Source organism: Paraburkholderia haematera, from assembly GCF_905220975.1.
Lineage (GTDB): Bacteria > Pseudomonadota > Gammaproteobacteria > Burkholderiales > Burkholderiaceae > Paraburkholderia > Paraburkholderia haematera.
This window is the reverse complement of the sequence record NZ_CAJNBK010000001.1, coordinates 748,170-804,966: the sequence shown is the minus strand read 5'-3', so window position 1 is coordinate 804,966 and position 56,797 is coordinate 748,170. Positions and strand designations below refer to the sequence as shown.

Annotated in this window: 55 protein-coding genes and 1 tRNA gene (2 of these 56 only partly in view); 26 read left to right on the top strand and 30 right to left on the bottom strand. The window is 60.6% G+C overall.

The features are described from left to right. On the bottom strand, window positions 1-1,030 hold the 5' portion of the coding sequence (locus KHO23_RS03565; RefSeq protein ID WP_211609647.1) for a DNA topoisomerase IV subunit B. It extends 956 nt beyond the left edge of the window; the window shows 1,030 of its 1,986 coding nt (coding positions 1-1,030); the start codon lies at window positions 1,028-1,030; its stop codon lies off the left edge, out of view. Between the two features lie 54 nt (window positions 1,031-1,084). On the opposite strand from KHO23_RS03565, the gene KHO23_RS03560 reads away from it, so the two are divergent. Beyond that, a complete protein-coding gene (locus tag KHO23_RS03560; RefSeq protein WP_211609646.1) occupies window positions 1,085-1,333 on the top strand; it encodes a hypothetical protein in 249 nt (82 codons plus the stop codon). A gap of 148 nt (window positions 1,334-1,481) precedes the next feature. Here KHO23_RS03560 and KHO23_RS03555 read toward each other — a convergent pair whose 3' ends face one another. Together KHO23_RS03555 and KHO23_RS03550 are read right to left on the bottom strand one after the other, a co-directional pair. Continuing rightward, window positions 1,482-3,410, bottom strand: coding sequence for an ATP-binding cassette domain-containing protein (locus tag KHO23_RS03555; RefSeq protein WP_211609645.1), 1,929 nt, complete (start codon window positions 3,408-3,410; stop codon window positions 1,482-1,484). A gap of 224 nt (window positions 3,411-3,634) precedes the next feature. Further along, on the bottom strand, window positions 3,635-4,036 hold the full coding sequence (locus tag KHO23_RS03550; protein ID WP_211609644.1) for a DUF4399 domain-containing protein: 402 nt from the start codon (window positions 4,034-4,036) through the stop codon (window positions 3,635-3,637). A gap of 327 nt (window positions 4,037-4,363) precedes the next feature. Here KHO23_RS03550 and KHO23_RS03545 point away from each other — a divergent pair, with 327 nt between their 5' ends. Then, window positions 4,364-4,555, top strand: a complete 192-nt coding sequence (locus KHO23_RS03545) for a rubredoxin (protein WP_074285028.1) — start codon at window positions 4,364-4,366, stop codon at window positions 4,553-4,555. A gap of 202 nt (window positions 4,556-4,757) precedes the next feature. On the opposite strand, the gene KHO23_RS03540 is transcribed toward KHO23_RS03545, so the two are convergent. Further along, window positions 4,758-5,288: an RBBP9/YdeN family alpha/beta hydrolase gene (locus KHO23_RS03540; RefSeq protein ID WP_211609643.1), complete on the bottom strand. Its 531-nt coding sequence runs from the start codon at window positions 5,286-5,288 to the stop codon at window positions 4,758-4,760. 124 nt (window positions 5,289-5,412) lie between these two features. Between KHO23_RS03540 and KHO23_RS03535 the strand changes: the two genes are divergently transcribed. Continuing rightward, window positions 5,413-5,871 (top strand): Lrp/AsnC family transcriptional regulator, encoded by a 459-nt coding sequence (locus KHO23_RS03535; RefSeq protein ID WP_211609835.1) that lies wholly within the window; start codon window positions 5,413-5,415, stop codon window positions 5,869-5,871. A gap of 134 nt (window positions 5,872-6,005) precedes the next feature. Here the strand turns inward: KHO23_RS03535 and KHO23_RS03530 are convergent, their stop codons facing one another. The 4 genes from KHO23_RS03530 to KHO23_RS03515 all read right to left on the bottom strand — a co-directional run bounded on the left by KHO23_RS03530 (window position 6,006) and on the right by KHO23_RS03515 (window position 9,690). After that, entirely contained in the window at window positions 6,006-7,286 is a 1,281-nt protein-coding gene (locus KHO23_RS03530; protein ID WP_211609642.1) for a glycosyltransferase family 87 protein, read from the bottom strand. Window positions 7,287-7,514: 228 nt separating this feature from the next. Continuing rightward, window positions 7,515-7,781: a hypothetical protein gene (locus KHO23_RS03525; RefSeq protein WP_211609641.1), complete on the bottom strand. Its 267-nt coding sequence runs from the start codon at window positions 7,779-7,781 to the stop codon at window positions 7,515-7,517. A 21-nt stretch (window positions 7,782-7,802) separates the two neighbouring features. Further along, window positions 7,803-9,020 (bottom strand): glycosyltransferase family 4 protein, encoded by a 1,218-nt coding sequence (locus KHO23_RS03520; RefSeq protein WP_211609640.1) that lies wholly within the window; start codon window positions 9,018-9,020, stop codon window positions 7,803-7,805. Between the two features lie 91 nt (window positions 9,021-9,111). Continuing rightward, the gene (locus KHO23_RS03515) at window positions 9,112-9,690 is read right to left on the bottom strand and encodes a polysaccharide deacetylase family protein (protein ID WP_211609639.1); all 579 of its coding nucleotides are present in this window, start codon (window positions 9,688-9,690) and stop codon (window positions 9,112-9,114) included. A gap of 1,565 nt (window positions 9,691-11,255) precedes the next feature. Here KHO23_RS03515 and KHO23_RS03510 point away from each other — a divergent pair. The 3 genes from KHO23_RS03510 to KHO23_RS03505 all read left to right on the top strand — a co-directional run bounded on the left by KHO23_RS03510 (window position 11,256) and on the right by KHO23_RS03505 (window position 11,902). Continuing rightward, on the top strand, window positions 11,256-11,408 hold the full coding sequence (locus KHO23_RS03510) for a hypothetical protein (protein WP_211609638.1): 153 nt from the start codon (window positions 11,256-11,258) through the stop codon (window positions 11,406-11,408). Between the two features lie 125 nt (window positions 11,409-11,533). Continuing rightward, window positions 11,534-11,656 carry a hypothetical protein gene (locus KHO23_RS35350; protein ID WP_268963866.1) on the top strand — a complete coding sequence of 41 codons (123 nt, stop codon included), beginning with the start codon at window positions 11,534-11,536 and terminating at the stop codon, window positions 11,654-11,656. A gap of 6 nt (window positions 11,657-11,662) precedes the next feature. Then, window positions 11,663-11,902 carry a hypothetical protein gene (locus KHO23_RS03505; protein WP_211609844.1) on the top strand — a complete coding sequence of 80 codons (240 nt, stop codon included), beginning with the start codon at window positions 11,663-11,665 and terminating at the stop codon, window positions 11,900-11,902. Between the two features lie 147 nt (window positions 11,903-12,049). Here KHO23_RS03505 and KHO23_RS03500 read toward each other — a convergent pair whose 3' ends face one another. Further along, the gene (locus KHO23_RS03500) at window positions 12,050-12,298 is read right to left on the bottom strand and encodes a hypothetical protein (RefSeq protein ID WP_211609637.1); all 249 of its coding nucleotides are present in this window, start codon (window positions 12,296-12,298) and stop codon (window positions 12,050-12,052) included. A gap of 205 nt (window positions 12,299-12,503) precedes the next feature. Here KHO23_RS03500 and KHO23_RS03495 point away from each other — a divergent pair. Both KHO23_RS03495 and KHO23_RS03490 read left to right on the top strand, forming a co-directional pair. After that, window positions 12,504-12,578 (top strand) — tRNA-Arg (locus KHO23_RS03495). 164 nt (window positions 12,579-12,742) lie between these two features. Continuing rightward, on the top strand, window positions 12,743-12,925 hold the full coding sequence (locus tag KHO23_RS03490) for an Arm DNA-binding domain-containing protein (protein ID WP_236066705.1): 183 nt from the start codon (window positions 12,743-12,745) through the stop codon (window positions 12,923-12,925). 585 nt (window positions 12,926-13,510) lie between these two features. Here the strand turns inward: KHO23_RS03490 and KHO23_RS03485 are convergent. From KHO23_RS03485 to KHO23_RS03465, 5 genes are all read right to left on the bottom strand, one after another. Next, window positions 13,511-14,509, bottom strand: coding sequence for an SEL1-like repeat protein (locus KHO23_RS03485; protein WP_211609636.1), 999 nt, complete (start codon window positions 14,507-14,509; stop codon window positions 13,511-13,513). Between the two features lie 62 nt (window positions 14,510-14,571). Further along, window positions 14,572-14,844, bottom strand: coding sequence for a PAAR domain-containing protein (locus KHO23_RS03480; RefSeq protein ID WP_407946033.1), 273 nt, complete (start codon window positions 14,842-14,844; stop codon window positions 14,572-14,574). Window positions 14,845-14,878: 34 nt separating this feature from the next. Then, window positions 14,879-16,186, bottom strand: a complete 1,308-nt coding sequence (locus KHO23_RS03475; protein WP_236066704.1) for an SEL1-like repeat protein — start codon at window positions 16,184-16,186, stop codon at window positions 14,879-14,881. A 3-nt stretch (window positions 16,187-16,189) separates the two neighbouring features. Further along, the gene (locus tag KHO23_RS03470; protein WP_211609635.1) at window positions 16,190-18,214 is read right to left on the bottom strand and encodes a phospholipase D-like domain-containing protein; all 2,025 of its coding nucleotides are present in this window, start codon (window positions 18,212-18,214) and stop codon (window positions 16,190-16,192) included. A 3-nt stretch (window positions 18,215-18,217) separates the two neighbouring features. Further along, on the bottom strand, window positions 18,218-21,067 hold the full coding sequence (locus KHO23_RS03465; protein ID WP_211609634.1) for a type VI secretion system Vgr family protein: 2,850 nt from the start codon (window positions 21,065-21,067) through the stop codon (window positions 18,218-18,220). Window positions 21,068-22,269: 1,202 nt separating this feature from the next. On the opposite strand from KHO23_RS03465, the gene KHO23_RS03460 reads away from it, so the two are divergent. Continuing rightward, window positions 22,270-22,479 carry a hypothetical protein gene (locus KHO23_RS03460; RefSeq protein ID WP_211609633.1) on the top strand — a complete coding sequence of 70 codons (210 nt, stop codon included), beginning with the start codon at window positions 22,270-22,272 and terminating at the stop codon, window positions 22,477-22,479. Window positions 22,480-22,543: 64 nt separating this feature from the next. On the opposite strand, the gene KHO23_RS03455 is transcribed toward KHO23_RS03460, so the two are convergent. The 3 genes from KHO23_RS03455 to KHO23_RS03445 form a co-directional block, all read right to left on the bottom strand. After that, the gene (locus KHO23_RS03455) at window positions 22,544-23,251 is read right to left on the bottom strand and encodes a glutathione S-transferase C-terminal domain-containing protein (RefSeq protein ID WP_211609632.1); all 708 of its coding nucleotides are present in this window, start codon (window positions 23,249-23,251) and stop codon (window positions 22,544-22,546) included. Window positions 23,252-23,463: 212 nt separating this feature from the next. Continuing rightward, a complete protein-coding gene (locus tag KHO23_RS03450) occupies window positions 23,464-23,685 on the bottom strand; it encodes a hypothetical protein (protein ID WP_211609631.1) in 222 nt (73 codons plus the stop codon). 147 nt (window positions 23,686-23,832) lie between these two features. Next, window positions 23,833-24,024, bottom strand: coding sequence for a CsbD family protein (locus KHO23_RS03445; protein WP_211609630.1), 192 nt, complete (start codon window positions 24,022-24,024; stop codon window positions 23,833-23,835). Between the two features lie 187 nt (window positions 24,025-24,211). Here KHO23_RS03445 and KHO23_RS03440 point away from each other — a divergent pair, with 187 nt between their 5' ends. The 5 genes from KHO23_RS03440 to KHO23_RS03420 all read left to right on the top strand — a co-directional run bounded on the left by KHO23_RS03440 (window position 24,212) and on the right by KHO23_RS03420 (window position 28,938). Then, the gene (locus KHO23_RS03440) at window positions 24,212-24,538 is read left to right on the top strand and encodes a hypothetical protein (protein WP_211609629.1); all 327 of its coding nucleotides are present in this window, start codon (window positions 24,212-24,214) and stop codon (window positions 24,536-24,538) included. Between the two features lie 286 nt (window positions 24,539-24,824). Beyond that, window positions 24,825-26,108 (top strand): DNA (cytosine-5-)-methyltransferase, encoded by a 1,284-nt coding sequence (dcm, locus tag KHO23_RS03435; protein WP_211609628.1) that lies wholly within the window; start codon window positions 24,825-24,827, stop codon window positions 26,106-26,108. A 60-nt stretch (window positions 26,109-26,168) separates the two neighbouring features. After that, the gene (locus tag KHO23_RS03430; protein WP_211609627.1) at window positions 26,169-26,615 is read left to right on the top strand and encodes a very short patch repair endonuclease; all 447 of its coding nucleotides are present in this window, start codon (window positions 26,169-26,171) and stop codon (window positions 26,613-26,615) included. A 217-nt stretch (window positions 26,616-26,832) separates the two neighbouring features. After that, complete coding sequence (locus KHO23_RS03425) at window positions 26,833-27,336, top strand: YbhB/YbcL family Raf kinase inhibitor-like protein (RefSeq protein WP_211609626.1); 504 nt, start codon at window positions 26,833-26,835, stop codon at window positions 27,334-27,336. Between the two features lie 147 nt (window positions 27,337-27,483). Further along, window positions 27,484-28,938 (top strand): MFS transporter, encoded by a 1,455-nt coding sequence (locus KHO23_RS03420; protein ID WP_211609625.1) that lies wholly within the window; start codon window positions 27,484-27,486, stop codon window positions 28,936-28,938. Between the two features lie 107 nt (window positions 28,939-29,045). On the opposite strand, the gene otsA is transcribed toward KHO23_RS03420, so the two are convergent. From otsA to KHO23_RS03400, 5 genes are all read right to left on the bottom strand, one after another. After that, entirely contained in the window at window positions 29,046-30,476 is a 1,431-nt protein-coding gene (gene otsA / locus KHO23_RS03415) for an alpha,alpha-trehalose-phosphate synthase (UDP-forming) (protein ID WP_211609624.1), read from the bottom strand. Window positions 30,477-30,687: 211 nt separating this feature from the next. Further along, window positions 30,688-30,900: a hypothetical protein gene (locus KHO23_RS03410; protein WP_211609623.1), complete on the bottom strand. Its 213-nt coding sequence runs from the start codon at window positions 30,898-30,900 to the stop codon at window positions 30,688-30,690. Window positions 30,901-31,088: 188 nt separating this feature from the next. Next, on the bottom strand, window positions 31,089-31,289 hold the full coding sequence (locus tag KHO23_RS34945; RefSeq protein WP_236066719.1) for a hypothetical protein: 201 nt from the start codon (window positions 31,287-31,289) through the stop codon (window positions 31,089-31,091). Window positions 31,290-31,647: 358 nt separating this feature from the next. After that, window positions 31,648-33,048 (bottom strand): sigma-54-dependent transcriptional regulator, encoded by a 1,401-nt coding sequence (locus KHO23_RS03405; protein ID WP_211609622.1) that lies wholly within the window; start codon window positions 33,046-33,048, stop codon window positions 31,648-31,650. 313 nt (window positions 33,049-33,361) lie between these two features. Next, complete coding sequence (locus tag KHO23_RS03400; protein WP_211609621.1) at window positions 33,362-33,631, bottom strand: hypothetical protein; 270 nt, start codon at window positions 33,629-33,631, stop codon at window positions 33,362-33,364. A 483-nt stretch (window positions 33,632-34,114) separates the two neighbouring features. Between KHO23_RS03400 and KHO23_RS03395 the strand changes: the two genes are divergently transcribed. From KHO23_RS03395 to KHO23_RS03385, 3 genes are all read left to right on the top strand, one after another. Then, window positions 34,115-35,161 (top strand): sigma-54 interaction domain-containing protein, encoded by a 1,047-nt coding sequence (locus tag KHO23_RS03395; RefSeq protein WP_211609620.1) that lies wholly within the window; start codon window positions 34,115-34,117, stop codon window positions 35,159-35,161. Between the two features lie 397 nt (window positions 35,162-35,558). Beyond that, the gene (locus tag KHO23_RS03390; RefSeq protein ID WP_236066703.1) at window positions 35,559-36,155 is read left to right on the top strand and encodes a hypothetical protein; all 597 of its coding nucleotides are present in this window, start codon (window positions 35,559-35,561) and stop codon (window positions 36,153-36,155) included. 77 nt (window positions 36,156-36,232) lie between these two features. Continuing rightward, window positions 36,233-36,772 (top strand): hypothetical protein, encoded by a 540-nt coding sequence (locus tag KHO23_RS03385; protein WP_211609831.1) that lies wholly within the window; start codon window positions 36,233-36,235, stop codon window positions 36,770-36,772. Between the two features lie 60 nt (window positions 36,773-36,832). Here the strand turns inward: KHO23_RS03385 and KHO23_RS03380 are convergent, their stop codons facing one another. Then, window positions 36,833-38,179: an ABC transporter ATP-binding protein gene (locus KHO23_RS03380; RefSeq protein ID WP_211609619.1), complete on the bottom strand. Its 1,347-nt coding sequence runs from the start codon at window positions 38,177-38,179 to the stop codon at window positions 36,833-36,835. A gap of 19 nt (window positions 38,180-38,198) precedes the next feature. Then, a complete protein-coding gene (locus KHO23_RS03375; protein ID WP_211609618.1) occupies window positions 38,199-39,950 on the bottom strand; it encodes an ABC transporter permease in 1,752 nt (583 codons plus the stop codon). Between the two features lie 724 nt (window positions 39,951-40,674). On the opposite strand from KHO23_RS03375, the gene KHO23_RS03370 reads away from it, so the two are divergent. Together KHO23_RS03370 and KHO23_RS03365 are read left to right on the top strand one after the other, a co-directional pair. Further along, on the top strand, window positions 40,675-42,366 hold the full coding sequence (locus KHO23_RS03370) for a sensor domain-containing diguanylate cyclase (RefSeq protein ID WP_211609617.1): 1,692 nt from the start codon (window positions 40,675-40,677) through the stop codon (window positions 42,364-42,366). Window positions 42,367-42,452: 86 nt separating this feature from the next. Continuing rightward, the gene (locus KHO23_RS03365) at window positions 42,453-42,719 is read left to right on the top strand and encodes a hypothetical protein (RefSeq protein ID WP_211609616.1); all 267 of its coding nucleotides are present in this window, start codon (window positions 42,453-42,455) and stop codon (window positions 42,717-42,719) included. 130 nt (window positions 42,720-42,849) lie between these two features. On the opposite strand, the gene KHO23_RS03360 is transcribed toward KHO23_RS03365, so the two are convergent. Together KHO23_RS03360 and KHO23_RS03355 are read right to left on the bottom strand one after the other, a co-directional pair. Continuing rightward, window positions 42,850-44,166, bottom strand: a complete 1,317-nt coding sequence (locus KHO23_RS03360; RefSeq protein ID WP_211609615.1) for an ATP-binding protein — start codon at window positions 44,164-44,166, stop codon at window positions 42,850-42,852. Continuing rightward, window positions 44,150-44,875, bottom strand: a complete 726-nt coding sequence (locus tag KHO23_RS03355; protein ID WP_054035058.1) for a response regulator — start codon at window positions 44,873-44,875, stop codon at window positions 44,150-44,152. Before KHO23_RS03355 ends, KHO23_RS03360 begins: the two co-directional genes overlap by 17 nt. Window positions 44,876-45,095: 220 nt before the next feature. On the opposite strand from KHO23_RS03355, the gene KHO23_RS03350 reads away from it, so the two are divergent. Next, window positions 45,096-45,623, top strand: a complete 528-nt coding sequence (locus KHO23_RS03350) for a periplasmic heavy metal sensor (protein ID WP_211609614.1) — start codon at window positions 45,096-45,098, stop codon at window positions 45,621-45,623. Between the two features lie 176 nt (window positions 45,624-45,799). On the opposite strand, the gene KHO23_RS03345 is transcribed toward KHO23_RS03350, so the two are convergent. Beyond that, a complete protein-coding gene (locus KHO23_RS03345; RefSeq protein ID WP_211609613.1) occupies window positions 45,800-46,510 on the bottom strand; it encodes a pirin family protein in 711 nt (236 codons plus the stop codon). Between the two features lie 621 nt (window positions 46,511-47,131). On the opposite strand from KHO23_RS03345, the gene KHO23_RS03340 reads away from it, so the two are divergent. The 5 genes from KHO23_RS03340 (at window position 47,132) to KHO23_RS03320 (ending at window position 52,161) form a co-directional block, all read left to right on the top strand. Then, window positions 47,132-47,908 carry an ABC transporter substrate-binding protein gene (locus KHO23_RS03340; RefSeq protein WP_211609612.1) on the top strand — a complete coding sequence of 259 codons (777 nt, stop codon included), beginning with the start codon at window positions 47,132-47,134 and terminating at the stop codon, window positions 47,906-47,908. A 280-nt stretch (window positions 47,909-48,188) separates the two neighbouring features. Further along, on the top strand, window positions 48,189-48,878 hold the full coding sequence (locus KHO23_RS03335; protein WP_211609611.1) for an ABC transporter permease: 690 nt from the start codon (window positions 48,189-48,191) through the stop codon (window positions 48,876-48,878). Beyond that, window positions 48,875-49,588: an ABC transporter permease gene (locus KHO23_RS03330; protein ID WP_211609610.1), complete on the top strand. Its 714-nt coding sequence runs from the start codon at window positions 48,875-48,877 to the stop codon at window positions 49,586-49,588. Before KHO23_RS03335 ends, KHO23_RS03330 begins: the two co-directional genes overlap by 4 nt. A gap of 49 nt (window positions 49,589-49,637) precedes the next feature. Next, window positions 49,638-50,417: an ABC transporter ATP-binding protein gene (locus tag KHO23_RS03325; RefSeq protein WP_211609609.1), complete on the top strand. Its 780-nt coding sequence runs from the start codon at window positions 49,638-49,640 to the stop codon at window positions 50,415-50,417. Window positions 50,418-51,009: 592 nt separating this feature from the next. Then, on the top strand, window positions 51,010-52,161 hold the full coding sequence (locus KHO23_RS03320; protein WP_211609608.1) for a porin: 1,152 nt from the start codon (window positions 51,010-51,012) through the stop codon (window positions 52,159-52,161). Between the two features lie 336 nt (window positions 52,162-52,497). On the opposite strand, the gene glnK is transcribed toward KHO23_RS03320, so the two are convergent. Further along, window positions 52,498-52,836 carry a P-II family nitrogen regulator gene (gene glnK, locus KHO23_RS03315; protein ID WP_006048444.1) on the bottom strand — a complete coding sequence of 113 codons (339 nt, stop codon included), beginning with the start codon at window positions 52,834-52,836 and terminating at the stop codon, window positions 52,498-52,500. A gap of 140 nt (window positions 52,837-52,976) precedes the next feature. Then, on the bottom strand, window positions 52,977-54,674 hold the full coding sequence (locus KHO23_RS03310) for an NAD+ synthase (RefSeq protein WP_211609607.1): 1,698 nt from the start codon (window positions 54,672-54,674) through the stop codon (window positions 52,977-52,979). A 135-nt stretch (window positions 54,675-54,809) separates the two neighbouring features. On the opposite strand from KHO23_RS03310, the gene KHO23_RS03305 reads away from it, so the two are divergent. Next, window positions 54,810-55,979 (top strand): GNAT family N-acetyltransferase, encoded by a 1,170-nt coding sequence (locus KHO23_RS03305; RefSeq protein ID WP_211609606.1) that lies wholly within the window; start codon window positions 54,810-54,812, stop codon window positions 55,977-55,979. Window positions 55,980-56,046: 67 nt separating this feature from the next. On the opposite strand, the gene KHO23_RS03300 is transcribed toward KHO23_RS03305, so the two are convergent. Beyond that, window positions 56,047-56,797: the 3' portion of a glycoside hydrolase family 3 C-terminal domain-containing protein gene (locus tag KHO23_RS03300; protein WP_211609605.1), read on the bottom strand. It continues 1,517 nt past the right edge of the window; the window shows 751 of its 2,268 coding nt (coding positions 1,518-2,268); the start codon falls outside the window, past its right edge — the gene reads right to left on this strand; the stop codon is at window positions 56,047-56,049.

Genomic DNA, 56,797 nt, shown 5'->3' with positions numbered 1-56,797 from the left:
CGAGCACTTTCGCCGACAACACGAACGACACACGCGCGAACACGTCTTCCGCAAGCAGCTTCACGCCCTTCGGCTGCAGGTTGTGCAACTCGACAAAGCTCTTCACCGCCTGGAACAAACCGTCACGCAAACCGGATTCGTGCGTGCCGCCGGCAGGCGTCGGAATCAGGTTGACGTACGATTCGCGCATCAGCGTGCCTTCTTCGCTCCACGCGACGACCCACGTAGCGCCCTCACCTTCAGCAAACGTCTCTTCGCTAGTGCGCGAGTTTTCGACATAGCGCTCGCCTTCGAACAGCGGAATCAGCAGATCGCTGCCGTTCATGCCTTCGAGCAGGTAGCCGCGCAAACCGTCTTCGTACTTCCAGCTTTGCGTTTCGCCGGTTTTCTCGTTGATTAGCGTGACTTCGACGCCCGGCAACAGCACCGCTTTCGAGCGCAGCAGACGTTGCAATTCGCCGAGCGGCAAGTTCGGCGAATCGAAGTATTTGGGGTTGGCCCACGCGGTGACGCGCGTGCCGGACTTCTTGTCGCCTTTGGTCGCGGGGCGTACTTCAAGCTGCTTCGCGACGTCGCCGTTGGCGAAACTCAATTCGGCGATCTTGCCGTCGCGCCACACGGTGACGTCGAGGCGCGTGGACAGCGCGTTGGTGACCGACACGCCAACGCCGTGCAGGCCGCCCGAAAACGTGTAGGCGCCGCCGGCGGCTTTATCGAACTTGCCGCCCGCGTGCAGGCGCGTGAAAACGATTTCGACGACCGGCACGCCCTCTTCCGGATGCATGCCGAACGGAATGCCGCGGCCGTCGTCTTCGACCGAGACCGAATGGTCCGCGTGCAGCGTGACCGTGATTTGCCGGCCGTGGCCGCCGAGGGCCTCGTCCGACGCGTTGTCGATAACTTCCTGAATGATGTGCAGCGGATTTTCGGTGCGGGTGTACATCCCGGGCCGTTGCTTGACCGGCTCCAGGCCCTTCAACACCTTGATCGACGCTTCGCTATACGCGGCGTTTGGCTTTTTCGTAGACATGGTTGACTCGGGTGCGTCGGTTCATCGTTGTCCACAGGTCCTGTGGACAGGTCCGTGGACAATGCGTTGAGTTTTCAAAAAAAGCGAAACGAAACAACGGGGTTAGATGAGGTGCCCGCAGTGCGGGCAAGCTGTTTTGTCGCCTGGCTTCCCATGGGCATGCTCGACGGCGGCTCGACACCGGTTCTACAGCCCGGCAACGGCCAGCCGGTGCGAACGCCGGGGGAAGCCTGTTCGCGGGGTATTTTACTGATTTCGATACAGGCGGCAATTCACGTTGTGCGGAAGTGGCCGTTTGGATAAGGGCCGGCGCTCGGGTGCGGTCTATTATGCGACCGCGATAAGACCGTTACGGGACCGTGAAAAAACCGCGATGGGACCGCTGTGCAGCCGCGGCCCCCGACCTCGGCGTGAGATCGGCGCAACCTCTCGGATCGCGCCGCCCCATCGATCACTTGCGTTTGTTTTCCAGCTCGTCCCAGCGTTCCAGTGCGATCAGCAGTTCCTCGTCGATCGCAGCGTAGCGCGCGGTCAGACGCGTGCCTTCCTGCGCATCTTTCGCGAAAATCGAACCATCTTCCAACTGAGCGCCGATGGTTTTCTGCTCGGCTTCGAGTGCGGCAATTTTGGCCGGCAACGCCTCGAGTTCGCGCTGATCCTTGAACGACAGCTTGGCAGCGCGCTGCGTATTGCGGCCCGCCACGGCACCGCTGTCTTTCGACGCCACTTCCTTGGCGGCTTCTTTTTGCGCGTCCTGCGCCATCTGCTGCGAACGGTCGCGCTGAATCTGCCAGTCGGTAAAGCCGCCAACGTACTCGCGCCACTTGCCGCCGCCTTCCGAAGCGATCACCGAGGTCGCGACGTTGTCCAGGAACGCGCGATCGTGGCTGACCAGCAGCACCGTGCCGTCGTATTCGGTAAGCAGTTCTTCGAGCAGTTCGAGCGTCGGAATGTCGAGGTCGTTGGTCGGCTCGTCGAGCACCAGCACGTTGGCCGGCCGCGCGAACAGACGCGCCAGCAGCAGACGGTTCCGCTCGCCGCCCGACAGCGACTTGACCGGCGACCGTGCGCGCTCCGGCGCGAACAGGAAGTCGCCGAGATAGCTCATCACGTGCTTTTTCTGGCCGTTGACTTCGACCCACTCACTACCCGGGCTGATCGTATCGGCAAGGCTCTTTTCCAGATCGAGCTGCGCGCGCATCTGGTCGAAGTACGCGACCTGCAGATTGGTACCGATACGCACCGCGCCTTCGTCCGGCGGCAACTCGCCGAGAATCATCTTCAGCAGCGTGGTCTTGCCCGCACCGTTCGGACCGACGAAACCGATCTTGTCGCCACGCATCACCGTGGCCGTGAAGGTGTCGACCACCGTGCGCGAACCGTAGCGCTTGGTGACGTCGGTCAGTTCAGCGACGATCTTGCCGGACTTCTCGCCCTGGCCCACGTCGAGCTTGACGTTGCCCTGCACATTGCGGCGTTCGGCGCGTTCATTGCGCATCTCCACGAGCCGTGCGATCCGGCCGACGCTACGCGTACGGCGCGCTTCCACGCCCTTGCGAATCCACACTTCTTCCTGGGCGAGCAGCTTGTCGAACTTGGCCGCTTCCACTTGCTCAATTTCGAGCTGCTGCGCCTTCCTGGTCTGATAGGCGCTGAAATTGCCCGGATACGACAGCAAACGCCCGCGATCCAGCTCGACGATGCGCGTGGCGACGCGGTCGAGAAACGCGCGATCGTGGGTGATGAACAGCAGACCCGCGCGCAACGAAACCAGCAGTTCCTCGAGCCAGCGGATGCCGTCGAAATCGAGGTGATTGGTTGGCTCGTCGAGCAGCAGCACGTCCGGCTGCACGACCAGCGCACGCGCCAGCGCAACGCGCTTTTGCATTCCGCCCGACAGCGAGCCGACCCGCGCCTCTCCATTCAGACCGATTTGCTGCAGCGTGGTGGCCACGCGCGTGCTCCAGTTCCAGGCGTCCGAATGGTCGAGCTCCGACTGCAGCGTGTTCATGCGCGACATCAGTGCGTCGTGCTCCGGACCTTCCGGCTCGTCGGCGAGCTGATTGGCGACCGCGTCGTATTGATCCAGCAGCTCGCGAGCGTGGGTCAGGCCGGCGGCGACCGCTTCGAACACCGTGTCGTCCGTATCGAACTCCGGCTCCTGCGGCACGTAGACCGAGGTCAGACCCTGCTGGCGCGTGACGAGGCCGTCGTCCGGCTTGGTTAGATCGGCGACGATTTTCAGCAGCGACGACTTGCCCGCGCCGTTACGGCCGATCAGCCCAACGCGCTCGCCCGCTTCGAGAGAGAAATCCGCGTGATCGAGCAACGCGACGTGACCGAACGCCAGTTGCGCCCCGGTAATGGTGTAAAGCGACATGGAGAATTGGAGAAGACAGCGATGAGTCGGAACTGCTCATTGTACCGGGCGCGCGGGCGGGTGCCTGTATGCCGGAAGAGATAGGACGAAAGGCCGGCTTGCAAAACGGATTCGGAGCGGCTTCTGAACAGATTGTAAGCAGAGTCCGAGCGGATATTGAGCAGGAAAGCGCGGCCGGGCGGTGCGTGCACACACCCAGCCGGCCGTTCATCGGTGCGGCACGCTTACTTCACGTGCACCGTGATGGTCTTGCTCATCTCCGGACCGTACGAGCGATGCGCGCCGTCGCCGAATTGCAGCGTCAGCGTATGGTCGCCCGGCGGCAGCGTCAGATCGGTTTCGGTCTGACCCTTGCCGAAGTGGAGCGATTTATCGTTGGCGGGAATCACCTCGCCCTTGGGAAGCGGCTTGCCGTCGATCAGCAGATGGTGATGGCCCGTGCCTTCCGTCATCGTGCCAGCCGGCGCGACCGTCATACCGTCGACGCCAAACACGACATGCACCGGATTGCTGACGGTTGCACCGTCCGCGGGCTGCACGAAAGACACGCCTGCGGCCTGCGCCACGCCCGATATGGCGAGCAACCCGGCCAGTACCGTGCCGGCCAGCCATTTGTTTTTTAACATCGTTTTTCTCCTTTTTGGGGAACGAGAGTCATGCGCGGAGCCCTGCAGGTGTCGATTGCGGCTCCGCTTGCCTGGGGCCAATCGTCGCAACGCATGCCAGGCGCCCGCTGCGCCTGTCCAACAGTTGAGCTGCGGATCAAAGCATACACGCTGTGTATGACGGGGTCCGTCACGCGGGCCCGGACACGTCTCTGGCGCTTTGCGGCGATGCCGCATGGGTAATTAGCGGTCCATTTGACAAATTCCGGTAATATTGCGGGTCGCCGCCATGCCCAAAAAAGGGGCAGACTGGGCGGATCATTGCACTGAACCAAAGAAGAGTACGTCGTGAGTGAAGTAATTGAAGTGACTGAATATAAGAGCTGGGTCTGCCTGATTTGCGGCTGGATCTACAACGAAGAAGAAGGCCTTCCTGAAGAAGGTATCGCCCCGGGCACGCGCTTCGCCGCGATTCCGGACGACTGGCGCTGCCCGCTGTGCGATGTAGGCAAGGCGGAGTTTGCGGTGGTGGAATTCTGAGTGAGCTCGATTGAACCCGAGGTGTACTGCCTGATGTAGTGCGGTAGTGCGCCGGGCGGTTCGCGCGGCCCAGTGGGGGACACCCGCTGGGCCGTTTGCTTTGTGGGGTGGGCTTTACAGCCCTCCTCGCGGCTGGGTGTGTTTGAAAGCCAGGAAAGGTCATTCGACCTCGCTCCCAGGATCGCTGACAATTTCGTCGATCCTAGTCCAGTGACTGGAGCAGTCTGAGCCCTTCAGGCCAGTCGCCCAAGTCGCTACCCGCGTTGAGATGCCCCTTCTCTCCAACTTCGATGAGTGTGCTCCCCCACGCGTTAGCGCAGCGACGCGCATAGTCTGTGCCGCCGTAGGGGTCGTTGGAACTTGATACAACGACAGTAGGAAACGGCAGGCGCTCCGATGGTAAAGGCGTAAATCCGGTTGCGACCGCCAGGGGAAACGCCGATGCGGAGGGGTCCGGCACTGCAACGAGCAGCGCCCCACGGATCCGGGGCGAATGACGGGCCGCCCAATGCGCGACCGCCAGGCATCCAAGGCTGTGAGCCACGATGAGGGTGTCGGCGCCGCTTTCCGCTACCTGTTGTTCGATTGCGGATACCCAATCGTCGCATGTAACCTGATCCCAGCCTTCGACAACCAGTCGCCGCCAGTCAGGATGCGCTGCCTCCCACAAAGTTTGCCAGTGTAATGGTCCGGAATTGCCGATACCGGGAACAACGAACACGGGGTACTTCATCTGCTCACTCTCCATCATTGAATGAGCATCCAGTGTAAAAGCGCATGAACTCTGGCAACATCTCAAATCAAATGAATTGATGGCCACAACCGGTCAAATCGATGGAAGTTGGCGGATTGCACAAATGAAACCTAAGCAGATAACATTGGACCGGCTAGACTGGCGAATACTGGAAGCGCTACAGAGCAATGCGCGCATCAGCAACACCGAGCTTGGCAAGCAGATCGGACTTTCACAGCCAGCCGTCACTGCCCGTATCAAACGACTCGAGGAACAAGGTGTCATTGAAGGTTACGCGGCTCGAATCAATCCCGGCCTCGTGGGCCGTGGCATTGCTGCCATTGTGCGGATCCGGACCACGCATGCCCAGATCAAGCATTGCCTGGGTGCTTTCGAAGCAATGCCTGAAATCATCGAGGCGCATCGGATAACAGGCGAAGACTGCTTCATGGTGCGGATTGTGGTCGAAGACATGACGCAACTCGAGGTGGCAATCGACACGTTGGCGAAATTCGGGCCGGTGACCACCGCTGTCGTGCTGGCGAGCTATCCACCGAAGACGATCCACGGATCGTTACTTTAACCGGCTGCTATGTAGAGATGTGGGTGCCTGTTCAGGGTCGAGTACGGAAGTTGGGCATCAGGCAAGGTTCGGCCACAAGGGGACCTACGAAGTTGGCGTCCAGTTAGTCGACAATCAGCAAGCGCTCGCGACGCTCAATCGGCTGGGACATCGTGCGCGGCCGGTGTCCGAACCTCCGCCGAATCATCCGTCGTCTCCGACATGACCGGCGGAATGAGATGCGTGACCATACGCGCTCGCCGGAAAATGATTCCTGCAAGTATCGCCATGATGGGCGGTAACCACAGCGCAGGCTGCAGATTCGGAGGAAAGAAAAATACGAGCGGTGCGAGCCATACGGTAACCAGCACAGCCCGCTCCCCCTTGAGCCATCCGTGACGACGTGCGTCAAGAATCAGAAAGGCGATCGGCAACGCCAGCCAGACAAAATCGTAGCCACGCAGGTAAGGCTGGCACAGTAACGTGGCTGGCGCGACGACCGCTGCCCGCAGGGTAGCGCGGGACGGTATCGCAAAGAGAAAGGCGGCGAGCGCCAGCGATGGCGCTGCCATCACAGCGTGAGTCAGATAAGCTGCGATCGGACTAGCGCCGAAATGCCTCGCGATTCCAAACCACGTCGGCATGCCCCCGGCCCAGTTGACGTCGACCGTGAGCTTGCTGAACTGCGGGACGGCCGCGATAAATTTGCTGAAGGTTTCGAACCCCAGCGCAAAGCCTGCGGCTGCACAGAATACGCCGACTGTGATCAGTGCCGCAGAAAAAGCGCGCCATCGTCGTCCGGCGAGAAGGACGAGCGGAAAAACGATCCCCAGCTGCGGCTTGATGGCGAGCAGTCCAATGCATACCCCGGCCAGGGCAGGCTTCTTATCGAGAAGCACCAGGGAGGCTGCGGCAAGGCCAAACGTAAATAGCGAGTTTTGCCCCGACAACAAGGTAATCCACAGCGCCGGAAATGCCAGTACGGGCAGCCAACTGGACAGAGAAGGCGCCGCCAGAATTCGATTCCATGTGAAGCCTGAAAATACCATGCCCAATACCGTAAAGAGCATATAGGACCAGGCAAACGGCAACAGCGCCAACCACTTAACGGCGAGAAGGAAGGTCGGCGGGTAGACCCACGGTGCAGGAAAGGGGCGATGTGCGGCGTGCTCAAGCGCACTCACGATCGGCTCAGTTAGTGCGACGTCGTATGCGTTGGACGCAGGGCCGTGAAGGGTCACAAGGGATGCTGCCCAGAAGACGGCGAAGTCCCAGCCGAGCGCAAAGAAATCGGGGATTTTGCGCACGTAGGCGCCATCGATTCGGATCGCCAGGTACACCAACTCCATCAGCAGGATGCAAGCGCTATACAGCGCGATTCGCTGTCGCGTTAGCCAGTTAGGCGCACCTTCAAAGCCCGTGGTCTTTTCTTTCATTCGCTATCTCTCCCCGCTCATTCGGTGGCTCTCCACCAATTATCCGATTTATACGAAAAAAGGGGACTGTTCAAGCAAACGTAGGGAAAAACCTCATTCTTGGCTGATCGGGCCACGCAACTAGATGTGCAATCCGACAACTCACAGTCGCGTCGATGCTTCACTGACTCAGGTGAGCCATTTCGCATGCGTTGCGAAGGCCCGCTAAGGAGGGATTTATATGACCGCTCAGGGTCGAACCGTGCCGTTCAAAGTCACTTTGCCGGATCTTCCCAGGCGGCGATAGTTCAGGGCGTGTAGCGGAGCATGTTGCCTGGCGTTGTCGCGGAGGCGTTCCGCATGCTGCTTAAGCTTCTGCCATCGTTTTGATTTGGCGAGTGAGAACCCCAGCTCACGGTCAGGATCAAGCGAGCCGAGAAAGGTTAGCCACGTCAGCCAAATAACAGGGGACGGGCCAGAGAGCGTATCGAGGAAGGCGTCGACATCTTCTCTCATCGCGATCGCCCGAAGTCCGTATTATTCAATAGTACCAAGTATCGCTTTTCTGAAAATAATTTTCTGACACAGTAAGACCAGGGCTCCCCCTCGAGCGGGACTTTTGCCGGAAGTCAACCGTGAGACTCTTGACAGGCACTCCACGTACACCTCCTCTGTACGATCCGCAAAAGTCTGCAACGAGAACTGTGCTTCACTCTTGGCACGCGCAGCAGCACCGGCACGCTCGACCTCGAACGGGTTGCCCAGCAGGAGCGCGAGAATCTGAGCGATGTACCCGCATCCACCAAGCGGGACAACCCACCCGTCCTCACCGGGCGTGACGTTTTCAGGCAAGCCGCCCGCGTTGGAAACAATCACCGGCTTACCCATCGCCATCATCTCCCGGCATGCGAATGACAACGTTTCCCGCTGCGAAAGGACAAAGCCTACATCCATCACCGCTACTGCGGGCCGGACATCCCGAAGCATTCCCGTATAGATTACCTGCGCCGCCATCCCCAGCGCAGCCACCCTCGATAGCTGTTCCGCCCCGGGTAATTGCCCCGCGAGGACAATGCGGACGCGTTTGCGTAATGCATCCGGCAACGTGGCAACCGCAGTCACCATGTCCGTCCAGCCTTTGTTGTCATCCATGCCTGCGATGCTGCCAACTACCAGCGTATCCTCCGGAATCCCCGGCAAGAGATGACCTCGAATCCTGTCGGCGGCGGCTGTCCTCATGGGTACAAAGCGTTCGAGATCGATCCCGTGCCGCACAACCCAATTAACCTTGCGTCCATAAACGGTTTTCGCTAACCGATTGCGTGTGTATGCCGAAACAGAAATTACCGCATCGGTCCCCAGCGTGCCCTTAAGCCATGTGGTTACGCTCTTCGCTGGCAGATCATTGTGTTTCGTGTAAACAATGCAGGGCCTGCTTTTTCCCAATCCTGTCGTAGCAAGCATCGCGATCCGGTGATCCGCCGATCCATTGACGTGCACGATATCGAAACCATTCAGTTTGATCAGACGTCGCAGGGCCCGTCCGGTGTTGACCATTGACGTCAGCGTATTGCGGAAATCCAGTGCAACGACGTCGACATCCGGCATCTGCTCCGCGCTGAGATAGAGTCGACTTGACCTGGGTGCTGCAATCGTTACGCGATGGCGCCCCCTCAGTGCTTCCGCCAGGTTAAGGATATAGGTCGTATGACCGCCGCCGTCACCCGTATGAAAGTTGGTGTACAGAATCTTCATGAAAACGCGTTCCTTCCAAATTCTCTGAATCGCTTGAACCAGTAGTACGCTCCGCCCCACTGCGCGTGTTGATACCGCTGCACCTTCCGCGCTAGCCACTCTCCATTCTTGCCGTTATCCGCCATGCGATGAATCTGGCACGGGTCGCTACCCGGAAAGTTGCGTTGAGTGTTGCGCGTTGTGTAGAGGTACTCGAACCCAGCCATTCGGGCAGCATCGATATAGTCATTGTCGTAATAGCCTTCTGGCCAGCACAAATGCTTTGATGCCCCCCCATTTTCTCGGTCAGAATCCGCTTTGACGTCTCGATGTCCGTGCGGATGCGATGAATTTTGCTGTCTGGATCAGTACATAACTGGCCCCAACGCCGGTGACTGTGAGTGTGGCTGTGGAATTCGAAAGTACCAGCCGCGCGCATAACGTCGATTTCACTCCAGCGTACGGTTACATCGTCGGCTTGCCCGATCTGAACGAGGCGTTCGCATTCCGCGTGCGAACGTTCCGCGCTGGCAGCACGACTCAGGAAGGATCGAGCGGGACCGTCGTGGACACGACCTGTTACAAGAAACATGATCGCGTTAAGACCGTAGCGCGCAAGACACGGATGAGCATGAACATAGTTGTCCAGATAACCGTCGTCGAACGTCAACAGGATTGACTTCTCGGGCATTGCCCCGCCGTGTAGAAAGCACGCGAATTCGTCCGCCGTTAACGTGACGTATCCGTTACGCGCTAGCCAACGCATCTGCGATTCGAAGTGCTCCGGGGTTATGCTGAGCTCCCCGGGCGATGGTGAAACATGGTGGTACATCACGACCGGTACCGAGCGAGCGTAAGATTCCATCGATGGCCTTATCTACTATGAAAGTCAAAACGGTCAGCACCGTTTGCTGCGGACAATTCAGCCGTTCTCGTTAGATGATTTGGCATGCTAACCATGCATATGCTTATCCCGCACAGAAAGTCTGAAAAAAAACCGGCCCGTCTCGGGGCCGGCGAAGGGGTTCCGGCCATTCCGAGGGCCAGTGCCGGAACCCTGTGCAGCCCGCTATGATCAAAGATCAGGTCATCGCTGGGTAACCAGCCGACCGATGCCCGCCCTCCCCGCTGCATGGCAGGCCCTCAGCAGGCTCGTAGCGATAACGGAATTCCCGATCGCCCATCGGCCACGAGTTTCCCGTGCCGTCCGTCAGTATCCAGTCGCCTGGATTCACCTTGCGCCAACCCTCCGGTGTTCCGATGGCCCACATCTGCCCTTGACGTTCCACTCGCGGATGATCGCCCGGCACGAACCATTGGCTTGCTTCCACTATTGAGTTTCGTTTCCTGAACTGCATCCTTGTTTCCTGTCCGTCGATCTTGCGAGCGGTACGTGTGGCTCAACAGTAGCGTGTGGTCACTCGACGTCACCTGACTCGTGCGTTGCGATGTTAATCATCGCCGTCTCACATGACTGTCGATTTGCTACAGCGATTGTGGAGTTTTGTCGGTAGATATTTCCTCGTATTACTCAATCGAAACTCAACCGCCGCATAGCTGATGCGTCGCGCATCTTGCGACGCTCGACAAAATTCGACAAGCGCACAAGCAACTCGACATGAATGCGCGGCGCGAATAACTTCATCAAGCTTTCAACATGCATTGCTGTTCGCCGCGCTCGCCACGTAAGAAAACCCCAACGTTCAACCGCCGGCTGCCGAATACCGCGGACCGAAAGACACCCGCCGGGCTTTCAGTGCAGATGACGACTGGAGCCCGGCATCAGCCTCTCCTGGCATTAAGGCGCTTGAAGCCGCTGTGCTTCCCTTGGCCTGGATGACCGAAACGGTCGACACGCAATAGTTCAGGGGGTGGAATGACAGGCGCAAGGCCTGTCAGAGATGGATTGCTATTGTCCATTCATCTTCGAATAATGAAGGACGCTGAAGGGTCGAACTGAGCCGTTCAAAGTCACTTTGCCGTGTTTTCCCGGACGACGATAGTTCCGGAGGAAAACGATACGTAAAGCCACCGCCGGACACCGTAACGATCCGCACCTGTCAGAAGAGGCCTGTCGGCATCGCGGCAGCGCTGATCGTCAGCACGCAGGCGTGCGCCGCTCAGCAGCCGGTAACGAATGACAATAATGCAACCACCCGTGCGGCCGACATCACGCGTACCTACGGTCTCTCGAAAGACAAGACCAAGTGCCTGCTCTTCGATACCGCCGACAAGGGCGAATACATTCTGGTGCGGGTGCGCGAAAACCACACGGAAGCGTGCGGCGGAGTCGCCGACGTCTCGCCTACCCTGTTCTTTCTGAAGATCCGCAAACGCGACGGCTACACGGTCACTACCGCGTATGACAGCGAACAATACCTGCCGCTCGAAACACCTGCAAAGAACTGAGTCGCAGGCCCACCGAAGCACGGTCAACGTAATACAGCGCCATCCACAATGGACGGCACCGCGCGTATGGATGCAATCATCCGGTCAGGTTCACCGCCGACCGTCCTCTCGACGAGGAGCGCGCCATGAGTGATCATTTCGCCCGCGCCGGCTACGGTATTGACTATGTCACGCCACTCGCCAACGACCATGACACGCGGTGGCCGCTGTTGTGCAGCCACAGCCAGCCAGAAGACACGCCAAGCTGAAATGCGTTGCCTGGCACCCAACAGCCTGTCATCTATCCGAATGTCCTTCTCACCCACGCATTTATTCTCAAACGCTACGGCGTGCGCCTGACGATGGCTTACCTCGCCGAACCACTTGCAATGTCGGAAGACACCATCCGCAATCAGGTTAGCGCCGAGACGTTCCCGATACCGACAGCCAAGGAAGAAGCTGCGCGTCACGCGCACTATGACGCTGTCGCAGACTATCTTGACCAGATGACGTAGCACCGTTCCAAGCTTCGAAATATCCCTGTCGACGGTGTACCCACCCGCGTCGGCTTTCCTGCGATCCTAAGTAAACTTGACGATCTGTTGCGTCGTGGGCCGTGTAGCAACATGACTTTCGAACGCATCCTCCAGCCGCTGCAGGATCTAGTACTCGTTCGATTTCGTTTTGACGGCCCGGTCCGATTCGTCCCGCATCTCGCGATACTCTTTGACGAGGTCGCCCACGGTTACAGTGGTAGCGTCGACAGCGTTCTGCCCCTTGTCGATCTCGACTTCTTTCTCCCGCGCCCAAGCCTCGGCAGCACCTTTCGTTTTGAGCGTTTTTGCTATACTCTGCCCTCGCTTGCGCGCCTGGGCACGCCAGCGACTGCCTGCTGGCAGGATTGAAGCCACGTTTTATCCCGGTCGGAAGCTGTAGCAGTGCCAAATCGCTTTTCAACGCTACAGGATCAATTTTTAGCAAACGCTGCTATAAACTGGGGTTCACAGGCTGTCACGGCGCTTCATTTAGGAAGAAGCAGAAATGCCGGAAACGCCCACGGGATAAGGCTGAGGCCAACAGAAGCAAGGCGCCGGTCGTCCGATTGAAAACATCTATCTCCCCGTAGTTCAATGGATAGAACAAGTGCCTCCTAAGCGCTAGATACAGGTTCGATTCCTGTCGGGGGGACCAAACATACGTCCCGAGAAGTCCGAAGAAATCTTTAAAACCCCGCCAAGCCTAGCTTCGCGGGGTTTTTCGTTTCCAGCGACGTCCAAACTCAACCATTTACAGCTGGGGGTAAGTGGGGGCAACTTGGGGGGTATCAGAATAGCTCTCAAGCCAGATACCCCCACATGCCATTGACCGACACTACTATTCGGAACATCAAACCCAGTTCGACGCCCTTAAAGAAGTACGACAGCGGAGGATTGTTTCTTCTTGTCACTACTGCAGGTCAGAAATGGTGGCGCTTCAAGTACCGGTTTGCCGGAAAAGAGAAGTTGTTGGCACCCGGCGTATACCCGAAGTCGGGTTAGCGGCAACACGTAAAAAACGCGACGCGGCCCGCTCCAGCAGAAACGAAGCGATTGGCGGATTTGGTCCGACTGCATAACCGCCTCCTAGTTCATGAAATGAAGCTGGAGGAAAATCGTAAGCGAAGATAGCCGCCGCGCTCATCCCGGAAACAGATCGATTTCTTCCCCGCCGGCCGCAAGCGGAGTTAGAGCCGGCGGACCACCGTAGAGGCTTGCTTGCCCCAACTGGCAGATCAACCTCATCTGCCGCCTCTCCGCCCAAGCTGCATTTTGCGATTGTGCGCTGGGTCGTCCGTCCCACTCGTGCGGCCGCAATTGCGACTTGTTCGTTATCGGGGCCGAACACCCAACGACGGCCCACTCCGTGAACGGTTTCGCGCTCCATCGCTTCGCGCCACCGACTTCAGTCTCGATCAATAATTCTGGCGTGTATGCGTGACCGACAGCGGCAGCGGTGCCACAGATCGAGAATAGACGTCGGTTCATTGCTGGTCATATTTGTTGTTCGTTCACGCACAGTTGCATACGCATGCCATCATGAAAATGCCAGACGAATCGCGTCATCGAAGCCACCCTGTATGCAGATCAGGATTCGGGCGTGGATGCCTGCAATTTCAGCAGCTTCAAGATATCGCCATCGCTGATATGGAACGACAGGTCGGCGGCGAGCGGCCTATAAAGATCCGGCAGGCGGGTCCATTCGAACAGAAAATTATCCGAATAGAAGTGTCCGATCTGCTTCAATGCAGGCGTCGCATCGGTAGTCCCGGTGGACGGATCGTAACCGGCGCGTATTTTCGCGAATTCTTCCATGCGCCCAATGCACGCTAAGCATCCATTGTTTACGCCCTTTTCCCAAAGGCGATAGGCATCCACCTTTCGTCCTTCCATGTCTGCGAGCAAACCAAGGCTGTCGTAAGCGTCTCCATTTCCCTGCGCCGCCGCACAGTCCAGCATCGCCTTGCCGATCTGCCGTAACTGTTTTGACCGAACAACAATATTGCCCCCCACCCACGCCATTGCGTCGGGACTTCCTCGGTCGATTGCTTCAGACATCACCCGTTCCTGCTCATCCGGAGTCTGCTCAAGATAGGTCGCATAGGTGTATGCCGCAATCGGAATACCTTGAGACGCCAACTTCTCAAGCCGTCGCGCCGCATCCTGATGTGCCGCAGCGTCTCCCCGCGCCTTAAAAGCCCAGACGCTGTCGACATAGTCCGCCTTCCAGCTCCCTGCCTTGATGGCGGCGCTTATCAGATCGAGACGTTTCTTGCGTGCAGCCTCGCTGTCCCAAAAATCAGGAACGCCATCACCGTGAGTGGTGTACTGGACAAATTCGCCGAAAGCCCGCGCTGCGTTGCCCGCATCTTCCGGCGTGTGGTCTTTTGCCTGACGGCATACGAACGACCTGCCCTTGAACTGCGCGATGAGCGTCTGATCCCTTTCCTCGGCGCTTGCGTCATCCCACACCGTCGAATGATTGAAGTGGTCTAGTTCCTGCGATGAAGTATTGCCCTGCCACGATGACGTACCGCTCTGATCAGTACAGCCGGTGAATGCAACAACCACAAACAGCAGCAACATCAAAGTTCGCACAATTCAACTCCTACGTTTGTCCGGGGTAATCAATCCTGCCTGTCAGGACGTCAAACCTCGACCGACATTGACTGCTGTGAGGCGACGAGCTTCGGCGGAGGATCACATTTGCAGATACACAAATCATCGCTCAGTGCTGTGCGGCGTCCGCCCGGACCCGGCATCGTGAGGCGCGGGCCATCGCATTTAATCTTGCCCATCGAATTGCAGGCCGGACACGCTGCGTCATCGCCTTCATGTGCGACATGCCGACCACTAAATGACAGCGCCGTCGGCTGCGCGTGAACCGTTCCGGATGCTGTCGTGTGATCGCCGTCGAGGATCAGATATCTTCACGATCTACCTGTTATTGGAACATCACACCTGATCGATGTACGCAACTAGTTGCCACGCAACCTTTACAGTCTGCTGGGGCGTACCCATCATTCGGTCAAGAAACGTAAGCTGGCGCGGTACATTCACGACGAGCGAAGGCAATGTATCGCCCTTGAGGAAACGTCGTTGTGTGTCTCCAACCTGCCCCGCTTCGAGCTTCGCGTGCCACACGCCATCTTCGGGGCAGATATCCCCTGTGCTCGCTAGAGTGCCGAGTGGTTGACGGGCTGCGCCGTTCGAAGGTTCGTCGGCCTGCGATGTCTTGTTCGACAATCCCGATAGCGGCAGGCCCGTAGCGGGATCAAGATGCTTTGCTCCTGCCATCTGGTCGATAATTTCGTCAGATGGCTTCTGCGGCGGCACCGCTGCGTCCTGCTCTTTTTGCCACTGGAACGTGCCGTCCCACGGTGGGAGTTTCGCGGGCGGCAAAGGCACGATTTTGTCGATGTCGGGAACCTTCGGGTTGCGACCGTCGTGGGAGTCGATGAATTTACCGATTAAATCGTACCGCCGGGAACGCTCCGGATCATTTGGAAGTGCAAGATAATCGAGTTGATTGGTCGCTGGCGGTCCCTTGAATCCATTTCGCAAAATTGAGGCCGACAGCGTGTCGCCAGCGCTCACGGCATTTTGAAACGCTTTAATCGCCCCACCGTAATCCGATCTGTCTTGAAGGAAAACCCCCAATGTATTTGCCGCATCCCCGTAGCCCTGATCCGCAGCACATTGCCGCATCTGCCGTGCGATGTCAGGAGCACGATCATGAGGTGCCAGTTGTTCCGCGACATAAGCCTGCGCCTCCGGATTACCAAGGTCGGCTGCTTTGCGCAAGTAATGCAATGCAGCTTCTACGTCCTGCTTCAGGCCGTAGCCCGTTTCGAGATAGTGGCCGACATCGTAGTAGCCACTCGGGATACCCTGCTTGATCAGTTGCATTGCAAGATCAACCGTTTCAGTCGGCGCATCGGGCGAGTCAGCCAATCCTTGCGAAAGAAGCGATTGCAGGTTCTGGTTTGCCTTGTAATGATCGTGTGCCGCTGCAATCCTGTAGTAACGGGCAACGTCGTTGAAGTCCTTGGCACCTTCTTTTTTTTCCAGATACCGCGCGTAGCGGAACAGGCTGTCTGCCTGCGGGTCGAGCGGCGGTAAATGGTCCGCCTGATGCGTGCAGGTAAACGCGAGATTAGCGCGCACAGCGCTCATGTCGGGCAGTGAGGTCACCGGAGGTTCCTTTTTCGTGCAGGCACAAAACAGAAGTGAAAGCGCGACGATCAGAAGGTGTCGTTTCATGGCTTAATCGCTGCGGCTGATGTCGTTGGTTGATCGCAGGAAACCGACGAGGGAAGCTACCGGAGGTTGATCGCCGCTTTGTTGGCGGACTGTGTTTCTCTTGATTATTATTCCCCACTGTTTGAATGCTTCTACGGGCTCATCCTGAGCACCTTGCTCACCTGTATGCAGGCCCCACAGTTGCCTGCGTAGCGATTGCGCTACATCCGAATGCTCGGTACAGATGTTCAGTTCGCTGTCACCTTCCATGCTTCGGGAATTGAGGTTCGCGGAACCAAGCGTCGTGAACGCATCATCGATAGTCATCAGTTTCGCATGCACGTAAACAGGCACCCATCCGCCCGCCGGCGAATCGGGCGCAACCAGCGTACACACGTGCACCTTCAGGTTGGTCATGTCCATTGACGGTATGTCGACGTGCGCGAGGTCCTTGCTCTCCAGTTCAGCGAGATTCTGCTGATCCTGTTGAATCGCTTGCTGATTTTGTGTGTAGGCCGACATCGCACCCGAAACAGAGCCGGGATTGAACGGGTCGACAACCAGCCCCTGTCCGGACTGCAATTGCTGCTCGCGCGCCTGGTCCTGCGCCAGCGCATCCTGAAGCGCTTTCCGGTTCGCTTCCACGGCAGCATCCTGAGCTGGAGTCTGTACTGCCCTCGTGACGCCGGGCATTGAGTTTGTCTGTCCCAACGCGTGAAGCATGCGGTACGTATTGAACGTCCCGTTAGCCACGGCCGCGTCATCGGAGTTCGTGATCACGAACAGATGAATCGGACCATGATAGCCGGGGTCGCGGCCCCCTTTGGTCTGCGCCAGTGCCGCACGCTTGATCTGCTCAGCGAGCGGCACCCACCGGAAATACTGGTTCTGGATAAACACGTACCTCGTCGCGTTGTTCGCCGCCTGAAGGTACATCACCTCAATATCCGTGACGCTTTTCTTGCCCTTTTCCTTCTGCGAGCGCGTGCGCACGATCTGCGCCATCACGGCACTGCCGGTATCCTTTCCGGGGCGAATCTTCAACTGCTTCTCCATACCCTTGCGTGATTTGCCGAGGCTCTGCCCCGTTGCCCCATCCCATGCCAGACAGAAATTATCGTTCAGGTCCTGAAGAATCGGGCCGGTCACCATGCTCGACATGTCTTGCCACGGCGTCGGTCCATTACGCCCCACACCCGGCCCGTTGCGCTTAGCGCTATGATCGTTTTTATCCCAATACTGGTCGAGCATGTTGTGCCCCATCACGAAGCCCGTCGCAAGGTTCGGGTCCTCATAGTCGATCAGCACCATCTTCTGGTGATGGGTCGGCGTCAGCAATCCCGTTGCAAAGGCATTCTGGATTTTCGTGCGCGTATCACGTTCCGAATCCTTGCCACGAAGATACAGCCGCCACATATTCTCGCGACGCTCATCAAGCGTGAAGTCGCGGGTCGCGAACTCGACATCCGAGAAGGTAAAGGGGTAATGCGTGAACCACTTCAATTTGCGTACGGCGGAATCCCACGTGCCGACCATCGTGACGTTATTCAGGTTGGCGCAGTAATACCACCACGAATCGTAGAGACGTTCTGCGGTGCTCTGGTAGTCTTTGGCGATCAGCGTGGACCACTTGTCATACGCCCAATCGGGAATAAGCCGCTTGATCCATGTCTCCGCGTCATAGCCCGGCATGTTATTTTCGCTCAACTGCGATATATACCAGTCGTCATGCCAGCACAGCAGCCGGACCTTCACGCCTTCCTTGCCCTTCTGAACAAGAAGCTGCCCGATTGTCTTGTTGTCGCCACTCCCGCGCCGGAAGAACATCGACGGCTGGAACCCCCAACAGATGATGTCGACTGAATGCTTGGCATCATGGATCGCATCGTAGACGGCACCGAACGCTTCTTCCCCGTTCACCAGTGGCCGTAACGTCGCCAACCGGGGATTGTATTCGGTCTGCTGCACGAACCATGGCGACGGGATACTAGCGCTGCTCGTTTGGTTCAGGGCAAGAGGTGTCGTAATCGATGTGGTCGGATTCGCCATGGTTTAGGCTTCGGAGGAGGGATTGAGCAGTTCGTTATAAAGCTGCCGGTGTGCTGCCCTGTCCGGCGCTGCGCCGTCACTGCCGGATAATCCCTCATGAAACGGAAATCCCTGATTCGCGAGCGCGCCATTCGCAACATCGCGATAATCGCCGGGAACTGGTATGTCGTGCTTCACGCCGTTCGCCAGTTCAAGCGTGTATTTCTGTGTCGTTACGTGATGATCGATTGGCAACTGCCCAGTGCTGTCGAATACGCCCTGCTTCACCATCGCACCGTCCGCGTAGAGCTTGTACGGCATACCGACAGGCACGACGTTTGTCGCGGAAGGTGAAGCCATCGTGTTCAGCGTCAGTTGCCTTGTCGGCATATCCTTGAACGCCGGATTGGTCACGTCCATTCTCGTTGGCCCGCTGAACGGGAAGTTCGCGCCCTTGAAGTCGACCGTGCCCGGTGCGTGAATCTCGATGTTGCCGTCCTTGATGCGGATATATGCGCCACCTGATGTCAGCAGGATTTCCTGCTGCGCTGCGGCCTGAATCTTTTCAGTGGCGGATACAAGCAGCAGTGATTTCTGCGCCGTCAATTCGACATTGTCAGCATGCGCCTGCACCTCAATCTTTCCTTTCGCGGCAAACAGCTTCATCCCCGCGTTCTGCACGAACAGGCTCAGCTTCTGCGTGACGCTCGCCACCAATGATTTACCCGTTGCGATGTGCGTGCTCTGGCCACTTACCAGATTGATGTGCTGGTCCGTCGCGACGTGCGTCGACTTCTGTGTCGACAGTGCTATACCCGCAGGTGCAGCAAATAGCATGACGGGCTGCGCGAATGTATTCGCGTTACCGGTTCCGCCTCCTGCCGTGTTGCCACCGCTGCCTGTTGCCCCCGTTTCGCTGTGCTGTGTCGCGTCCGTAAAAGCCTTCAGCGCATCGCACCCGTCCTTCAGACTTTCGGCCTGCGCGCTCTCGCTGGCCTGCGACAATCCTTCGATTACACTTTCCGAGCCGATCAACTGGCTGCTTGCCTGACGCGCATCGAGAGGCTGGCTGGCGACAGGATGCGTCGATACGTAAAGCCCACGCCCCGCACGTAGTGCACCGTATGCTTCGGAACTCAGATCGAAGCCACTACCAAGGAAGTTACCGCGCGTGTTGCCCGTGTGATCAATCAGATAGCCGAGGTGAAGTTGTGCGTTGGTGCTGCTGCTATACAACTGAACGCGGTTCTGGCCAGTCGCGTCGTCCATCACCAACTGATTGAAGCCGCTGCCCGAGAATTCCTTCGAGCGGAAACCGGACAACAGACCGTTCGAGTGCCATTGCGGTTTCGCTGCACCGTTGTACACGCGATACAGCGCAATGGGTCGGTCGATGTCGTTGCCGATATAGCCGATTATCAGTTCCTCACCCGCACGCGGCATGTGCACACCACCATAACCATCACCGGTATCGGACTGCACCACGCGCACCCAACACGATGCTCGCTCATCGCCCTCATTGATCCGGTCCCACACGAACAGCACCTTGACCCGGTTCAGTTCGTCGGTATACGACTCCTGATCTTTTGGACCGGTGACAATGGCCGATTCCAGTTGCGCTTCGGGCTTGCGATGTTCGAACGGGCTGCGGTACGGCACGCCCGTGCGCTGCGCTTCGACGGAAACCCGATAGAACCCCGTGGAGCCGTCACCATGCGCAACGCTGAACAGCTTGCCCGATTCGTCGGCGCGAGCCTGCGTGAGTTGATTGCTCAGGCTGTACGGGTAATTCGCCTCATGCCCGGAAAGTGGAAGATTGTTTTCGACCGTCCATTCAACCTCGATGGCAGCAAACTCACGCTGGTCGCCGGAATCCTGATCGTGCACGGGGTGACCTACTATCGTGAAGCGTCGCCCCGCGTCGATTGCGCGCAGACCACCTGCGCCATGAAAGCGTTTTGCCTGCGACTCCCAATCTTCCATGCGGATTTTCGACAGGTGATCGCCGCGTTCCTGTTCCGGGTAGGCGTAGCCACCGGTATATTCGTAGACTTCAGTCTGTGCAGGCAACGCTCCCTGATTCGCCATCGTTGGAATCGCTGTAGCTTTCGGATTGAACGGCGTCGGCGGATTCTTGTAGTCGAACGTGCGCGTCGACAACAGCACCGATTGCAGCGTCCGCGTACCTGACCACTGCATAAGCGCGTCGGCCTCGCTGTTCACGCCTGCGCGATAGAACCCAACCGTCTCCGGCGAAAGCGGTTCGAGCGTCTGGAGGCGGTCGGTAATCACCAGCGTATGTGACTGGCCGTCGCTCGCCTGCTGCCAGATACCGTACAACCCCTCTGACTCCAGCAGCCGGTGCACGAAATTCCAGTCAGTCTCGCTCTGCCGACAGTACGAGCGCGTGGGCAGCGGCTTCGATAATACAAAGCGGAACATTCCGCGCGCCTGTGGGTGCTCGTTAAACACGTCCGAGACAATCGCGTCGACGCTTTTATCCTGCCAGTGCTTCTGGTCGCGCCGGAACTTAAGGAAATGCATCCACGAGGAAAACGCAAGCTGGTAAGTGGTCAGACCACCTTCGCTCCCCAACCGGCGTGCCATATGCACGTAGCCGTGATGGGAGAGATATGAACCGTCCGTCTGCTGTATCCACAGCGTGACGGCCTGCGCGATCAGCGTCTTGAGTTGAACATCGCCCGATACGGATACACAATCGAGCATGAACAGGTAATCACGGCCGATGCGCGAGCGTCCAATGAGCCGATGCGGCAGCAGGACATTATTGCCCTCCGTTGTATCCAGTTTCAGAAGGCGGTCCTGCTGCGACAGGCCGCCTGTTATCGCCCCGACTAAATCCTGCGCGCCCATGCCGCTCCCCCTCGTTTTTCCAGCTAGTCGCGCGATTTTACGTATGACGATAGTGTGAATGCAATCAGACGAGTATCAGAAATTGAAAAGTAAAAAATGATTTATGCAAAATGCATTTGATGGATGCTGACCCGAAAAGTATTTATTTCACAGAGCTTTCAATACGCCGTGCCATCTGTTATTCACCGCCCTCTATGCCGTTGACGTCACGTAAATGGCAAGCAGAGTGATCTGCGCGGGAGAGTATGCGCGGGGCGGCTGCTCATGTGGTCATCGGAGCAGATTAAAAGCTTCTACGTGATGTACGCTCGCTGCCTCACTCCTGCGAGATCAAAGCGAAAGCGTTGACCGTCTCGCGCCGATGCAAAGATTCGATTTTTTGCAACACGATTGCCCGAGCAAGAAAAAGAGAGGTAAGCGACCGTGTTGCAGCAATACTGCTCCGGCCGTCGTATCTGACGATTTCAAGCTCACCGATGTACTCCACCCTGCGTGGGTATACCTGACATGCATGCAGCATTGGAGTGCAGACATCTGCACTCCTCGAATTGTCCTTAAGATCGACGAAAGAGTTGCGCGCGCTATGGCGCAAACACATACTAAAAGCGTGGCGCGAGACTACTCACTCAGAGCACCTCGATGTCAAAGCGAAGTCCGCCATGGTCGTCACCGAGCGTTCGGGAACTCGCGGTCTTTCACTGTTGAACCGGCAGCAGCGCCTGATTCCAGGCAGTCACAAAAGACAACTGACTCAAAATCCGCTCGATCATCGTCGCCCCGCGTGCGCTAGCAGGAGCCGCGTCGTCACTGCGTAAGCAGCACAATTGGTATGCGTCGGATGGCACCCTTGCGCCCTAACCTCGAATCCAAGAAAAGCGGCCCCGGGAAGAGAAATGGACATTGAAACGTCCAACACAATCTAACTCTTTTTTCCTAACCCGTCGTTAGCGCTTGTTTATTACGAAGCGATTGCGAATGCGCTAGATGCAATCGTCTCAGATGCACAATCACACAACCATACCATCTTGGAAATCTTACGCACGGCGATTAAGCGGCATTCGGAGGGTCTTGCCACCGGCAAGGAAAAGGGACTCGCAAAAACGAAGCAAAAGCAGGCTCCATTCCACAGAATCCATGAGCCTTGCGAAAGCACATCGACCGCCGATACCTAAAGTATTCCCGGCGAACGCCGAAAATCAGGCATGGAAAACGACGACCGCCTCCGCCCTGGCCACCCGCTATATGAAGAAGCGATGGCCCTCGAAATGACCGTGCGCGCACTGCGTCACGCACAGGGCAAGAAGAATCCCGAAGACGTTCTCTATGCCTCACCCGAGTGGGATGTTGTCAGCGAGGAGTTTGTGCGCGACCTTTATCGAGCAATGGGTGGCAATCCGACCGAGCTGCCTTGATCGACCTTGGGTCGCGTTTGTCACAGTGTTTGTCACTGTAACTATACAAACCGCCCTCAGCCCATCACGAAGGCCGCTTCGGAATATCCAATCCCCTCGCGACTGCCGGGCGCGCAACGAACGCCGCCAGCACCCGCTTCACATTCGGAAAGTCTTCGATCCCGACCAGATCCCCTGCTTCATAGAAGCCGATCAGATTGCGCACCCACGGGAAGGTCGCGATATCGGCGATCGAGTAGGCATCGCCGAGAATCCAGTTGCGCCCTTCGAGCTGCTGCTCCAGCACCCCGAGCAGCCGTTTCGACTCGGCGATGTAGCGGTCGCGCGGGCGTTTGTCTTCGTATTCCCTGCCGGCGAACTTGTGGAAGAAACCCACCTGGCCGAACATCGGGCCGATGCCGCCTATCTGGAACATCACCCATTGGATCGCTTCGTAACGGCCGGCGGCATCCTGCGGAATCAACTTGCCGGCCTTGTCCGCGAGGTAGATCAGGATCGCGCCCGATTCGAACAGCGGCAGCGGCTTGCCGCCGGGGCCGTTCGGATCGATGATCGCCGGAATCTTGTTGTTCGGATTCAGCGACATAAACTCCGCCGACATCTGATCGTTCGTATCGAAGCGCACGAGGTGCGGCTCATAGGGCAGACCGGTCTCTTCGAGCATGATCGACACCTTCACGCCATTGGGCGTCGGCAGCGAATACAGCTGAATCCGGTCCGGATGCCCGGCAGGCCATTTCTTCGTGATTGGGAAGACGGATAGATCGGTCATGGTGACGATGTAAACCTTGTGCGAGAGCTGCGGCTGGGAATTGGGATCGGGACTCCGCGATCGGCCATGAAACCGAAAAGAAGGCCCCGAACGCGCGACCGCCAAATATAAACCGACTCAACACAACGCGTGCGCGCGCCCCCAAACACCCCAACGCGAACGTGGCTACTCGATGCGCCGCCCTATCGCCGAACCACGGAAGCCCCCATGCCTCACCACAAATCCTTGGTCGCCGTCCCGGCGCGCAGGTTATACCCTTCGCGCCACAAGGCCGCGCCGACCGTCAGCAGCAAGGTCTTCTGCTCGCCATCGAGTTGCTCCCATGTCGCGGCCAGCCAGGTGGCGAAGCTCGCACAGGTGGGCTCGAGGTCGACGGGCGCCTTGCCCTCCAGGTACTGCCGCTCGAACATCGAAAGCATTTTTTCGGGTGTCATGCGCGCCTCCTCCGTGTTGGATGCGCCAAGTCTAAAGGCGGTGCACGACGCCTGGAGCGTCCGCGGCGCCGAACCCGGGTTACTCCCAGGCCATAACAAAAAAGGCGCCGAAGCGCCCTTTCTCTTCAAGCGGCACCGCGCTCCGGATCACGGCGCGTTGCGCTTTGCATTGTCCTTGACGTCTTCCTTAGCATCGCCATAGGCCTTTCGCACCTTGCCTGCGCCTTGTTGAAGGTCGCCTTTGAGTTCCTTGCCCGGATTGTTAGTGGCCTTACCGACGGCTTCGTTAATCTTGCCCTTGATCTGCTCGCCCACGCCCTTCACCTGGTCCTTGTTCATATTCGGCTCCTATATCTGACATGCCGGCGCGATTTTGCGCCAGTACTCGAATTCAGCAACGGGTGTGCCCGCGCCTGCCATCCACGCCGCCCAGCCGGTTTCGCCCGACCGCGCTGGTCGCGATAAATATTTAGAAAAAACGCTAAAGTCCCGCCGCCGCTTGCCGTAAAGGTGCCATGGAGGGGCTATGGAACGCACACTCACCGCGCTGACGGGGTCAACCCAGACGGCGCTGATCGACCAGGACATCGCGCATATCTGGCGCGTGATGCGGCCGTCTTTACACGGCGATCTGGCCGGGCCGATTCTGCCGCCCACTTATTGGCGCAAGCGTCTGCACCAGTTGCTCGACACCGGCAATCTCTCCCATGCGCAGCTGTGCGGGGTCGACAGCCTCCTGCTGCAGCTCGACGAGTTTGAGGCCAGCGTCCCGCCAGCGTGGAACGAACTGGCCCCGGCAGCCGCCGCGCTACCCCAACCGCCCCATCTCGCAACGGCCAGCCGTCATATCTGACGCGCGGCAAGCCTTGATGGCCGGCCTTCCGCGCCGGTCAGCCCAATGCCGGTCAGCCCGATACTTCCCCGCTAAAAAAAGGCCGCGAACCCTGTCGCGGCCTGAACACGTCGCAACGCAGGGAATTCGCGTCACCCCGTAAGCCTACACGCCCACCTGTGACAGTCGCGTTTAGACGAAAACGGTCTTTGCGATGTCGGAAAGTTTCTGCCCTTCGTCCACGAAAATAGGAAAAAGGGACGACCTTAGGTCATAATGTCCGCAAAAATTCCCAGCAAGGACCTCCGTGACCCTCGTCGCATCGCTCGACCTGCTCAGACAGGCGCGCGCCCGCTTCACCCAACGCGAAATCGCCGCGCACGTCGGTAAGGACATCAAGACGGTACGCCGCTGGGAAAAAGGCGAAACACCGTGCCCGTCGATGCTCGAACCGGCCCTGCGCGATCTGCTGCACAGTAGCGGCCCGACAAAGGCCGGCGCGGCGACGGGCGGCGCCCAGTTCCGCTTTGTCGATCTGTTTGCCGGCATCGGCGGGATTCGCATGGGTTTCGAGGCGCACGGCGGCGACTGCGTCTTCACGAGCGAGTGGAACGATTTCTCCACCAAGACCTATCGCGAGAACTACCCGGCCGACGGCGAACACGCGCTGATCGGCGACATCGTTTCGTTTCCCGCCGAAGAAGTGCCGAGCCACGATGTGCTGCTCGGCGGTTTTCCGTGCCAGCCGTTCTCGATCGCCGGCGTCAGCAAGAAGAACGCGCTCGGCCGTCCGCACGGATTCGAGTGCACGACGCAAGGCACCCTGTTTTTCGACGTCGCGCGGATCATTGCGGCTAAGCGCCCCGCCGCGTTCCTGCTGGAGAACGTGAAGAATCTGCTCTCGCACGATAAGGGCCGCACCTTCGAGGTGATCCTGCAGACCTTGCGCGACGAACTCGGCTACGACGTGCACTACCGCGTGGTCGACGGCCAGCATTTCACGCCGCAGCACCGGGAGCGCATTATCATCGTCGGCTTTCGCGGCAAGACAGCTTTCTCCTGGGACGATCTGCGCCTGCCGGAAAGCGGCCCGCGCCTCGGCTCGATCCTGCATCGCACGGACGGCAGCGAACCGGTGCTGCCGTGGGACCACGATCGCTTCTTCGACCACGCCGGCAAACGCGTGCAACCGAAGTACACGCTCACGCCGAATCTCTGGACCTACCTGCAAAACTACGCGGCGAAGCATCGTGCGGCGGGAAACGGCTTTGGCTTCGGCATGGCCTATCCCGACAGCGTCACACGCACGCTCTCCGCGCGTTATCACAAGGACGGCTCGGAAATTCTGGTCTATCAGGGCGAACGGTTGCGGCCGCGGCGCCTCACGCCGCGCGAATGCGCGAGGCTGATGGGCTTTCCCGATACCTTCAGGATTCCGGTGAGCGACACCCAGGCTTACCGGCAATTCGGCAACAGCGTCGTCATGCCGGTGATGCGGGAAGTAGCGCGCATCATGCTGCCGCATGTGCAAGCCCTGCTCGCCGAGAAGACGCACAATGGTTCGAAGCAGGCCCTCTCGCTCTATTCCTGAGTCTATTCCTGAGCAGCCTGATCCCCTGGCCAGGTTACCGAGGTCACCCAGGCGCTAAAGATGGTCGATATCGTCGACAGTGCAACGCGCAGCCGGATGATGTCCGGGATTCGCGGCCGCAACACGAAACCGGAACTTCTGATCCGCAGCCTCCTGCATCGGCAGGGGTTTCGCTTCCGTTTAGACGCGCGCGACCTGCCGGGGCGCCCGGACATCGTGCTGCCGCGCTACCGCGCGGTCGTACTGGTACACGGCTGTTTCTGGCACGGTCACGACTGTCATCTTTTCAAGTGGCCACAAACGCGGCCGGAGTTCTGGCGCGACAAGATCGGCCGCAATCGCAGCAACGACGACAAGGTGCAGGCAGCTTTGCTCGCAAGCGGCTGGCGCGTAGGCGTGGTATGGGAATGCGCTTTGCGCGGAGCGAATCGCGATATCGAGGGCGTGTTGCAGCGGCTTGTCGAATGGTTGAAGAGCGAGGCACCGCGCTTCGAGGAACGCGGCTGAAAGCTGCCCGTAGCCTGTCCGGTTCGAACGAATCCCGAAGCCGCTGGTGATACACTCGATTGGCTAGCTCGAGGCGTTTTTCGCGTGCTGACCTGGCAGACATCGGGCAGGAATCGGGCAATAAGCCGGCAATAATCCGCCAACAACTCAATGGCAAGCCGGCAGCAATAAAGCACGCGCCGACCATCCCAGAACCGCTCTAGAAGGGAGGCACCCAATGGCTGATTTCCGTCTCTGGTCCGACGATTTTCCCACCAACGGCTTTATGCCGAAAGCCCACGAATACCACGACAAGGCCTTCGGCGTGGACGGCGAGAACATCTCGCCCGCGTTGCAGTGGGACGCGCCGCCGTCCGACACCCAAAGCTTCGCGCTCACCGTTCACGATCCCGACGCGCCCACCGGCAGCGGCTTCTGGCATTGGGTTGTCGTCAACATTCCGGCTGACGTCCGCTCGCTGCCGCGCAATGCCGGCAAGGCCGACAGTTCGCTGCTGCCGCAAGGCGCACTGCAGGTGCGCAACGACTACGGCACGGTCGGCTTCGGCGGCGCGGCGCCGCCGCGTGGCGACAGAACGCATCGCTACATCTTCCGCCTGCATGCGCTGAAGGTGCCGCATCTGCCGATCAATGCGGACACCACCAATGCGGTGGCGCGTTTCATGACGCATCTGAACGAGCTCGACTCGACCACCCACACCGGTCTGTACGAACTCAAATAGCGCGTGAAACGCGACGCCGTTGCGCTGTTGCAGCGCCGGCGTCGTTGCTGCGGGCCGTCTTGCCTTTCCAGGACGGCTCGCAGCGCGCGCGGTTCATCGCGGGGTCGCAGAGTCGATGAACCGCCCCACTCACAATCCAAAAGAACGATGCACGCACAACCATCGCGCAAGGACAAGTCGATGCCGGCCGATGCCGCTCCAGCTTCCCTACACGCTGCCGGCACACCGCTCGCGGACAGCACCGAACAAGGTTTGCCGATTCCGCAACGCTACTGGGCGATGCTGGTTATCGCCCTCGCCCTCACGCTCGCTGTCCTCGACAGCGCGATCGCCAACGTCGCGCTGCCGACTATCGCGCGCAATCTGCACGCGAGCGCAGCCGGCTCGATCTGGGTCGTCAACGCTTACCAGCTCGCCATCACCATTTCACTACTGCCGCTCGCGTCGCTCGGCGACCGCATCGGCTACCGGCGCATCTATCTGGGCGGGCTGATCCTGTTCACGGTGGCGTCGTTCGGATGCGCGCTGTCCACCTCGCTGCCGACGCTCGCGCTCGCCCGCGTGGTCCAGGGCTTCGGCGCGGCGGGCATCATGAGCGTGAACACCGCGCTCGTGCGCATGATCTATCCGCCCGCGCAGCTTGGGCGCGGCGTGGCGATTAACGCGATGGTCGTCGCGATATCGTCGGCAGTCGGGCCGACGGTCGCCTCCGGGGTGCTCGCTGTCGCTTCGTGGCCTTGGCTGTTCGCGATCAACGTGCCGATCGGAATCGCGGCGATTGTCGGCGGCTTCAAGGCGCTGCCGCTGAATCCCGGTCACGAGTCTCCCTATGACTATCTCAGCGCGGTGATGAACGCCCTTGTGTTCGGCCTGCTGATTTTCGCCGTGGACGGTCTCGGTCACGGCGAGCGCTTCGGCTGGGTCGCCGCGGAAGCCCTCGGCGCGGTGGTGATCGGCTACTTCTTCGTGCGCCGTCAATTGACCCAGCCCGCGCCCCTGCTGCCGATCGATTTGCTGAAAATTCCGGTGTTCGCCCTCTCGATCGGCACCTCGGTCTGCTCGTTCTGCGCGCAGATGCTGGCCTTCGTGTCGTTGCCGTTTCTGTTGCAGGACACACTCGGCTTCTCGCAGGTCGATACCGGCTTGCTGATGACACCGTGGCCGGCGGTGATCATCCTCGCCGCACCGATTGCCGGCGTACTGTCGGACAAGGTGTCGTCAGGCTGGCTGGGCGGCATCGGACTCGTTGCGATGACCGTGGGTCTGCTGCTGCTCGCCACCCTCGGCGCGCATCCCGAGCCCATGCAGATCGCGTGGCGCATGGCACTATGCGGCGCGGGCTTCGGGATCTTCCAGTCGCCGAACAATCGGACCATGTTGTCCGCCGCGCCGCGTGAGCGCAGCGGCGGCGCAAGCGGCATGCTCGGCACCGCGCGCCTGACCGGACAGACGCTCGGCGCCGCGCTGGTCGCGCTGATCTTCGGCATCGCGCCGCAGCATGGCCCGACTATTGTGCTGTATGTGGCCGCGTGCTTTTCGGCGGTCGCCGCCGTGGTCAGCACGTTACGCGTGATGCAGCGCGTGAACGTACAAGCGGCGTGAGCGCCTGCCGCGATCCGCGCCTTTGTTTAATGCGTCAGCCTTGCCCGACTAGTTCGACGTGACCAGCACGCGCGGTTCTTGAAAGAACCGCGCCGCCGCTAATGCGGCTATGACGACGATGCCGTCACGTCAGCGAGCTTTACCGCTTTGGCCGTCACCGAAGAGGCGGTCGCGACATCGCGCAGATCGCCCAGGAACGTATCGCGCCAGACCGACAGATTGTTCTCGCGCATCGGCGCCATCATGTCCGCATGACGCGCCTGACGCTCGGCGAGCGGCATCGACAGCGCGCGCTCCAGCGCCTCGGCCATCTGCGACAGGTCGAACGGATTGACGACCAGCGCGCCCGGCAGTTGCTCGGCCGCCCCGGCGAATTGCGACAGCACGAGTACGCCCGGATCGGCCGGGTCCTGCGATGCAACGTACTCCTTCGCGACCAGGTTCATCCCGTCGCGCAGCGGCGTCACATAGCCGACCTGCGATTGACGGAACAGCGCCATCAGCAGATTGCGCTCGTACTTGCGGTTCAGGTACTGGATCGGCGTCCAGTCGAGTTGCGCGAAACGGCCGTTGATGCGGCCGGCTTCCCCCTCCAGCGTCTGACGAATGCGCTGATAGGTCTGCACATCCGCGCGCGTCGGCGGCGCGATCTGCACCAGCGACACGCGCCCGTGCCAACCCGGTGCATTCAGCAGCAGCCGTTCGAACGCCTGAAAGCGCTCGACCAGGCCCTTCGAATAATCAAGCCGGTCGACGCTCATGATCAGCTTGCGCCCGCGCATGCCGTCTCGGAGGCTGCGCACCGGTTTGCGGTCGGTGAACTGCTCGGCCGACTTGGCGATTGCGTCCGGATAGATACCGATCGGGTACGCCGCCACTTTCAGGAAACGGTTGTAGGCGTGCACCATGCCGTCCTCGCTCGAAGCGCCGTGCTGGCCGCGCTCGATAAAGTCGACGAACGACTGGCGGTCCGATTCGGTCTGAAAACCGATCACGTCGTAGCTGCACATCGCCTTGACCAGTTCCTCGTGCGGCGGAATCGTGCGGAGTACTTCGGGAACCGGAAACGGGATATGCAGGAAGAAACCGATCGGATTCTTCACGCCGAGCTCGCGCAGGCAGCGCGCGAACGGCAGCAGATGATAGTCGTGCACCCAGATGATGTCATCGGGTTTGAGCAGCGCCTTGAGCTGCCTGGCGAGCGTCGCGTTGACGCGCTGATAGCCCGCGTATTCCTGCCGGTCGTAGCGCGACAGGTCGTTGCGATAGTGGAATGTCGGCCACAGTGTCGCGTTCGAAAAGCCGCGATAGTACTGGTCATAGTCGCGCTTGGTGAGGCCCACCGTCGCGTACGTCACATTGCCCTGCTTTTCGATCACCGGAGCGGACGGCTCGCTCACCGTTTCACCGCTCCAGCCGAACCAGACTCCACCGGTTTCCTTCAATGCGTCCAGCACGCCGATCGCGAGGCCACCTGCCGCGGGACGGCCTTCCTGGATCGGCGCCACACGATTCGATACCACGATCAGTCTGCTCATTGGTGCTTCACCTCGTCAGTTGTTTCGTTGCATACAGATATGTGCCAAATAGGTGCATGCAATTCGCGTGCCGTTTTCCGGGACGCTGGAAATAAAAGTGTTTGCAAATGTGACAAACGAGCAAAAACGCGCGATATAGAAGCATCGCGAAGAAGTTCTTTCTGCTTGATATGACGAAACCGGAACCCGTCTTACTGGCTGAGAGGCGGGCTCAAGCGTCCTGTTCCGAGCCGAGATCGCGCTGGTACTCCAGCCCTTCGCGGCGCACGCCGCCCTGGTTGTGTTCTCCGTCTGGCGGCGCATCGGGGGCGATGCGGTTTTGCGCTGCCGGGTCGGGCGACTCTACCGGGTCGCTCTTGCTGCTGCCCGCTCGGGAATCGCGCTTCGAATGGCGCGCGGAACGTCGCAGTGCTGGATGTCTCATGATCGATGCCTCCAGGGGGAGCCCGCCGCCATCGAGACGGCATCAATTCAGTGTAGGGGTCGCGGTAGGAAATTTCCGGTAAAAGATGCGTCACTTTTGTAACAAGTACATAAAATCGCCGCCCCGGCCCCCTGCGCATCACCGGATGCGTGTCAGAGTTGCACGAGGCGGTCTTGCGACGATAGACGTTAAGTGGCTTGAGGCGTTTGCGTGGGTTGCGGCGGCGGATCACCGATAGGCGGCGCGACGGGATCGATCGGATCTGGGGTCGGACTGGGATTTGGAAACGTGTCGGGCTCATCGGGATCCGGGGTTGGCGGCTCGATTGGCTCAGGACGGTGAGCGTGCTTTGGGAGGGGAGATGCGGGAGCGGCGGCGTATTCCGGCATGTCGGTGATCCTCGTTTTGCGTTCCATTGGATTAAACCGGAGCAAGCCGCATGCCGAATGAAAAGGCGGGGACAGCAAAACAGGCCAATAGATGACCGAGGCATCGGCGCGCGCAGCGCCGCCGGAAGAATGACTGCTTTGTCACCGGGGCTAAATGTGCGAGAACACGGATTCCAGATGCACCACTACCGCGGCTGCGCGGGGGACCCGCTTATGGGCTAGCGGTGTGAAGCGGCTTTCTTTGCTTACTTTCTTTGCCGCGGCAAAGAAAGTAAGTGCCCGCCCCGCACAGGGGCGAACGCTAATAGACCACTAAGAAAACAAGGAAAGCCCACCGCCGCAGGCAAAAAAACCAACTTCAAACATCCGCCCCCCCCAAAGCCCGCGACTCAACAGCAACATCACTATCATCCCGCGCATCATTCCCATACTCAACAAGCCGGTTATAAAGCGTCTTCAGACTAATCCCAAGAATCTCCGCAGCGCGCGTCTTCACACCGCCACATTGCTCGAGCGTGGCCAGAATCAACTGCCGATCCGCCTCGGCAAGCGAAGTGCCGAATGGAATCGTAATCGCCGTCCCGGCCACAGGCTTCGACAACGTAATCTGCAGCGGCACAGTCGCCGTACTATCCGAATCCGAACCCGACATGATGTGCGCGCGCTGCACATAGTTCTTCAGCTCGCGAACATTACCGGGCCACGGATACGACATCAGCATGTCCTTCACTGCGGCCGGAAAATGCTTCTTCGTGGCATGAAGCTCATTGAGCTCGTCAAGAAACGCCTGCGCGAGCAGGTCAACATCCTTACCCCGCTCCCGCAACGGCGGCAGGCTAATCGGAAACACGTTCAGCCGATGGTAAAGATCGAGCCGCAACTTACCTTCCAGCACAGCCTGCTCAGGATCGCGATTGGTAGCCGCAATCAGCCGCACGTCAGTCTCAATCTCCTTCGTCGTCCCGACCCGCATGAACATGCCCGTCTCCAGCACGCGCAGCAATTTCACCTGCAACTCGATCGGCATCTCGGTGATTTCATCGAGAAACAGGGTGCCGCCGTTCGCGCGCTCGAAATAACCTTTGTGCTGACGGTCCGCGCCGGTGAAGGAGCCGCGTTCGTGGCCGAACATTTCCGATTCGATCAGGTTCGGCGAGATCGCGCCGCAATTCACCGCGAGGAACGCATGCTTGCGGCGCAGGCTGAGTTGATGCAGCGTCTGGGCGGCAACTTCCTTGCCGGTGCCCGACTCGCCCACCAGCATGACCGAGGCCGCTGTCGGCGCCACGCGGCCCATCTGGTCGTAGACCTCCTGCATGGCCGGTGAATTGCCGAGCATCAAACCGAAGCGGCCCATGCGGCGCAACTCGCCGCGCAAGGTGCCGATTTCAGCCTTCAGGTCGCCGGCACGCGGCAGGCGCGACAGGATCGCCTTCACGCGCTGCATGTTGATGGGCTTCACCAGATAGTCGGTCGCGCCCATCTTCAGCGCGTTGACCGCCGACTCCACCGTGGCGTGGCCGGTAATCACGATCACCTCCACACCGGAGCGCGGATCGAGATCTTCGAACAGATCGACGCCACTGCCGTCGGGCAGCTTCAGGTCCGTAAAGACGACGTCCGGCATCTGCCGGACCAGTTGAATGCGCGCTTCGCGCAAATCGCCCGCCGTGGCGGTAGTCAAACCGTCTTCCCCGATGATGGCGGCAAGCGCCTCGCGGGTACCGGCATCGTCGTCGACAATCAGTACGTGTGGCATCGCGTCTCGAAAGCCCGAAGGCGTGAATGGGGAACATGCACAACCGCATGCTGGAACGCCGGTCGACAGCTTGCGGATGCGCCGCGTGTGCGCCCAGATGTGAGCACACGCTAACACTCCGCGACAGCGCCGAGCCCCTGACTTGATTCAATATCGCAACAATCGGTGACAAAACCGTCTACCGGAGGGCGACATTGTTGTCTATTTAACTATTGTACGGCTTTATCGAGATAAATTTATCATGCGCGTCAGGCGCCGCGTATCGAAGCGGCACGTCGGCGCAGGGGCCCACGCCAGGTCGTCATCGCGACCCTCAGCTACGCGGAAACGGCCATGCATCGCCTTGGCCGTTCGGACGCGCCGAGCCATTTGCACCCTGCGTGGCGCCGGGTGTAGATGGACCGGCACTCGCGCTGCCCGACAGCGTAGCCGACGTTGCCACCGTGCCGCCCTCGCCTTCCCAGCGGCTCAGTTCGCGCGCCGCCAGAGCCTGCGCGGCACGGTTTCGCTGCATGTAGCGCACAGCCAGATACCCGCTAAGGGCAACCAGCGCGCCGAAGATGCCAATTTTGGGTCGTCCCATCGTGAACTCCTGGTTATCGTCAAGCGGATCGGCGTCGAGCACCGCGCGCTAGCGTGAGTTAGTGTGCGCCGAGGACGCCCGGCAGAAAGCCGGTGACGCGGCAATCCCGAGCGAACGCCACGGGTTGTGCCGCACATAGTGCTCGGCATTGACGGCCGCACCGCGAACCGTCGCAGAACCGCGTCCGCCGCCAGCGTGACTCGAACGGAGCCGCTCAAAACCACCTGCATGCCGGATAAAAAGCGCAATCGCCATGCCCGGTAAATTTGCCGCTTTCATTCGGCCCCGGCACGAGTTCAGGCATTTTCGACCGCGCTTGCGACGAGCGATTTCGCCGTTCGTCACACGCATTGCCGGAAGCCGCGTCAAAGTGGTTAAATCCAATTTTTGTGAGATAGTGACCGCACTGGTCCATCTTGCTGCAAGGGCTTCAAGGCCTGCGCGCCGCAACACCGAACCCCATTTGCACAGGACTCCCCGTTTATGGCGTCAATCGATCTGGACTCGCCCACCGTCTCCGCCGCGCAGACGAAACAGCGTGTCGCGGACGGCATCGCGGGACTGAAATCGTATGGGCTGCTGTATGGCTCGTCGCCGGTGATGCTCGATTTGTACGAACAGATCGCACGCGTCGCCAGCACTGACGCGACCGCGCTGATCATCGGCGAATCCGGCACCGGCAAAGAACTGATTGCCCGCACGATTCACGATCAAAGCAGCCGCAAGGCCGCACCGTTTGTCGCCGTGAACTGCGGCGCGATCCCCGACGAACTCATTGAAGCCGAGTTATTCGGCCACGAAAAAGGCAGCTTCACCGGCGCGGTCCAGGGTCGCGTCGGCTACTTCGAACATGCGAACGGCGGCACGCTGTTTCTCGATGAAATCACGGAAATGGCGCCGGTGCGCCAGGTCAAGCTTTTGCGCGCGCTCGAAACCGGCACGTTTTTTCGGGTGGGCGGCAGCGAACTGATTCACGGTGACGTGCGTGTGATCGCCGCGACCAATCGCGACCCCGCAGTAGCGGTGAAGGAAAACGGTCTGCGTGAGGACCTGATGTACCGGCTCGCGGTTTTTCCATTGCGCGCGCCGCCGTTGCGCGAGCGCGAGAGTGACCGCGAACTGCTCGCCCAACACTTCCTCGCCCTGCTGAATCAACAGGAAGGCACGAGCAAAAGCTTCAGCAAACGATCGATCGAAACACTGCGGACCTGGTCGTGGCCCGGCAATGTGCGCGAGTTGAAGAACGCGGTGTATCGCGCCTTCATTCTTGCGGAGAAGACGGTCGAGCTGCCGCATCCGCATCTCGCGTCGCGCGTAAAAAAACCCGTGACGCAAGGCGACGCGATGAGCGTATGGATCGGCACGCCGCTCGCCGATGCGCAAAAGCAGATCATTCTCGGCACGCTCAAGTATTGCGGCGGCGACAAGCGGCGCGCGGCCAAAGCGCTCGGCGTGAGTCTGAAAACGCTGTACAACCGCTTGAGCACGTACGGTGGCGACGAAGGTGCGGAGGACGAAACCGAGCAATAAGGCACGCCGTGCGCTCATGTGACTCGTTCGCGTGAACGTGTGTTTTCTGTGTGCTCGCCGTCTACCTTTTCGCGCTCGTCCAACGCGCGTGTTTCACCCCCTCTCTGCAGAAACGTCCTTTTCTGCCTGCCTGTCATCTCATTAATCCCTTCGCACCGCCAATCAAATCGGCGTCTTTCCAACAGAAACCGATTTGACTCGCACCATCTTTTGCAATTGCTTGCACTTTCCCTCTGCCAATTACAAATGGCATCCTGCAAAATGCGGCAGCGCGCGGTGCGACCGTGAGAAAGACGTGCCTTGCGCTCACACATCGTTCACACAAGTGCTTCGTATGAACGAGCGATGCATGAGCAGCACGTGAGCGAAAGGCACTTGCAGGAGCAGAGACAGGGAAATGCAAAAAGGTATGGTGTGGGCCGAAGGGGCAAAACAAACAGCCAAAGCGTCTAAAGCGGCCAAACGCAGACGTTCGAATGCAACGGCGCTCACCGCATTGGCCGTGGCGATCTCGTCGGCATTGAGCGGATGCAGCTCGCTCTACTCGGAAGGCGCCACCGCCGGCGCCGGTGTCGCAGGCGCCGCGCTCGCGGCCAAAGTCACCAGCAACGCGGCAGTCGCGACCGGCATCGGTCTTGGCGCTGTGGCCGCGGCCCGCGCCGGCGTGCAGTACTCGCAGCGCGTAGTCCACAAGGATGCACAGGACGGCATCGCCAAAATCGCCGGGCCGCTCGACGTCGGCGCGATTGCCCCGTGGAGCGTGACCCACTCGGTGCCAATCGAAGACGACGAACACGGCCGCGTCACCGTCAGCCGCACGATCAGCGCCGGCGCGCTCGACTGCAAGGAAATCGTCTTCTCGGTCGACCAGACCGCTACCCAGAATGTGCCGGCGAGCAGCGCGTTTTACGTCGCGTCGATCTGCCGTGACGGCGACAACTGGAAATGGGCGTCGGCCGAACCGGCTACCGAACGCTGGGGCGCGCTGCAATGAGGGCGCGGCCGCTTCCACGTCCGCGGAATGAACGCACGTTGTCCGAATTACGCTCTGTGAATGGCGCGCGTACCGCCCTGGTCCCGCTTACCTTTGTCGCGGCGCTTTGCGGCAACCGGTTGCGGCTCGTGCTGGCCGGCGCACTCTGTGTCGGCGCCAGTCTGCTGACAAGCGGATGCTCGTCGGTCGGCGCGGCGAGCGGCGCCGCGGCCGGTGTCGCGTCAGGCCTCGTGACCGCCAACCCGGCCGTGGGTATCGGCGTCGGTATCGCCGTGCAGGCCGCGACCGACGAAGCCATCGGCCGCTACATGCGCACCATGCACACCGATCAGCAGAACATGATCGCCGCGCTGGCGGGCGCGATGCCGGTCGGCGAGACGCGGCCCTGGGCGGTCAAGCACACCCTGCCGATCGAAAACGGCCACGGCCAGGTGCGCGTGACGCGCGCGTTCAGCTCGGCGCTCGCGCTGTGCAAGGATTTCGTGTTCTCGGTGCAGGACGGCGACGGCCCGGGCGCGCACGAAGACTGGTACACGGCAAGCGCGTGCCGGCAAGACAAGGGCTGGAAGTGGGCGTCCGCAGAACCGGCGGTCGAGCGCTGGGGCAATCTGCAATAAAAAAACGGCAGGGTCTCCCCTGCCGTTTTTTCTGAAACGTCTCAATCAGCTCGACCGGATTTAAGACTCCACGTCTTCCAGACTGAAAATTTCCGTCTGGTCGTTGTACGAGAAGATCTCGCCATAACGGCCCCAGTTGATCACCGCGTCGAGCGTCTCTTCCGCGGCGCTGTCCGACAGAAAATCCTCCAGCTCCTGCTCGAAGCGCACGCGCGGCGCGCGATGCCCCGGACGTTCGTTCAACACCTTCTTGATCCGCGCGGCGAGCGGCACATGGCGCAGCAGGTGCTCGGCGAACATCATCTTGCGTTCCTGCGTGCCGAATTCCGAGAACACGCGTGCCGGCGGCGTCAGGAAAATATCCCCTTCGCGAATGTCGGCAAAACCCAGGTGCTGCAGCACTTCAGCGACCGGGAACAGATCGTCCACCTCCAGATGCAGCGAGCGGGCGATTTCCGGCATGTCGGCGCGGCCGTGGTACGGCGCGGCGGCCAGCGTTTCGATCAGACCGGCCATCAGGTTGGTCGACACATGCGGCAACCAGCTGTGCAATTCCAGCCCCTTCTTGGTCTTTTCGTCGGTCTGACGTGCGGTCATCTTCGCGTAGATGTCGTCGACCAGCCGGCGGAACGCCGGGTCAAGGCGGTTACGCGGATGCTTGAACGGCACCTTGATTTCAGCGATGACACGACCCGGATTGGACGACAGCACCAGAATCCGGTCGCACATGAACACCGCTTCCTCGATGTTGTGCGTGACGATCAGCACTGCCTTGATCGGCATGCGGCCTTGCGTCCACAGATCGAGCAGGTCGGTACGCAGCGTTTCGGCGGTCAGCACGTCGAGCGCGGAGAACGGCTCGTCCATCAGCAGCAGCGTGGGGTCGACCACCAGCGCGCGTGCAAAGCCGACGCGCTGACGCATGCCGCCCGACAACTCGCGCGGATACGCGTTTTCGAAACCGTCGAGACCGATCAGGTCGATCGCCGCCAGCGCGCGCGTGCGGCGTTCGCTCGCGGCGACGCCCTGCGCCTCGAGACCCGCTTCCACGTTTTGCAGCACGGTCAGCCACGGGAACAGCGCGAAGGTCTGGAACACCATCGCCACGCCCTTGGCGGGGCCGTCGAGCGGCTTGCCCATATAGGTGACTTCACCGTCGGTCGGCTCGATCAGACCGGCGATGATGCGCAGGAGCGTGGATTTGCCCGAGCCCGAACGGCCCAGCAACCCGACAATTTCGCCTTCGCGCAACGACAGATTCGCGTCGTCGAGGACGAGCAGCTCGCCCTGCGACTTGTTGAACCCGCGGCACACGTCCTTGACGCGCAGGATCTCTTCACCAAGGCGCGGCGGCATCGGCGGGGTCTGGATCGGTGCGGCGGTCATAGCAGCTTTAGGATTTTGCATCGCGTTTAGCCTTTATTTCTCAATCTAGCCGCAGCTTGGCTTCGGCGTAGGCGAACATCGGACGCCACAACAGGCGGTTGAACAGGGTCACGAACAGGGACATCACGGCGATGCCCACGATGATCTTCGGATAGTCGCCCGCTGCGGTGGTCTGCGCGATATAGGCGCCCAAGCCATGCGCGACAACCTTGGTGTCGCCCCACTGAACAAATTCCGCGACGATACTTGCGTTCCACGCGCCACCCGAGGCGGTGATCGCGCCGGTCACGTAATAAGGGAAAATGCCCGGCAGCATCGCCTGACGCCACCATTGCCAGCCGCGGATGTGGAAGTTCTTGGCCGCTTCCCGGTAGTCGTTTGGATACGAACTCGCGCCGGCAATCACGTTGAACAGGATATACCACTGGGTGCCGAGCACGATCAGCGGCGACAGCCAGATGTCCGGATTCAGATGAAAGCGCACGATGACGATCACGAACACCGGAAACAGCAGGTTCGCCGGGAACGCTGCGAGGAACTGCGCGATCGGCTGCACCTTCTGCGCGAGCGCCGGTCGCAGGCCGATCAGTACACCGATCGGCACCCAGATCACCGAGGCGATGGCGATCAGCACCACCACCCGCAGCAGCGTGATGAGCCCCAGAACGAACACGTGCCAGACTTCGTCGAGCGACACGCCGGTTCGCACGTAGGTGATCACGCGGTACACCACGTAGACCGTAGCGAGCAACACCACGGCCGCCCAGACAATGTCGCCGACGCGCGAGGTCTTCTCGCGCTGCGGAATCTGGAAGCGCGGGCCGCGAAACGCCGGCAACGTGAAGTTGACGCGCGCGGCCTTGGCGAACATCCAGCCGAGCGGCACCAGCAGACGGTGAATCAGATGGGTGCGGCGGATCAGGTCGAGCAGCCACGATTCCGGCGCATTGCCCGAGCTCGTGGTTTCCATGCGGAATTTATCGGCCCACGCAACCAGCGGGCGGAACATGAACTGGTCGTACGCAAGAATCACAACCGTCATGGCAAGGATCACCCAGCCGACCGCGTGCAGATTCTTGTCGGAAATCGCCTGCGCCAGATACGCGCCGATCCCCGGCAGCGTGATCGAGTTGTTGCCGACGGTGATGGCTTCCGAGGCGACCACGAAGAACCAGCCGCCGGACATCGACATCATCATGTTCCAGATGAGGCCCGGCATCGAGAACGGCACTTCCAGCTTCCAGAAACGTTGCCACGAAGTCAGATGAAAGCCGCGCGAGACTTCGTCCAGATCGCGCGGCACCGTGCGCAGCGACTGGTAGAAGCTGAACGTCATGTTCCAGGCCTGGCTCGTGAAGATCGCGAAGATCGCCGCCAGCTCGGCGCCGAGCACGCGGCCCGGGAACAGCGCGAGGAAGAACGTGACCGTAAACGAAATGTAGCCAAGCACCGGCACCGACTGCAGGATGTCGAGAATCGGCACCAGCACCATGCCGGCGCGGCGGCTCTTGGCAGCCAGCGTGCCGTACACGAGCGTGAAGATCAGCGAGGCGACCAGCGCCGCCAGCATGCGCAGCGTGGTGCGCATGGCGTACTCGGGCAGATTCGACGGGTCGAGCGAGATCGCCTGAGTCTTGAGCGTGGACATCGGCGCCAGCGTTTCGTGAAACCCGATCGCGGCCATCGCGATGATGCAGATGATCAGCGGAAAGGCGACGAAGTCCCAGCGATTGGGCAGCACCCGCCATGCGGACGCATTGGCGGTCTGCTTCAGATTGAAGCTGAAATCCATCAGACGCTCTCCCTATTCATACAGGCATTCAAACGCACAGAAGGGGCCGCGGCTTCGGCGCGGCAGTCTGAAGATCGGTCCGGAAAGCGGAAATCAGGCATGGCAAAACGCATGTGCGCAGTAAATCGTTAGCGTTGGAGACACGTGGACCGGTGACGGACAGGTCCGTGGGCAAGCCGCCCGGGACCGCAACCGTCAAGCCGGGCTCCTGTCGCCGCAGGCGCCGCCCGAAGGCTGGCGGGCTTTCCTTGTTTTGGACGGCACGACACTACACCATCCTATGTTTCAGGCACAACCTTTCACGGCAAATAGCAACAAATGGCCTCGAACGCACGGGTGACGGCCCTCAGCCGACGTCGGTAAGGCCCGGTACAACGCGTTAAATTCAGCCGTGCACGACCCGCGTTCCCGGCAATCGCGATCATGGCCGGGATCGCGTTTCAAACACCCTGAAAACCCGCGCAGCCATTCAGAAAGCTGACGCGCTGCCGTTAAGAATCTGATGGGTGAGGCGAACGTACTTCGCATTCCCGCAATAACGGTGGCGTCAGGCCCCATGACGGTTAAAATCAAGAAACGACACACCTGATTGCGGTAGTCCCGAGCCATGGCACGGCCCACACCGAGAGCGTATCGCCAGCCGCTTCCACAGGGGCGAACCAGCGCCAGCGCGCTGCCACGAAAAAGCTAGTTGCATGTCACAGCCAGACGGATCAGAGGGTCGATGAACAGGACAACCTTGCGCCAGGCAACCGGGCCGATCAGCTTCGCGCTGATCGTGCTCGTTTGCTGGTTCGTGGCCGGCATGGTCGCGGACCGGATGGTACAGCAAGAGCTGGACGCGGCCTTGCGCACGCAGCGGCAAATGTCCACGTCGGTCGTCGACAACATGGCGGAGGTCATCGCCAGCGACCTCGCAATGTCTCGAGCCATCCCCGCAACCATGGCCGAAATGGACGTGGTCCAGCACGCGCTGGTGCAATCCCAGAATTATGCCGCGAACGGCGAGGCGGCGGAACCCGCCTTGCACGCCAGTTTGTTAAAAGATCCGCAGATGCTCGCCGTTAGCAATTTCCTGCACGACGCACAAGGCTTCTCCGGGCTCGACCAGATCTGGCTCGTCAACGCCAACGGCATCTGCGTCGCGTCGAGCAGCGCCATCAATACCCCGCTAGCCGCGGAGCGCTCCTTCGTCGGCGTCGATATGCGCACGCGCGGCTACCTGACGAATGCCCTGCTCGGCGCGTTTTCGGAAGCCTATGGCGTCGGCCGCCGCAGCGGCGAGCCAGGCATCTTCATCGCGGCGCCGGTTTACGCCGACGGCTTGCTGGTCGGGGTGGTGGTGGCCAAGGTGGGGATCGCGCGGCTGCGCCACTGGGTCGCGCATGCCGGCACCTTTGTCGCCGACGAGAACGGCGTGATCATCATGGCGCACAACAGCGAACTCGAAGGGCACGCGCTGCCGAATTCGCACGTCACGCAGATGAGCACCGCCGAGCGCGTGACCATCTATCGCCGCGAAATCCTCCCGGACATCCGGATTCAGGTCGACGCGCAAGTGCGCGAGAACGCGCCGTGGGTGCCCGCAAGCATCGCCAGCCAGTTGTTCGGCATGGGCGGGCAGCCGGCGCCTTCGCTATATCAGGCACGCAGCGGCTTGAATTCGGGGCTGTCGGCACATCTGGTCGATCCGCTCGCGGCCTGGCCCGAACTGCTGCGCAATCACAAGCGCGATCACCTGCTGGTGTTTCTGACGCTGGCCGGCACGGTCGCGCTCGCGTGGGTAATCACTGTGTCGTACGTGCGCGAGCGGCGCCACCATCGCGCCACCCGCGATCTTGCAGAGCAGTTGCAATCGGCCAACACCCTGCTCTCGGCCGAGGCGCGCCACGATGCGCTGACCGGCGCGCTGTCGCGGCGCTACTTCCTCGACCTGCTGCGCCACGAGATTGAGCGCGCGCATGCCTGCAATGAGCCGCTGTGCATGGCGATCGCGGACCTCGACCACTTCAAGCAGATCAACGACCGCTTCGGCCACGCCGCCGGTGACCGCGCGCTCGAACATTTTGTCGACACCTGCCGGGCTGAATTGCGCGGCACCGATGCGATCGGCCGGCTGGGCGGCGAAGAGTTCGGCTTGCTGCTGCCGGCCACGGATCTGGCGGGTGGCCGCGAAGTTGTCGAACGCTTGCGACTGCGTCTAAAGGCGATTCCTTCACCGAAGCTGCCGGCTTCTGTGGGCTTGAGCGTGAGCATCGGCATCACCGAACTCTCCGCCGACGATCTGCCCGAGCGCATCATGAGCCGCGCCGACACGGCCCTTTACGCAGCGAAGTCGGGCGGCCGCGACCGCATCGAAGCGCTGCCACCCGACGACACCGCGCCGCCCGCACGGACAGTGGCCAACGCGTGGTGAAGGCTGGCCTCGGGCGTCCCGTAACGAAGCAGGTATCATCAACCCTGACATTGAGGTTGCCGCTACCGCTCTAACGGGAGATTCGCATGAAGGGAAATTTGGTCATTGTCTGTCGCGATCAGGATGCTGACGCATTCGACCATTTGCTGGCCGAATATGGCGCGTTCCAGACGCGCCTGTCGTCGACGGCGTGGTATCTGAAGCTGGCTGTCGCGCCGGAACTGATTCAGGAAGAAATACTCGCGCGCCTCGGCAAGTACACCACGCACTACATCTTCGAAGCCGAAACGGTAACGTGGAGTACGGTGGATAGTGACGCGGCGAATGCGCTGAACACGCTGTTTTCAGACTAGCGCAACGGTTGCCGGACGCAAATTCCGGCCGCCGCGTTCGACATCTCATTCCGAACCTTGCGTTCGGACATCGCATTCCGGCATAGACACAGCGGGGCAGGTGCATGCCGCCCTCGCCCCGCCCCACCTGCTACCAAACGCTTTCCGAAGCCGCCATCACACGCGGCACTACTTCGAACGGAAAGCTCATCAGGACCCGCAAGCCACGGCCGCCGTGGTTGCCGACCTCCCACTCCCCGCCCGTGCGCCGCACCAGACGCTCGACGATCGCGAGCCCCAGCCCGCTATGACCGTTGCCGCCACGTGCCGGGTCGAGCCGGACGAACGGCCGGCTGGCATTGATCAGATCCTGCGCGGCGATACCGCTGCCGTTGTCGCTCACCGAAAGCGTGTACCCCTGCGCCGTGCGCGCCGTAGCGACGACGATCGGCGGCGCGCCGTAAGCATGCGCGTTATCCAACAGGTTCGACAGGATCCGGTCGAGCGTCGCCGCGGGCAGCAGGAAACCGGGTCCCGCATTGAGTTCGGTCTCCACCGTGGGCGCGCCTGCACCGACCGCACGATAACTGCGAACCACGCGCTCGCACTGCGCGTCCACTTCGACCGCTTCGCTGCGATCGGCGCCGTCGTGTGCGAACACCAGAAACTGTTCGACGATATGCGTCATCGAATCGACGTCGCGCACGACGCCGTCACGCATTTTCACTTCTTCCATCATTTCGGCACGCAGCCGCAAGCGCGCCAGCGGCGTTTTCAAATCGTGCGCGACGCCGGCCAGCATCACGGCCCGGTCGTTTTCCGTGCGCGCCACTTCCTGAACCATCTGGTTGAAGCCATGCGTCAGCTGCCGCAACTCACGCGGACCGCGCTCGGGCACCGGCGGCACCGGCAGACCACGGCCGAAGCGCGCCACCGCCTGGGCAAGCGAGCGCAACGGCTGCTGCAGCGCCCACGCGGCGAAAAGCGCCGCCATCACCGCGAACGAGAAAATGATCGCGAGCCACAGCACCGTGCGGTCGAGCGAACGCGGCGGGCGCAATGGCTGCACCGGCACGACGATCCAGCTACGGTCGTTGGTGGCGCGCACCCACAGCGTGGGTGGATGGCCAGGCTGGCCGACCCGCACCAGCGTTCCGGCAGGCATGCGATCGCGCACGTCCTCGATGAAGCGTTCGAGCGGCGCCGGCAGAGCGGTGTTATCCGGCGGCACGTCGGGGCTCGCCGGATCGACCACCCTGACACGTGACGGCAAGGGCTGGTCCGGCGTGCGGGCGACGTGCTGGCGCACCGCGTCGACGAGGAAAGTGGCTTCCTCGACGGCATAGCGGGTTTGCAGCTGGCTGCGCTCGAGCCGCATCAGCGCGTACCACGCGAAATGCGACAGCAGCAGCACTGCAATGACTAGCAGCGCGAGGCGCCCGAAAAGCGAATCAATGGGCCGGCGCATGTTGTTCGCCATCGGGCACGAACACGTAGCCGCGCCCGCGCACCGTTTGAATGAAGCGCGGCGTGGACGGATCGGTTTCGAGAATGCGACGCAAACGCCACACCTGCACGTCGATGCCACGGTCGGTGCCGTCATATTCCGGGCCATGCAGCAGTTCGAGCAGGCGCTCACGGGTGAGCGTGCGCATGGGGTGATTCACGAAAATCTTCAGGAGCGCGAATTCGCTGCCCGATAGCGTGAGCGGCTTGTCTTCGAGATGCAGCGTGCGCGACTGGAAATCCAGCGTGAAGCGGCCGAAGTTGAACGGCTCGCGCTGTTCCGGCGCCGCCGCCGACGGCAGCGTGCGGCGCCGCCGCAGCACGGCCTGCACGCGCGCCAGGAGCTCGCGCGGGTTGAACGGCTTGCCGAGATAGTCGTCCGCGCCGAGCTCCAGCCCGACAATCCGGTCGACGTCGTCGGCACGCGCGGTGAGCATGATCACGGGGATATCGTCGCCCGACGCGCGCAGCTTACGCAGCGCGGTCAGCCCGTCTACGCCCGGCATCATCAGATCGAGCACGATCAGATCCGGACGCTCGCGTTCGAGCCTGCGCTCAAGCGTGCCCGCGTCATGCAGCACCGAAACTTCGATGCCCTGACGGGCCAGATAGTCGCGCAGCAGATCGCGCAATTCGACGTCGTCGTCGACAACAAGTATTTGAGTAGCCATGGGATGAAGTTTAACGCGCAGCAGGATGGGTTTTCGATTTCAGAAGGCCCGCAAGGGTTACCGGGTGTTACCGTGAAAGGCGCACGTAATGTCCCGTAATAGCCGCATCAATCCGCGTAACACAGCGCCGGACTCAGTTCTCTACGCTGTGTCTTACCGAATGCAGGCCGTCCTCAATCATCGGTTGCATCGTCGGCTATTCCATTACAAGGAGCCTTACATGTCCACCAAAAAAATGTCGCGCTTTCTCGCTGTTGCCGCCACTGCCCTCGCCATCGGCGCGGGTGCCGCCTATGCCGCACAACCCGCCGGTGAAGGCGGCCCCGGCGGCTGGCATGGCCACTTCATGAAGGAACTGTCGCAACTGCATGACCAGTTGAAGCTGAACGCGGATCAGGAAAAACAGTGGCAGGCCGCGCTCGACACCATGAAGCAGAACCACGAAGCCATGCGCGCCAACCATGAACAGATCAAGAACCAGATGAAGGCCGCGCAGCAGCAGCCGATCCTGGATCTGAACGCCATGGCTGCCAGCCACCAGCAAGTCGAGCAGAAAGACGCGCAACTGCGTCAGCAAACCACGGATGCGTGGCTCAAGTTCTATAACGGCCTGAACGATCAGCAGAAGACCACCGTCAGCACGGCGCTGAAGCAGCGTTTTGCGAAGATGGAAGCGCGCCACGAAAAGATGCGCGACCGCTGGGAACATAACAAGGGCGCAGGGTCGGCGCCGGTTGCCAATCAGTAAACGGTATGACGTAGACGGCGAGCGGCTTGCGCGGCCGTCGCCCGAATGCAAAAACGCCACGGAAAACCTTCCGTGGCGTTTTTGTTTGCGTACCCAGCCGGACTTCAGGCCGGGAGACTCGTTGTGCTCGCAACTATAACGACTAGCAACGATCCGCCAGCGGCCGTGAATGGCGCTTATCCGTTGAGCGGACCGAGATCGAACAGCAGCACTTCCGCGTTCTCGCCCTTTTCGAGCGTCACCGTATCGGTCTCGCTGAGCTTGGCTGCGTCGCCGGCCCTGAGCGCTTCGCCATTCACGCTCAGCGCACCGCGCGCCACGTGCACATACGCCAGCCGGCCTTTGGGCAACGCGAACGCAGCCTGTTCCGCGCCGTCGATCAGCGCCGCGTAGATCGAGGCATCCGCATGAATCGTTACGGAACCGTCCCGGCCGTCGGGCGACGCGACCACACGCAGGCGCCCGCGCTTGTCGGCATCGTCGAAACGCTTTTCCTCGTAGCCGGGCGCGTCGCCCGCGCGTTGCGGGATCACCCAGATCTGCAGCAGGTGCGCCTGCTCGTCCTGCGATGCGTTGAACTCGCTGTGCATCACGCCCGTGCCGGCACTCATACGCTGCACGTCGCCAGGACGGATGGTCGAGCCGTTGCCCATGCTGTCGCGGTGCGCGAGCGCGCCTTCGAGCACATAGGTGACGATTTCCATGTCGCGATGGCCGTGCGTGCCGAAGCCTTGGCCGCCAGCGATTCGGTCTTCGTTAATCACCCGCAGCGGTCCGAAATGCACGTGTTGCGGGTCGCGGTAGTCGGCAAACGAAAAGCTGTGATACGAGTCGAGCCAGCCGTGATTGGCGTGGCCGCGTTCATCGGAACGGCGAATCTCGATCATGGAGGTCTCCCGGTGAGTCAATAGCGATGTCCAGAATGTATGGGCGCGAAGCGCGCTAAACAATCGGCAACGGCGCACCGGATCGTTTCATAAATCCGTGCAATCACACACCGGCGGGGCGCGGCTGCACACCAGGCCGGTTGCTGGCGGCCCTCCTCGCCTTGCCGGCCGCCCGCTTGCCGATCGTTCACGCGAACGAACGCGCGCGAGCACAGCCAGACAGCGGCCCGGCACCGTCGCGCATGCACAACGCATGCGCCCGCCCACCGGCAGCTGGCGACGTCCCGCACTGGCGCCCCGCCCCTGTTCGGGTAAAATACCGCCCTTTTCGAGACGCGTGGGCGCTCAAGGCGCGCCGGCGGCCCCGGCAGCCGGGCCCGCGATGGGACAGCCGCGGGTTTCACCTCGCCAATATCGCTTGATACGTCGGAAAGACGTCGGCGGGACCAAAGCGGGACAGAAGCGGGACAGAAGCGGGACAGAAGCGGGACAGAAGCGGAATCGAGGCGAAACCCATACGCGGCGCGACAATTTTGACCGCCTAGAATAGCGACGGCCGGCCACGAGCCGGCGGTCGTCGAGATCGGCACACCACGACGATCAGTTTGATCCAGGAGCAACATGAAGAAGGCCGCACTGTGCGTGGCGCTTGCCGTCATGGCCACCGGCGCCATGGCGAAAGAATGGAAAACCGTGCGCATCGGGGTGGACGCCAGCTACCCGCCGTTCGAATCGAAGGCGGCCAGCGGCCAGGTCGTCGGCTTCGACGTCGATTTGACGAAAGCGCTGTGCGCAAAAATGAACGTCAAGTGCGTGTGGGTCGAGCAGGACCTGGACGGAATCATCCCGGCATTGAAGGGCAAGAAGTTCGACGCAATCGTGTCGTCGCTGACCGTCACGGACAAGCGCCGCGAACAGATCGATTTCTCCGACACGCTGTTCGACGCCCCGGCCCGCATGATCGCCAAAGCCGGCTCGCCGCTGCTGCCCACGGCTGAATCGCTGAAGGGCAAGCACGTGGGTGTCGAGCAAGGCTCGACTCAGGAGGCTTATGCCAAGGCGTACTGGGAGCCCAAAGGCGTGACCGTGGTGTCCTACCAGAATCAGGATCAGGTCTACGCCGACGTCGCTTCGGGGCGACTCGACGCCGCGTTGCAGGACGAATTGCAAGCCGACGCCGGGTTCCTGAAGACCTCGCAAGGCAAAGGCTTCGCCTGGGCCGGCCCGGAAGTCAAAGACCCCAGGACGATTGGTGAAGGCACGGCCATCGGCCTGCGCAAGGATGACGTCGAGCTGAAAGCGATGTTCAACCGGGCGTTGGCGCAAGTGCACCAGGACGGGACCTTCAGGAAGCTCGAAAAGCAGTACTTCGACGTCGATATCTATCCTGCTCACTGAGTTTGTCACTCACTCGGGGCTCGCCCGCATGGGCTTTCCCGAGGCTTCGTAATACAGTCGGCAATAGTTTCAAAAGCAGCGTCAAAAGCAGCTTCAACCCCCGATTCAAAACCAGAGTCGAAAAGCGCGCTGCAAGACCGGTAACGGTCATGCAGTCATGAATTGCACAGCGGTGCGCTGTGCGCCGCAGGAAACGGCGAGCTCAGGCTCGCGGCAAACGCGGTGCAGAGCTGGCCGCGTCTTTCGCGATGCGTCGCAAACGCATCGTCGAGGACCCCATATGTTCCTTCAAGGCTACGGCCCGCTGCTTCTCAACGGCACCTGGCAAACCGTCAAACTGGCGGTGTTGTCGCTGGCGTTCGCTTTCGTGCTCGGCCTCCTCGGCGCGGCGGCGAAACTGTCAAAGAACCGTTTCTCCTATGGTGTCGGCACCGTCTACACGACGCTCGTGCGCGGCGTGCCCGACCTGGTGCTGATGCTGCTGCTGTTCTACAGCATCCAGATCTGGCTGAATAACCTGACCGACCTGCTCGGCTGGGACCAGATCGACATCGACCCGTTCGTGGCCGGTGTCGCGGTGCTGGGCTTCATCTACGGCGCGTACTTCACCGAGACCTTCCGCGGCGCGTTTCTCGCGGTGCCGCGCGGCCAGCTCGAAGCGGGTGCGGCCTATGGCATGACCGGCTGGCAGGTGTTCTCGCGGATCATGTTCCCGCAGATGATGCGCTTCGCGCTGCCTGGCATCGGCAACAACTGGCAGGTGATGGTGAAGGCCACGGCGCTGGTGTCGATCATCGGCCTCGCGGATGTCGTCAAAGCCTCGCAGGACGCGGGCAAGGGCACGTTGCGGTTCTTCTTCTTCACCCTGCTTGCCGGGGCGATCTATCTCGTCATCACCACAGTGTCCAACTTCGTGCTGATGTACCTCGAAAAACGTTACTCGACCGGCGTGCGAAAGGCGGATCTATGATCGAGATCATTCAGGAATACTGGCGCAATTATCTTTATTCCGACGGCTACCGCCTCACCGGCGTCGTGATCACGCTGTGGCTGCTGGTGGTGTCGATCGGGCTCGGCTTCTGCCTGTCGATTCCGCTCGCGGTCGCGCGCGTGTCGAAGAAGAAATGGCTCGCCGGCCTGGTGTGGCTGTATACGTATGTCTTTCGCGGCACGCCGCTCTACGTACAGCTGCTGCTCTGCTACACCGGCTTGTACAGCCTCGAAATCATCCGCAACCACGCACTGACCAACGCGTTCTTCCGCGACGGCATGCATTGCACGCTGCTCGCATTCACACTGAACACCTGCGCATACACCACCGAAATTTTCGCGGGCGCGATCAAGGCCACGCCGTATGGCGAGATCGAAGCGGCGCGCGCGTTTGGCATGTCGTCCTTCACGCTGTACCGGCGGGTGATTCTGCCGTCGGCGCTGCGCCGTGCGTTGCCGTACTACAGCAATGAAGTGATCCTGATGTTGCACGCCACCACCGTCGCGTTCACCGCGACCGTGCCGGACATTCTCAAGATCGCGCGCGACGTGAACTCGGCCACGTATCAGTCGTTCAACGCGTTCGGCCTCGCCGCCCTGCTCTATCTGTCGATTTCTTTTGCGCTCGTGTGGCTGTTCCGCCGCGCCGAGCGCCGCTGGCTCGCTTACCTGCGGCCGCAAGGCAAGTAATCAAAAAAGGGCTCTGCGCCCCAAGCAAGCAAGCCCGCCAAGGATCCCGATGAACACCAAGAAGCAAAAGCTCTTCGTTGACGAGCTTCACAAACAGTACGGCGACAACGAAGTCCTCAAGGGCGTGTCGCTGAAGGCCAACGCCGGCGACGTGATCAGCGTGATCGGTTCGTCCGGTTCGGGCAAGAGCACGATGCTTCGCTGCATCAACTTCCTCGAGCAGCCGAACGCCGGACGCATCTTTGTCGACGGTGAAGAAGTCCGCACGCAGATCGGCAAGGCCGGCGCGCTGCGCGTGTCCGATCCCAAGCAGTTGCAGCGGGTGCGCACCAAGCTGTCGATGGTGTTCCAGCACTTCAACCTGTGGTCGCACATGAACGTGCTCGAGAACATCATCGAAGCGCCGGTCAACGTGCTCGGTCTGAAGCGCAAGGAGGCTGAAGAGCGGGCGCGCGAGTATCTGGAGAAAGTGGGCCTCGCACCGCGTCTTGAGAAACAGTATCCGTCGCATCTGTCGGGCGGTCAGCAGCAACGCGTGGCGATCGCGCGCGCGCTGGCCATGCATCCGGACGTGATGTTGTTCGACGAACCGACTTCCGCACTCGACCCCGAGCTGGTCGGCGAAGTACTCAAGGTCATGCAGACGCTCGCCGAAGAAGGCCGCACGATGATCGTCGTCACCCATGAAATGGCATTCGCGCGCAACGTGTCGAATCACGTGATGTTCCTGCATCAAGGCCGCGTCGAAGAAGAAGGCCATCCGGATGAAGTCTTCAAGAACACGAAGAGCGAACGCCTCAAGCAGTTCCTCTCCGGCAGCCTCAAATAAGACTGTCGTATAGCCCCGTAGTTGGGCTGTAGTCAAAGCAACATTACAAGGCGCTTACTGGCGCCTTTTTTACTTCGCTCACCTGCACATTCCGGCCACTCTGGCCTCGAAAATGGGCCCAAACCGGGCTCGAACCACGCTCCTTCCGCCCTACTCTGCCGCATTTGAAGCGTCAATAGTGGCAATCCTTAACGTTGCCCGTCCCAATCCGTGATTCCCTTGTCGCATAAGGGTTTCCGGCCCTTTTTGGGATGCCGCAACGATTCCTCGTACACATTCGTATTGCAATTTGGAGACACCGGCCCAGGCCGGTACTAATTTCTTCTCCCACTCCAGGGTATTTTTGATAAATTAGTAACCAAAGTAGCAAAACAAAGTTCATTAAAAGTAGTTTCACTTCAGAGCAACAGAGGAGAACCGGTCGGCGAGGGATCGGCATGGCGCGAAGAATAGCCCGCTGAGGCTATCCGTCACGGCAGGAGACCCAATCCACCCGCTAATCTCCCTGGTACCGATTTCTGTTCGGCGCGCTTGCGTCCGAACACCATTCGCAGTACTGGGTTTCACTTTTTGACAGGGTATGGAGGAGAAGATGAAGAAAGCTTTGCTCGCCGCTGCGCTGATGACAGCCGGTGTAGTTGCGCACGCCCAAAGCAGCGTGACGCTGTACGGCCGCCTTGACGCTGGTCTGGAATACATGACGGGCGTTCCGCAAGGCGTCGGTGCAAACGGCCAGGCAACGGGCAGCACGAACCGTTTCAAGGCAGAAAGCGGCGACTGGGGTACCAGCCTGTGGGGTATGAAGGGCGTTGAGGACATCGGTGGTGGCAACAAGGTCCTGTTCCAGTTGGAAGGCTCCTTCAACACCATGACGGGTTCGGGCCCTGGCGGCGGCGGTCTCTTCAATCGCTGGGCAACGGTAGGCTTGTCGAACGACCAGTACGGTACGTTCACGATGGGCCGCATGCTCTACATCTCGAACGGCGTGTGGGACTTCGACCCGTTCGGTCAATCGAGCTGGTCGTCGGCGTCGCTGGTGCGTGGCCGCAACTGGCCGCAATCGAGCAACAACTTCGCGTACCAGTCGCCGAAGATCGCAGGCTTTGACTTCTACGGTCAATACGCCCTGTCGAACGCAACGAACTGGAACGGTAACGGCACGACTGCTCAGGGTCGCGAAGCCGGCGCACAGGTCACGTACACGAACGCGCTGTTCCAGGTTCGCGGCATTTATGACGAAATCCGCAACCCGGCCAACGGCAACCTGTACGGCCCGGGCGCAAGCACCGTCAATCCTGCCAATATCGGCAGCGGTGTGTTCGCGGCATCGCGCGAGTACTCGGCTCTCGTGAACGTGTTCCTCGGCCAGTTCAAGGTCCAGGCCGCTTACCAGGCTATCCGTTCGGCAGGTGCGACGAACGTTCTGCCGGGCCAGCCGACTACCCTCAATCACGAATGGGGCGGCGTGACGTGGCAAGCAACGCCGGCTGCAGCGCTGATCGCAGCGGTGTACCACGTCAACGGCAACAATGGCGCGGGCAATGCGACGATCTACACGATCGGCGGCTCGTACAACCTGTCCAAACGCACACTGCTGGATATCCAGGTTGCTACGGCGCAAAACAGCAAGACGGCTAACTACGGCCTGAATGCGAACAACGCAGGTACGGCAACCAGCACGGACAACCCGCTGCCGGGTCATAGCCAGACCGGCGTGTACGCAGGTATTCAACACTCGTTCTAATCGAACGGTGTGCCCCAAGGGAACTTCCTGCGGGGCGCCCCCCAAGGGGACTTCCTTCGGGGCGCCCCCCAAGGGGACTTCCTTCGGGGCGTAGTAACAAGTTCTTCAAGAGAATCTTTTTCACGCTGCTGCGAGAGGCGCGTATCGGTGCGATGTCCGAAAGGGTATCGCACCGTTTTTTATTTCAGCGCACGGATTTGCCGCTGCCTCGACGCACCGTGCTGGTGCGCGTTGCTTTCCTTGCCGCTGCGATTACGCTGTTGCAATGACACCGCAATACCAGCGCTTGATTCCTGCGTTTGAACGTAGCGAAGAGAAGGCGTCTGGCGTGAAGCCTCAGACCGCCGCTTCGTTTTCTTCGCCTGTGCGAATCCGGATCACACGCTCCACGTCCGCGACGAAAATCTTGCCGTCACCGATCTTTCCGGTGCGCGCTGCGCCGATGATCGCGTCGATCACCTGATCGCACTGGTTGTCCGCAACCACCACTTCGATCTTCACTTTCGGCAGAAAGTCGACCACGTACTCTGCACCACGATAGAGCTCAGTGTGGCCTTTTTGCCGGCCAAAACCCTTGACTTCAGTCACGGTCAGTCCCGTGAGGCCGACTTCAGCGAGCGCCTCGCGCACTTCGTCAAGTTTGAACGGTTTGATGACTGCAGTGATGCGCTTCATGGCGGACCTCGTCTCGTGATTGGAAGGTTGAAAGGAGAATGGATGATTTTTATTCTACGCCGCGCCGGATGCGTTGCGGCAATCCGGCGCGCACTTCTGGTCTGCTATGGGGTAAGTCCGCAGCAACCGTTTGTTTCTCACTAAACCGGCTCGGTGTAGCGCGACGTAATCGGATAACGCCAGTCGCGACCGAACGCGCGATGCGTGACGCGAATGCCGATCGGCGCCTGACGGCGTTTGTACTCGTTGATCTTGATCAGGCGCGTGACACGCTTCACGTCTTCGACCGCGTAGCCCGCCGCGATGATTTCCGCGAGCGAGCGGTCCTCTTCCATATACATGCGCATGATCGCGTCGAGCACTTCGTACGGCGGCAAGCTGTCCTGATCGGTCTGGTTCTCGCGCAGTTCCGCCGACGGCGCGCGCGTCAGAATCCGCTCGGGGATCACGTCCTGCTTGCCGAAGGTGGTAGCCTGGTTGCGGTAGTGACACAGCTTGTAGACCAGCGTCTTGGCGATGTCCTTGATCACCGCGAAGCCGCCGGCCATGTCGCCGTACAACGTGCAGTAACCCACCGCCATCTCGCTCTTGTTGCCGGTGGTGAGCACGATTGATCCGAACTTGTTCGACAGCGCCATCAGCAAGGTGCCGCGAATGCGCGCCTGAATATTTTCTTCCGTGGCGTCTTCGGCGCGGCCGGCGAATTCATCGGCAAGCGAGCTGCGGAATGCATCGAACATCGGCGCGATCGCAATTTCGTCGTAACGTACGCCGACGCGGCGCGCCATCTCGGCGGCGTCGGTTGTCGATATGTCCGCCGTGTAGCGCGACGGCATCATCACCGCGCGCACGCGATCGGCGCCCAGCGCGTCACATGCGACGGCCAGCACCAGCGCCGAATCCACGCCGCCCGACAGGCCGATCAGCGCGCCCGGGAAACCGTTTTTATTGATGTAGTCGCGCACGCCCATCACGAGCGCGGCGTAGACCTGCGCTTCGAGCGAAAGCTCCGGTGCGATCGCGGCAGGCAGCGGTTTGCCGCCGTCGAACTCGACGATCGCGTTGCCTTCCTCGAACTGCGCGATCTTCGCGACCAGTTCGCCCTTTTCATCGAGCACGAACGAACCGCCGTCGAACACCAGTTCGTCCTGCGCGCCGACCATGTTCACGTAGACCATGGGCAAACCGGTTTCGCGAATCCGCGCGCGCAGAATGTCGAAGCGCACCGCTTCCTTATTCAGGTGATACGGCGAGCCGTTCGGAATCAGCAGCACTTGCGCGCCCGCCGCCTTCGCCATTTGCGCAGCCGACGCATGCCAGGCGTCCTCGCAAATCACCACGCCGTACTTCACGCCGTCCAGTTCGAACACGAATGGCTGCGGGTCGGAAGCGAAGTAGCGCTTCTCGTCGAACACCTCAGTATTGGGCAAATCCTGCTTGCGATAGGTGCCGACCACTTCGCCGTTCACGATCAGCGAGGCCGCGTTGAAGGTGTCGACCGGCGGGACGCCGCGCTCGATTGGCGCGTTTGCATTACCATGGCCGTGCGCCGCGCTGTGCTCCAAGTCACGCAGCGGATGGCCGGCAATCACGTGCAAGCCGGTGAAGGGCTTCAGTTGCGCGGCCAGATCGGCGAGCGCCGCCGCGCTGGCGGTGTAGAACGCGGGACGCAGCAACAGATCTTCGGGCGGGTAGCCGGATAGCGCGAGTTCAGGCGCAATCAGCAGCTTCGCACCATCGTTGTGCGCGGCGCGCGCGGCAGCGACAATTTTCGCGACATTGCCGGCGAAGTCGCCGACGGTGACATTGATTTGAGCAAGAGCGATTCGGGTCTTCATGGCAGGATCGACAGGCAAGCCAGGCGGCTTGCGAGTACCGTGGCTGGTCAGCTCGACGGCAACGGACAAATCGGATAAACGAACGACGCACCGCTTTCATCGCGCCGCGCCGCTCATCGGGAACAGTCACACAGATTGAACCAGGAACGCTTTGATTATCGCACGGGCATTCTGGCGTCGCCCTCCGAGGTGGACGCCGCGGAATGGAACGCCCTCCTCGCGCAGCAGACACAGCCCACGCCGTTTTTGCGGCACGAGTTTCTGAGCGCGCTCTCCGCGACCCGATGTGCGGTCGCCGATACCGGCTGGGCGCCGCAATTCGTCACGCTCACCGACCCGCGCACCGACAAACTCGTGGCGGCCGCGCCGGTGTATCTGAAGGGACACTCGTACGGCGAGTATGTGTTCGATTGGGCCTGGGCCGATGCGTACAAACGCAACGGTCTGCCGTATTACCCGAAGCTGCTGTGCGCGGTGCCGTTCACACCGGTGCAAGGCAACCGGCTGTTGTCGGCGGATACGCATGCCCTCAGACATCTGGCGGCAACGCTCATGGCGTTCGCCGAGCAGGCGGACGTATCGTCGCTGCATGTGCTGTTTCCGACCGAAACGGAAGCGAGCGCGCTAACCGATATGGGCATGATGCAGCGCGAAGGCGTGCAATTCCACTGGCTGAACGACGGCTATCGCGACTTCGACGATTTCCTCTCGACCCTCGAACAGAAGAAGCGCAAAAACATCCGCGCCGAGCGCCGCAAGGTACAGGAGGCCGGCGTGACGATGCGCCGGATTCGCGGCGAAGATATCCAGGACGCCGACTGGCGATTCTTCAGCAAGTGTTACCGGCAAACTTACCGCGAGCACTTTTCGAGTCCGTATCTGAACCTCGATTTCTTTCGGATGATCGGCGCGTCGATGCCGGAAAATCTGCTGCTGGTGATCGCCGAATACGAAGGCAAGCCGATCGCGAGTTCGCTCGTGGTGTATCAGCGCGATGAGAAAACCGGCGGCACCTTGTACGGCCGCTACTGGGGCGCGCTCGAACATGTGCCCTGCCTGCACTTCGAAACGGCGTACTACCAGCCGCTCGAATTCTGCATCGAAGAGAAACTCGGTGCGTTCGAAGGCGGCGCCCAGGGCGAGCACAAGATGGCGCGCGGTTTTTTGCCGACCGTGACGCGCTCGGCGCATTGGCTCGCGCATCCGGCCTTCGCCGATGCGGTCGGCCATTTCCTCGACAACGAAAAGAACAGCATCCACGCGTATGTGGACGAGCTGCGCGAACACAACCCGTTCAAAGGTTGACACGCTTGCGCGGCACGACGGCCGTGAGCCGCCGTGCCGCGCCGTACCGTACACGCTCCGCTGCAGTTCAGCGGCCGGCCAGCGACAACGACTTCGTCAACGCATTCGCATCCCGCGACGACGCGCCCGCGATGAACCCATAACTGCCGCCGTTGATCTTCCACGCGTGGTTCGTCACGTCCCAGGTCGCGAGGCGCTGCGCCGGGATCGTCACGCTGACCGGTTGAGCCTGCCCCGGTTGCAACGCAAGCTTTTGCCAGCCGACCAGACGCTTCGGCGGTTCGCCCAACCCCGCAGGCAACGCCGCGTAAACCTGCGCGACCTCCTCTCCCGCACGCGCGCCGTTATTGGTCACGGTGAACGTGACGGTCACGTTGCCCGCGCCGTCGGCGCTCGCATTGATGTTCGAGTACGCAAAGTTCGTGTATGACAGGCCGAAGCCGAATGGGAACAAGGGTTCGATCTGCTGCGCGTCATACCAGCGATACCCCATCAGCAGGCCCTCGCTGTATTTAACGCTCAGGTCGGTCGCGGAAATGACCGGTTGCGGCAGATCGCTATCCTGCTTCGGAAACGAGATCGGCAGCTTGCCCGACGGATTAGCGTCGCCGAACAGCAGATCGGCGATCGCCTGGCCGCCCTGCACGCCCGGATACCAGCTTTCCAGCACGCCATGCACATTGCCGAGCCACGGCATCAGCACCGGGCTGCCGTTTTCCAACACCACGACGACCCGTTTCGCCTTGGCCGCCACAGCAGCGATCAGGGCGTTCTGATCGTAGGTCTGGTTCGATGCATCGGCCTTGTTGTCCGGCAAG

Coding starts and splice junctions, on each gene's coding strand:
- KHO23_RS03535 (WP_211609835.1), top strand. CDS start 5,413: ATGAAACCTAAGCAGATAACATTGGACCGGCTAGACTGGCGAATACTG.
- KHO23_RS03400 (WP_211609621.1), bottom strand. CDS start 33,631: ATGGGACGACCCAAAATTGGCATCTTCGGCGCGCTGGTTGCCCTTAGC.
- KHO23_RS03460 (WP_211609633.1), top strand. CDS start 22,270: ATGGAAAACGACGACCGCCTCCGCCCTGGCCACCCGCTATATGAAGAA.
- KHO23_RS03485 (WP_211609636.1), bottom strand. CDS start 14,509: ATGTTGCTGCTGTTTGTGGTTGTTGCATTCACCGGCTGTACTGATCAG.
- KHO23_RS03475 (WP_236066704.1), bottom strand. CDS start 16,186: ATGAAACGACACCTTCTGATCGTCGCGCTTTCACTTCTGTTTTGTGCC.
- KHO23_RS03370 (WP_211609617.1), top strand. CDS start 40,675: ATGAACAGGACAACCTTGCGCCAGGCAACCGGGCCGATCAGCTTCGCG.
- KHO23_RS03395 (WP_211609620.1), top strand. CDS start 34,115: ATGGCGTCAATCGATCTGGACTCGCCCACCGTCTCCGCCGCGCAGACG.
- KHO23_RS03455 (WP_211609632.1), bottom strand. CDS start 23,251: ATGACCGATCTATCCGTCTTCCCAATCACGAAGAAATGGCCTGCCGGG.
- KHO23_RS03465 (WP_211609634.1), bottom strand. CDS start 21,067: ATGGGCGCGCAGGATTTAGTCGGGGCGATAACAGGCGGCCTGTCGCAG.
- KHO23_RS03365 (WP_211609616.1), top strand. CDS start 42,453: ATGAAGGGAAATTTGGTCATTGTCTGTCGCGATCAGGATGCTGACGCA.
- otsA (WP_211609624.1), bottom strand. CDS start 30,476: ATGAGCAGACTGATCGTGGTATCGAATCGTGTGGCGCCGATCCAGGAA.
- KHO23_RS03520 (WP_211609640.1), bottom strand. CDS start 9,020: ATGAAGATTCTGTACACCAACTTTCATACGGGTGACGGCGGCGGTCAT.
- KHO23_RS03375 (WP_211609618.1), bottom strand. CDS start 39,950: ATGGATTTCAGCTTCAATCTGAAGCAGACCGCCAATGCGTCCGCATGG.
- KHO23_RS03515 (WP_211609639.1), bottom strand. CDS start 9,690: ATGCCCGAGAAGTCAATCCTGTTGACGTTCGACGACGGTTATCTGGAC.
- KHO23_RS03550 (WP_211609644.1), bottom strand. CDS start 4,036: ATGTTAAAAAACAAATGGCTGGCCGGCACGGTACTGGCCGGGTTGCTC.
- KHO23_RS03360 (WP_211609615.1), bottom strand. CDS start 44,166: ATGCGCCGGCCCATTGATTCGCTTTTCGGGCGCCTCGCGCTGCTAGTC.
- KHO23_RS03425 (WP_211609626.1), top strand. CDS start 26,833: ATGGCTGATTTCCGTCTCTGGTCCGACGATTTTCCCACCAACGGCTTT.
- KHO23_RS03390 (WP_236066703.1), top strand. CDS start 35,559: ATGCAAAAAGGTATGGTGTGGGCCGAAGGGGCAAAACAAACAGCCAAA.
- KHO23_RS03340 (WP_211609612.1), top strand. CDS start 47,132: ATGAAGAAGGCCGCACTGTGCGTGGCGCTTGCCGTCATGGCCACCGGC.
- KHO23_RS03345 (WP_211609613.1), bottom strand. CDS start 46,510: ATGATCGAGATTCGCCGTTCCGATGAACGCGGCCACGCCAATCACGGC.
- KHO23_RS03335 (WP_211609611.1), top strand. CDS start 48,189: ATGTTCCTTCAAGGCTACGGCCCGCTGCTTCTCAACGGCACCTGGCAA.
- KHO23_RS03540 (WP_211609643.1), bottom strand. CDS start 5,288: ATGAAGTACCCCGTGTTCGTTGTTCCCGGTATCGGCAATTCCGGACCA.
- KHO23_RS03410 (WP_211609623.1), bottom strand. CDS start 30,900: ATGAGACATCCAGCACTGCGACGTTCCGCGCGCCATTCGAAGCGCGAT.
- KHO23_RS03355 (WP_054035058.1), bottom strand. CDS start 44,875: ATGGCTACTCAAATACTTGTTGTCGACGACGACGTCGAATTGCGCGAT.
- KHO23_RS03350 (WP_211609614.1), top strand. CDS start 45,096: ATGTCCACCAAAAAAATGTCGCGCTTTCTCGCTGTTGCCGCCACTGCC.
- KHO23_RS03450 (WP_211609631.1), bottom strand. CDS start 23,685: ATGACACCCGAAAAAATGCTTTCGATGTTCGAGCGGCAGTACCTGGAG.
- KHO23_RS03320 (WP_211609608.1), top strand. CDS start 51,010: ATGAAGAAAGCTTTGCTCGCCGCTGCGCTGATGACAGCCGGTGTAGTT.
- KHO23_RS03440 (WP_211609629.1), top strand. CDS start 24,212: ATGGAACGCACACTCACCGCGCTGACGGGGTCAACCCAGACGGCGCTG.
- KHO23_RS03555 (WP_211609645.1), bottom strand. CDS start 3,410: ATGTCGCTTTACACCATTACCGGGGCGCAACTGGCGTTCGGTCACGTC.
- KHO23_RS03525 (WP_211609641.1), bottom strand. CDS start 7,781: ATGAGAGAAGATGTCGACGCCTTCCTCGATACGCTCTCTGGCCCGTCC.
- KHO23_RS03325 (WP_211609609.1), top strand. CDS start 49,638: ATGAACACCAAGAAGCAAAAGCTCTTCGTTGACGAGCTTCACAAACAG.
- KHO23_RS35350 (WP_268963866.1), top strand. CDS start 11,534: ATGAGTGATCATTTCGCCCGCGCCGGCTACGGTATTGACTATGTCACG.
- KHO23_RS03470 (WP_211609635.1), bottom strand. CDS start 18,214: ATGGCGAATCCGACCACATCGATTACGACACCTCTTGCCCTGAACCAA.
- KHO23_RS34945 (WP_236066719.1), bottom strand. CDS start 31,289: ATGCCGGAATACGCCGCCGCTCCCGCATCTCCCCTCCCAAAGCACGCT.
- KHO23_RS03310 (WP_211609607.1), bottom strand. CDS start 54,674: ATGAAGACCCGAATCGCTCTTGCTCAAATCAATGTCACCGTCGGCGAC.
- KHO23_RS03405 (WP_211609622.1), bottom strand. CDS start 33,048: ATGCCACACGTACTGATTGTCGACGACGATGCCGGTACCCGCGAGGCG.
- glnK (WP_006048444.1), bottom strand. CDS start 52,836: ATGAAGCGCATCACTGCAGTCATCAAACCGTTCAAACTTGACGAAGTG.
- KHO23_RS03420 (WP_211609625.1), top strand. CDS start 27,484: ATGCACGCACAACCATCGCGCAAGGACAAGTCGATGCCGGCCGATGCC.
- KHO23_RS03530 (WP_211609642.1), bottom strand. CDS start 7,286: ATGAAAGAAAAGACCACGGGCTTTGAAGGTGCGCCTAACTGGCTAACG.
- KHO23_RS03445 (WP_211609630.1), bottom strand. CDS start 24,024: ATGAACAAGGACCAGGTGAAGGGCGTGGGCGAGCAGATCAAGGGCAAG.
- KHO23_RS03380 (WP_211609619.1), bottom strand. CDS start 38,179: ATGCAAAATCCTAAAGCTGCTATGACCGCCGCACCGATCCAGACCCCG.
- KHO23_RS03430 (WP_211609627.1), top strand. CDS start 26,169: ATGGTCGATATCGTCGACAGTGCAACGCGCAGCCGGATGATGTCCGGG.
- KHO23_RS03490 (WP_236066705.1), top strand. CDS start 12,743: ATGCCATTGACCGACACTACTATTCGGAACATCAAACCCAGTTCGACG.
- KHO23_RS03330 (WP_211609610.1), top strand. CDS start 48,875: ATGATCGAGATCATTCAGGAATACTGGCGCAATTATCTTTATTCCGAC.